Below are 52,515 nucleotides of genomic sequence, written 5' to 3' on the forward strand. Positions count from 1 at the left end.
AGAAAAACCGCGTCGGGCGGACCGGCCCGAGTTCTCATTTGCTGGTGGCCCAGAGCGGACCCTCGCTCCTCCTCTACCCATAGCGTTCACCTCTGTCTGATGTAGTTTTGAAAGCTCCAGACTGGTTTTTCACCTCACCGGCGGTCCATCCTTACCTATTTTTGGGGCCTCCCCCCTGGGGGGGTGGTGGTCGGAGTCTGGAGTAAAAAATGCGAGACTGTAAAAATTGTTTTCGTGTTCTAACAACGAATGAATAAACAAAATGAAACACTTTTGTTTCTTTGTCATGTTCGTTGTCGTTCGTTGGCTTGTCTTGCTCCGTTTGTTCCGCCTGCGGAACGATTGCAATGAGCATGTTCAAGTCCGTTGTAAAAGCGGCGATCGTCTTTGTGTCCAAGATCGAAAGCTTCGCTTGCTTTGATTGGTTTGTTGCATCTTGGACAGATTGCTTTGCCTTGTTCGACTTGGGCTTTGAGTTTGTTGCGTAGTCTTTGGTGTTTACTGCCATAGCCTCTGTCTGTGGTGGTGCCCCGGCGGGCCTCGTACTGGTGGGCGTGGGTGGTGCAGTAGCGGGCGGTGTTGGGGATTAGGTTGGGGCAGCGTCTTGCTGGGCAGCGTTTCATCGGGGAGTCTTTTCTACTGTTCTTGGTTGGGGTTGCTTGTTCGGGTTTGGTTGGGCTGTGAGTGTGCTTGCCCGGGCAGGTAGTGGTTGCGTCTGCCCGGGCTGGGCGGGTTTAGCGTGGGGAGAGTAGGACGCGTTGGAATTTGGCGCGCCCGCCTATGGTGGGTTTGATGATGTCGAGGATGCGCCAGTCGGTTAGGTCGCATTGGGCGAGGGTGGTTATGGGGGCTCCTATTGTTTGCCCGTTGGGGGTTGGGATTGCCTGGTAGGTGGGGCATTCGATACCGGGGTGGTTGTCGTATGGCTTGTACAGGTCTTTGTATCTTTTGCCTTTGAGGGTGTGGGTGTTTTCTTCGCGGGTGTGCTCGCCGATGGGTTTGCGGGGGAGCTGGTTGGGGATGTTGGTGAGCCAGCAGGTGAGGGCGTTTGCTTGGCCGGTGGGGGTGGTGAAGGTTCTGGATTTTGATCCCCAGGCTTGGATGGTGCCGGCTATTATTTGGGGTTTTATGTTGGCGTATGCGATGGCTGTTGTTGGTGCCATGATGCCGTATCGGAGGCGGGGCTGTTTGGTTAGCCAGTGGTGGAATTCGCGCAGGATGGAGAAGGGCGGGTTGGTGAAGACGAAGTTGGCTGTTGCGAGTGCGTTGGTGGTTTCTTGGGATTGGAATCTGCCGCACCCCTGGGCGGGGCGGTGTATCTTCCTTTCTTTGGTTTGGTGGTAGTAGGTTCCGTCTTTGCCGTCCATTCCGACTGCTGTGAGGGTGTTTAGGCCGAGTTGGTGGAAGTGGGTGGTGAAGTATTTAGTGAAGGCGCTGGCGGGGGTGTCGCAGGGTAGGAGGACATTTGCGCCGTTCAGTAGGTTTGGGGTTTTGGTGAGCACGCCTGTCATGAAGGTTTCTACGTCTTGGGGGTGGGTGTAGAACTCGTCGTTTTTGGTTTTTTGTGCTCGGGTTAGGTGTGTTGTGCCCAGGTGGGTCTCCTTAGGGTTGGTGGTTTAAATGTTTTTGGGCCGCGTTTGTTGCGGCCCGTGGGGGGGGGTGCGTGTGTGGGGTGCGCCCGTGAACTCCCCAAAAATACGGGGCGCACCCCTCTTCCCTCTTCCCCAGTGTCCTCGTGTGGCGGCGGTGCTGTCTGCCCGCGTAACAACAGTGGTGATCGGGGTCGCCCGTATGCCACGATGGAGGATTTAGCATCAGGGGGTGAGGGAGCTTTGTTGCGTAACCGAGTAGGTAGTACTTTGCCTTTTTGTCGGGTGGTTGCGCGTGTCTTTTAAAAACTTGAAGGTGCCTGACCTCTGTACGGTCTGGTGGCACCCTATAAACCTAGGGTTCGACAGTTTTGCTGTTTTGTCAAGTCGTAGCAGGGTGCGTGTGGGTGCGCCGCCCCTGTCGCGAGGGCAGGAGACGACGCGGCCCACTCGCCTGAGTGGTCATTGTTTTGCAGGTGATTCTTCTGCCAGGGCTAACACGTCACCTACCCTGTAGAGCTTGCCTTGGGAGGTTTCACGCACTGGGCTTAACTTGCCGCGTTCTGCCCACTTGTACACGGTTTTGGGTTTTAGGTGTATGCCCGCCGCGCTTTGGTTAAGCAGGCGAACCATGTGCGGGATTGTCACAGCGTATTCACTAAGACGCTGTTTGGACGCGTCGATTAGCCTTTTAGCGTCGTGCCTGGTCCTGCATCTGCTGCAGGTGACTATGGCGCGGCCTTTTGGCGCGTAGATTGCCCTACCGCAGATGGTTTCATGTGGCCCGACTGGCGCGTCGCAGGTGCCGTAGAACCATTTTTCCGGGGGCAGGTCGGCCACTCTTTCTAGGCTGTTGTAGGAATCCCTCACTTGCAGGGCGACCGTAGCAGCGTTTGGGTTTTTCACCTTGCCTGGTAGCGCGGCGGCTATCTGCTGGCAGTAGGTGTGAAAGTGCCCATCTACTGGTTTGCCCCAGGCTTTAGCGATCACGTGCAGCGGGCGGGCAGCTGCTTCGATTCTTCGCATTAGGGCCGGGTTGTAGGGGATCCTTTCTGCCGGGCCGGTGCGCACGCCACCTCCTGTTTGGGGGTGGGATGTCATCCGGTATGCGGATTGTAGGGCGTTTTCGTGTAGACCGGGCAACTGGCGGAGAGCTTCGAGGACTTGTCGTTCTGCCTCAGGGCTGATTTGTCGCCCGTCTTTGAGTGGTTGGCCGGTTAGCGGGCAAATATTGTTTTTTCCCATGCGGGGAGCTGTCTTTCAGTTTCGGGGACGGATGTCTTGGGGTTGGAACCCGAAGGGGATTTTTTCGGCGGCGTTTTCTGTGGTGGTGTAACAGTCGCCAGCTGGGTGGGGGCCTTCGGGCTTGGGGCGCGGGGTGCGGGTTATTTTTAGGGTGAGTGATAGCCGTATCCTCACATCTTCTCCTTGTTGGTTAGCTCTTGGCAGGCTTCCTTGTAGGCGGGTAAGGGCCCGAAAGAGGCGATGATTTCTTGGGTTGCCACCTGGTGGGCTTCACGTTCGCCGCCTTGCAGGAGTTTTGCGCCTTGCATGAACCGGGCGGCGTTGTGGATTAGGCAGGCCAGGGCAGCCCGCTGGCGGATAGTAGGCGCAGGGGTGGGTGTGGGGGCAAGTAGGTTTGCCAGCTCATCTCGGGTGATGTCGATCTTCATTTTTCGGGGTTTTCTTTCTCGGTCTTTTCAATAAGGTCCATGAGACTGTCCAGAAGGAGCGTCTGAGTGTGGTAGGCGGCGCGCTCGCGGGTTTCGTAGTCTTGGATTTGGTGGTCTTGGTTGTTTATTTCGATGAGGAGTGTGCCGGCTAGGGTCCATGCCCACCAGGAGAGGAATGCCCAGGCGAGGGCGAGGCCTGCTAGGGCTGGGTGGGGGCCGGTTGTGGCTGTGATCCAGGCGGTTAGGCCGAACCCGGCGAAGTGGGCAATAAAGAGGGTGGCGCGGGCGGCTTGCAGGTGTTTTGTGCTCATTTTGGTCTTTTCTCGGTTAGGAGGGCGGCGAAGTCTTTTAGGGTCATGGTTACGTATTGGTCTGCCGGGTTAGCGTTGCCGTGGCGTTTGTGTGCTATGACGGCCGCGAGCGCGCCGTCGTTTTGGCGTTCGGTTTCTGCTTGGGTGGTCCAGGGGCCGAGGTGTGGGCGGGTGGTGTTTTTGCATTCGACGACAACGCGGTGTCCGTTTTGGGTTCTTAGGGCGGCGATGTCGCCTTGGTCTTTTGGGCCGGTTTGGCGGCGTCTTTCTATGCGGTCGTCTACGTGGGCGTTGAGGTATTGGGATACTTGTTTTTCGAAGTTTCTGCCTGCGGCTTTTGCGGAGGTTCGGTTGCGTTTTCGTGGGTTCATTTGTGGTTTTCCTGGTTGTTTTTGTTTTGGTAGCAGTCTGCGTGGTAGACGGGCCAGGGGGTGCCGTCCGTCTGGTAGAGGCTGCTGGTTTCTGTTAGTTGGATGGGCTGCCCGCACCCGGCGCAGGTGCGGGTGACCGTACGATCAGCGGTCGAGGGGGTCATCCCAGCAGGACTCCATCGACTTTCCAGAGCAAATACAGGCCGGCACCATTCCCGCGCCGTCCGAGAATTCCCCGTTAGCATGTTTTATGCGCTCGGCTTCATCAAGGAAGGAGTCGATTTTCTGCGCCGTGCTGGCAAAGAATGTGATGGCGGTTTCCGCGTCCGTACACGCCGAAGCGAGATGGTCGCGTTGTTCTGTCGTGGATTTAATGCCGGCATAATGCTCATTTTCTAGGTAATCATTAAGCATGGAATGAGCGTTATATACTGCTTCGACGGCCTCAGCCCACGCTTTTTTGATAGCTTCTTCTGCGCTCATTCCTCTTCTCCTTCGTGCTGGTAGTGGCCGATTTCTTGCACGAGAATATGCTTATAAGCAACTTCAAGATCAGTGAGAATGCGGGTCAGGGTGTTCGCGTAAAAGGCGTGGCAGCCGGCGGCCTGCTTCATTCCCTCTGGTAGTAGGTATTCCTGGATCATGTGCCAGAATCGCGCTTCTACCGCGTCCAGGTAAACCCTTTCTAAACTGTCGAGGGCGAAGCTAGCACCTTCTGAGTTTTTGAGAAGTTCTTTTGTTGGTAGTGCGCTTAAGTTTGAATCAATCATGTTTGTGTGGTTTCTTTCTTGTTTTTGGGTTTAAGCATTTTTTGCAGTACCGGGTGGTTACTGGGAATTCTTCGGGCCACTCACATTCGCCCGGATAGGGGCGGATATGGCCGGGTGCGTGTGTTTCTGCGGCCTCGTAGGGGTGGTAGTACCAGTAATCCTTTGAGGGCCAATCACGGTGACGCGTAACCATTCCAGGCCTTTTAGAATGGTGGGTTTTCGGGTACGGACCAAGGGTCACCCTGTTGCCCGCCGGCGGGGGCCTGATAGTTGGCTTGCGCCTGTGGGGGTTGGGCTACTTGCGGCCACCCGCCGCCCGCGTTTTGTGCCTGCCCTTGGGTGGCGGTGGGCGGGGCTGTTTGTGCTGGCCTGGACGCGAACTTCAGGGACGGGCCGATGTCTTCTAGTTGTAGTTCAATGCTGGTGCGCTGGGCCCCGGTTTTATCGGTGTAGGTGTCTTGTTTTAGGTGTCCGGTGGCGATTACGCGTTGGCCTTTCACGAGTTGGTCGGTGATGTTTTCTGCGAGTTGCCTCCAGGCGGTGGCGCGCATGAATAGGGCGGGCCCGTTTTCGAATTGGCCGGTTTGTTTGTTGTATTGGCGGGGCGTGGCAGCGATGGTGATGGTGGTGACTGCTGCCCCTGATTGTGTGTAGCGTGTTTCGGGGTCGCGGGTGAGGTTCCCGCAGATGGTGATCGTGTTGTCGGTTTGCATTAGTTTCGTTTTCCTTGAATGGTGATTTTGTAATTGTTGATTTTGGTGAGCAGGTCGTAGGTGTTTACGAGCGTGACGACGGCGCTGCTTTTTGTGAGTCTGATAGTTTCGTCTATTTTTGCTCTTCCGTTTGTTTGGTGTTTTGTTAGGTAGTCATATTCATCGCGTTGGGATAATTGTTTTTCTGTCTCCTTGAGGTTGGTTAGCGCGTTGGTTAGGTAGGTTTGCATGGTTGCGAGTTCGTCTTGGTAGCGCTCGCGGAATGTTTCAATCATTTGTTGTTGCCTCGGTTGTTGTTTTGGTTGGTTTTTCGGAATTTTCTTGTGTTTGTTCGGCTCGTAAGGTGTCGACTATGCGGGCAAAAAATTCGTGGTTATCTTGCGCAACTGCGAGGTCGGTGAATAGTTCTAGTGTGTTGTTGATGATGTTGCGGCGGTCGTTTTCTATATGCTTGTAGTGGTTGTGTTTTTGGGTTGGGGTGTAGTCGGTGGTGTCGGCGGGGTGTTTTGCTTTGTCTTCGAGGTCGCGGGCGGCGTTGAGTATTTTGGCTAGTTGGTTGATTTGTTTGTTGTTTGGTGCGCTCATTTGTTACTTCCGTTTCGTGTAAGCGTTTTTGAGAGACTTTTATCGGTTCGGGTGGGTGACCCTACGCGGGGTACCCTGTTAGGCCCGTGGGAGGCTGTTTATGTGGGGTTGTAGGGTGGTGTTTCTGGTTGTGGGGTGCTTTTGCTCCTTCCGTTGGGGTGTTATTTGATCCCAAATTTTTTGAGTAGCCGATGCAGTTCTTGTGGGCTTGCGTTTAGGATTGCGGCGCGCTCAGCGTTGTCGCACCTGTTTGCCGGGTTAGCTGGCCGGTAGGGCTCGTCAGCTTTGACTTTGCATACTTGAGGCTGGTAGTCGCCCGTTAGGCATAGGGCCCGGTAGAAGCTGTACCAGGCTTTATGTTGGCTCTCTGGTACCCATTGGGCAGGAGGCAGGTCCGGGACTGCGCGCCGCCCGGCGGCTATTTGCCGGTCTTTGATTGCCACGCCGATAGCATCCAAGAGCTCTGGGAGTTTTACCGGGAATGCGGTCCCGTACTGGTTGCGCTTGTTCCACCCATCAATGAGCGCGTTTGTGGCTTGCCTAAGATCCGCATCGGTTGCGGTGGGGTGTTTCCTTTCGATTTCGCCGCGGGCTACTACCACGGTTACGTCGGTGAAGGATGATCCGCATTCGCCTAGGCGGGCGATGGTTTCAGCCAAGCATGCGCCGGTTATCAATTTCGCCTCCTTCGATTATTCGGGGCGTCCTAAGGTCTTGTGCTGCGTCGATGGCTGCGCCGGCTGCGAAGATTGCGGCCATTCGGGAGTGCTGATTAGCGGTTATGCCGCCCGTCTGGCGAGCCGGAAGCGGGGTTTCATCTTCCCAGCGGCCTTGGTTGAGCCAGGTTGCCGGGTGGGGCGTGTACTGGTCGACGCGGTTAGGGTCCGCTGCCAGGCGTGCCGCGCCTTGGACGAGCTCTTGCGGTGTTGCGCCTTCTTTGATTGCTTTCGCGTAGGCTTTAGCGGCAGCTTTCTTCCCGGTCTTGCGCGGGTATGCCTGCCAGAAGGCTGTGAAGTCTTCGGTGTAAGCGAATTTGGATGCCTGCCCCGAACCCCCTTTAGGGGGTATGGGGGTTAACTCCTTAACTGTAGTTACTTCTCTTGTAGTTACTTTGCGCGCATCTGGTGCACCACCCCGGTGCAGCTCCTGCACCACCCCCGTGTAATCAGTGCACCGGGTTCGTGCAGCTCCTGCACCACCCCCAAGGCTTTCACTATGATCCGCGAAAAGGTTTGCAACCGAGTAATAATTCGTCTGGTAATTACCATCCATAGCCGGGCGCTGTTTCCACCTGACAAAGCCGCTTTCCCGGAGCTCTTCAAGCGCTTTATCGACTGATCGTTTAGAGCATCGCGCTTCTGCTGCGATCGTGTTTTTGGATGGCCAGCACACGCCACTCGCGTTAGTGCGATCAAGCAAGGCTAGGAGCACTAATAGCCCAATACCAGAGAGCTTTGAATCTCTAATTACCCAGCGTGGGATTACTGCAAAGCCTTCGGTTAACGGTTGTGGGGTGTCCATGCTGTTTCTTCTCCTTTCTCGTTTTCTTCTTGGGGTGTGCAGTTGACGCAAACGGGGCCGCCGAGGGTGGGCACACTGTCCGGAAACTGGGCCCCTTCTTCTCCGTATGGGCGCATTTTCAGCCCGCACGCCTGGCAGGTGGGGAGCGCGTCCTCGCAAAGCTGCAACACGGGCGGGGTGCGGTCTTTCCGGCGCGCGTACCTTTGGGTGGGTGTTTCCCCACCCCAGATCCCGTGAAGAGCTTTCCTGTGGCGGCTCCCTTCTAGCTGGTCGGCTGCCTGCTGGCAGGCGTACATGAGTGGGCAGTGGTGGCAGGCGTGTAAGGCTGCCACGTTCTCGGAGGTGAGCCTGCACGTGTCGGGAAACCACGCGTCAGGATTGGTTCGGCAAGGCGGGTCCGCGTATTGCAGTAGGGTCGTGAGCGCGCCTATTTTTGGGGTGGTTATCATTGGGCTGCCCCGCCTGTGGCGACCTCTTGTAGGGTCGGCTGCACCTGGGGCTGCTGCTGTTGTTTGGCGGCTGCGAGCCTGCGGACTTGCTGCTCGCACAGGCTGATAGCGGCTGCAGCCTGGTTCGCGTCTAGTTTGGCGAGCGCGTTTACGCGGCCCCCCGAAACGTAGCGGGCGATTTCTTGGCCTTTTTCGGCGTTCGCGCCTATCTGCTTTAGCAGGCGGGAGAGTTGCTGGTGTTGGGCCCCGGTCATCATTCCCGCCCCGCCTCCGGTTTGGGTGGGTTGAGGGTCCTGGCGGGACACCGGGGCGGCAGGGACAGCCGGGGAGGCCTCCGTTTCCTTCTCGTGCGTGGGCACCGTGAAAGTCTGCAAAAGGGCCGTACGCAAAGCCACTGACATGAACTTGGTGGTTCCTTTGTCCCCAACGTCTTGGGCCTCGGCAGCCACCGAAGTTTCCAAGGTTTGGCCGTCACCAAAATGGAAACGGAAAGTCACAATCCCGCGAATAAGTGTGGAAATCTTCCCCTTATTGGTGGGTTGGGTTTCGTAATTGATCTGGTCAATCTTTGAGGTTATGAGGACCCCATTATCACGGAATGCCGGACCAACCACGTCTAGCACTCCGTCGATGCCCCTAAAGTTGTATTGGGAGAATTGGTTGACGCCGTCTTTTTTGATTACGTTAATGGCCTTCAACGCTTTGGCCATTGGGGTTAGTGTGGTTCCCATTTTTATATTTCCTCTAAAACGTTTTCGGGTATTTCGTAGGGTTTTATGCCCAGGATTTGGAGGCCGCATTCTAGGGCCTCCCAGTCGTCGAAGATGCGGGCGCGCATCCATCTGTTGATGCCGATTTCGTTTAGCGCGTGGCCAACTTCGAGGGCCTCATCGGATGGCGTGTACACGCCCACCAGGTAGGGGGGTGTTTTCTCCACCGCGATAAACACCATGCGGGCGTTAGTCGAAACGTTTATGGCGGCCAGGCCGGCCGCGTACCAGGCCGCGCTCTGGTGGTAGCCGAGTTGGAAGCAGGAGCGGCGGAACCCTGCGGGGGTGGCGTCCCTAGTGGTTTTCAAATCCACGATCGGCAAAAACCCAAGCTCGGAGTCCACCTCGTCTGGGAGCCAGTCCGGGCGGCACCGTAGGGTCGCCCCTGAGGGGTGGTTCCAGTACACGGACTGTTCCGCCTTACCAGGGGCGGTAAGGAGCCGGCGTGCGAGCGGGTTCTCGTGTACGGCTTCGGCCATGCCTTGTAGGGTTTCCCACCCTTCCTGGGTGACCACGGGGGTGCCGGCAGGTAGGTTCGCGATGAACTTCTTCCCCTTCACTGAGGTCAGGGTTTTCGCCTCTGTGAAAACCTCCGGGGCTACGCCCTCGAGAATGAAAGCGTGCGCCGCGGTGCCGAATAGGAGGGCTTCTGTGTCTACCTTTGGGTGGGTTTGCTCGTAGTGGAAGCGGGCCGCCCCGCCGGGTTTAGCCAGGGTTTTCGCCCCCGATGACGACAGGCTGTTTTGGTCGGCGTGGTAGTCCGAGTTAGGGATGCCCGCGTATATGCCCGGCGACGCAGGTAGGGTGAGCTCGTCTTTATTGTTTTCGCTCATGCTAGGTCGCCGTCCTCGCCCAGTTGGGAGAGCTCCGCCAGGGTGTCCTCGATTGCGTCCAGGGACTCGGAAATGTACTGCTCGCGCGCCCAATCCTGTACAGCTTGGGCGTGGGCCTCTATCTCACGGCTGCCGGGCCTAAGGTTGCCCAGGCGCGTGGCCGTGCCCTCATAGGACTGGGCCTCCCCCAGCCTCAAGTACAGGCCTTGCAAAGCGGCTGCCACTGCCCGCCGCTGCGAGAAACTAGCGGCCGCCACAGAGGGCCCTTTAGGGCTTCTTCTGGTTTCACCAGCTTCGTCTCGTGTACGATCAAAACCAGCAAAACGCTGAGAGGAAACACCCCCATGGCCTATTTCGTGAAATCCTGTGACGACTTGCCCGCTTTCACTTTCAATTCGGACACAGACGCGCTGGCCGCCGAGAAGGCACTTCATGCGTTCCATCGAGAGGGAACACAGCCCCTCATTCGCTTCAAAGGCAAGAACGGCCTCGTTGAGACGTTCGCGCTCGTCTGGGCTAATGGCCCCTCTGTCCATTATTGTGTTAGCGAGGCAGACGATGAGATCGCGACAAATCTTGCTCAGGATTGGGTCAAGCAAGACATTATTGAGGTATCCGGTTGCTTCTAGCTGGGCTGCCTCGCTCTGCTTTTTAGAAGCCTGTTCTGGCAGGCGGTCAAGGATGATGCGAGTAACCTCAGGTTCCTCCACCATCTCAAGCACTTCACTGGTGAGGGCCGGGCGCAGGGTGCCAGTACCCCGCCCGCTTACAGCCCACTCGGTTTCACTTACCCTAAGGGCAGCCCGATAGTACAAGTACAGTTCCGGGATCTCGTACTCGAGGCGGATCTGCGCGCCGACGGGCAGTTCTGCCACGTCAACCTTGCCGAAGAGGGTCTCGCCCTCTTTAAAAACTGGGGTGTTCATTTAAAATCTTGGGTCCTTCCAAAAAGGGGTGCGGTAGATAAAGTTTGGGTGTGAACATTACGGAACTAGCCATCAACGGCCTCTCGCTCCTGGTCGCTACTGGGGGCCTGATTGTTGCTGTCCTGGCACGCCGTTACACGAAAATCAGCCAACGCGCGGCTAAGGAGGCCAACCGCCTCGCTAAGGACGCCAACATTGCTGCTACCCGCGCGAACCGCCTGGCAGGTGAGGCAAACCAGATAAGTAGCAAGGCGAACAAGATCGCGACCAGAGCACTTGCTACCACGCAAGATGTCAGTCACTACTCCTGGGCAATCCAGATTGACCATGACGCCGGTGTTCTCGTCCTTGCCAATGAGAGCCCATTTAGCGCAACGAATATTTCCATCACGATCAGGCATGAAAAAGACACGATTTACCAGGGTAGGGCCGGGGCTATCGGACCCTTCGGAAAGGTAGGCTTCGGCACTAGCTTGCTCGTGAATGATGTGCGCGACCGCCTGGCTAGCAAGGACACTGCACTTGGTGGCGGCATTTTCGGGGTCGCTCAGATCAGCTGCGACGTGTTCTTGTCTTGGGATAGTCAGGTCGGGGTGCCCCGCTCTGACCATTTCGAGCACTGCTTCACCAAGGCGGATTGTCATTGATCCGGGGATGTTCATTCGCGTACCCCCCTTGAAAACACTTGATCATGGCAAGCCCAAACACGATGCCAGATAAGAATGTTCGCCCCAAGCAAGACGCACCCGAGAATGGCTAGATCGAAAACTGCGATACAAATAAGTGGATGCAATAACTGGTTCATTTACTGTTTTCCTTCAAATCTTTAGGGACGATCAGGGCTAATACGGGGCTGCAATACGCGACCAGAAGAAGCGCTGCGGAAAGGGGCGGGCACGCGTACCAAAAGCATTGCCCAACCCACCAGCAGCCGAGAGCGATTAGCAGAATCAGCGCCTGCAAGGCGCGGCGCGCCCACCTCTCAGCCCGGCTCATGCTTCTAGTACTCCTTTTCGTGTGGCTGCGGCTTTCCTCGCGGCGTTCGCCCGCCCTGATCTAGGTGATAGGTGTATGACTTGGCCACCAGGCAAGACCGTGGTGATCTGTGGGGGTTGTTGGGTTGCTTTTTGCGCGAAGTCTTCTATTGCTTGCGGGGTTACCCGCCATATCCTTCCGACTCGCACGCCCAGGAGGCGACCTTGTTTTAAGAGGCGCAGCACCGTGGTTTTTGAGATGCTCATGTAGGCTGCGGTTTCCGATACCGAAAACCAGCTTTCAGGGCGAGCGTGTTCTGTCCTATTCAAGGCCCAGCGCCTCCTCCAGCCAGTCTTCGTCCCAGTCCACTACTTGGTTTAGGAAGTTTTCTTCTGCCCACTGACGCGCCCGCTTCTCGAACGCGGTGACGTCACCGAACAGGCCAAGCACTAGGCCGCGTATTTGTACTTCAACGCCGCCGATGCGGACCCGCCACCACACGGAAGAAGGCCTGCGTATCTCACTCAGGAACGCCCCTTTCCCCTTCTTTAGCGAGTAGACGCGCCCATCCTTAAACACCACATAGGCGGGGTTGCCGAAAATAGGCATGCCTGCACTAAGATCAACAGTCTGGCTCATTTGGTTAGGCTCTCCTCGGTGTAGTACTTGGCCCAAACGTCTTCGAAGAGGGGCCGATCTTTTTCTGTGTAAGCATTGACCTGGCGCACCTGGCCGTTACTTAGGTTTAGGGGGTATTTTTCGGGCTCGGTGCCGTGTTCTAGCGTGTATTTGGCTTTGATGCGCTTACCAAAGGTCGGGGCGATATGCTTTAGCTGGTCTTTGTTTACGCCCTTTTCTTGCAGGAAGTCCTGCGCGTACAAGGGCCGGGTTGCGGGTTCAAGCTGTGGGCGTTCGCCGAGTCCGCGCGCTAGGATCACACGCGCTTTAGCCTCGAGATGATCCGCTTGGATCAGCCCCCGCGCGGCCTGACAGAGCGCTAACTCGTCGAGGGCCCGGAGCGTTGCCGGGTTTGAGGTTGCTACCTGCGGGACCCGGTATGCCCCGGTCTTGCGGATGGTTGGCAGTACCTCGTGCGTCACCCAACGGCGGAATGGCGCAACTCGCTCAGCCTTGGAGCGCACCAGTGCCGCGTAAAGGCCCGCTTCTGAAATAGTAAGGAGTTCTTGCCTTCCTCCAGGGGTAGGCACAAACTGCCTACCCTTTTCATCTTCGTCAAGGCCGCGAGTGAAATCCTTGGCGCTTTGGTATTCAAGTATTTTTGCGACATCAGCAGCAACGAACCAAATTTCTCCCGCTTTGTCATGGAAAGTACGGACTCGTTGTTGGCCGAATTTGAAATTTTGTAGTTCAGTAGTCATTAGGCTGCCTTCCTTTGAGCACGGGCAGCCTGGTAAAATCGGGCTGCCTTGTATTGGGCAACCGTGCGATGCAACTTTGGCGAGATGGTCGCACGGTTTTTATTTGATGATTGATGCACACTTTTGTGTGCATGGGCTAATTTAACATACGCACACAACGGTGTGCAAACTACTAGTCTTCGGAAATGATCCGGTAGATTGAATTGCGATGCATCTGCAATGCGTCCGCTATTTCTTGACGAGGCACTTCTGCCTCCAAGGCAGCCATTACCGCTTCTTTGCGCGCAGACTTCGCCAGCGAAAGGCCCTTCGCAGTCTTGCGAACCTCCGCTAGCAGTTCTCTCTTTGCCTTTTCGTCCATTGCTCTCAATCCTATCTGACGCCGCGGCCATCAGCTCCCGCCCGGTCAACTGCCTGGGCGTACCGTACGAGCCGGTCTTACGGATCGTGGGCAGTATCTCGTCGAATACTTTTGCTTCGAAGGCTTGCGCGCTTGGTAGCTTCGATGACGCGATTAGTCGGTACAAATCGCCCTCGGTAATGAACCGGACTTGCTGCACGCCGCCCGCCGTCTGAAGGGGGTACCGTTTCGTTACCCCCTTGCAATGTTTCGCTAGCGCGTCCTTGGTATTGACGTACCCGAGGGCGGTTGCTACGTCCTTACCGCAGAAAAAGACCTTGCCGTCTTCCTCAAACATACGGACGCTGGTATTCTCAAAAGTGAATGGAATTAAATTACTCATTTGATTACCTTCTTTCTGCCTAGGCGCTGCAACGCCTAGGCGGTTTTTTGTTGGGCTAAGTCAGATTTCAAGAAGTCCTCATTCACAAGGACGATTGGGCGGATCCCCAGAACTTTGCTAGCTTTCCGCGCCAGAGAGGGGCTGAGGCTTCGCCTTCCCGCCTCGATATTCGCTAGGTAAGGCCGGGCAATTCCGAGGCATTCGGCTAACTCATCCTGTTTGAGTTCCCGCTGCTTGCGAACGAACGCGAGGGTTGCCCCTATGCGTTTCCGCTCCGCCCTTTGTTCCGTCATGTTCCTTTCCATGCCTCAATATTGGAACATGACCGACCTATTGTCAAGCATAAATAGGTGCAATTACGCGCTTTTCGGAACGTTACGGAACTCTAGAGAGGGCCTATTCGTTGGAACTACGCCGGTGTAGTTTCTGAAAAAGTTCCTAGAAGTTCCGTTTCATTCGTGCCATGATAAGTACATGGACGCTAAAGAAAAGCTTGGCAAAAAGGTAAAATCAGCCCGCTTCAACCTCGGCTATAAGACCCGCACAGAGTTTGCCTCTAAAGTCGGCGTCTCATCGCGAATACTCTCTGAGCTGGAGAATGGTCGCCGGAACTCTTACTCTGACGAGACCCTATGGAATGTCGATCGAGCACTTGAGTGGCCTCAAGGCACGTCCAAGGCAATCCTAGAAGGCAAAGAACTCCCTACTACCGAGCTCATAGATAGCAGCAGCTGCGCCGTGACAGCTGGCATAAGTGAAACAACACATGCCGCTGCAAGCGCAGCAGCAGCTTACGACGCTATCGCACGCGAAGGCGATGCCGAGAGCCTTGCGAAACTTTCCCCCAAGGACCGAGCAATCACGCTATGCCTTTTACATGGGAGATCGGCCAAGGATATCGACCTACTAACCAACAGAGATGCAGAAGAGCTCCTAGCTGCCACGAAGCTGAGCTTCATGCGAGAAAGCAGGAAGCTGCAGGCTGCCAGCCCGCGTTACTCGACAGAACCCACATCGAGCGGTTTTACCCGCAAGCAGATAGACGACAGCGAAGGGGGAATTCTTCGCTTTCCTCCTACCCAGTCTGATGATGAGGCGTGGGAAGAACAAGAGAAACTCCCCGCAGCAGCGCTAGAAGGCACCCCAGAAAACGCCCGTGACATACCCCACGCAGAATGAACATTAAAAATCGCCCCATCTGTCAGACCCCCACGGCATTAATTAACCCGTGGGACTGACAGAACAAGCACTCCTAGCATTTTGCGCCAGCGAAGGCGTAACAGTACGCGAAAGCAGTCAAGTCCCCGGCATGGGTAAATACGTGCACGCCACCCGCACGATCTGGCTTAACACGCGCCTTAGTACCCGCGAGCGCACCCCGGTTCTCTTGCATGAGGTCCTTCATATGCAGGCCGGGCATGTGGGCCCACAACCCCCGGCCATAGAACGCAAAATACGGCGGGATGTGGCGCGCATACTTATAAAACAAACCGACTACGCGCGCGCTGAGCGTATTGGTGGGGGCAACCTGTACACGATCGCGGAAGAACTCGACCAACCCGCATGGCTGGTACGGGACTACCGCACGGTTTTGGAGGGTAGGCTATTAGGCAGGCCTGGCTGTAGGATTGCTTAAACCGTAGAAACAGCTCAAGGGGTGCGATGTGGGGCCTGTAACGGCGAGAGAAGCTAAAAGTATTACCATCCGAAAATGGGGCCTCCTGGCAACGCTGGTCGGGTTTGTGTTACTTTTCTTAATCCCGGTAATTGGCATTCTCGCCGTAGTGATTGGGACCATAGCCGTTATAGTAGGCTCTCTGCTGGGGTATCCAGATTGGAAGAATCGCCCCCACGCAAAACCTCTCCCCAAGGGTACGTACCACGTGCCCCCACCAACCCTTCCTACCGAAAAGGCCGCGCCTGCCAGTGAGCCCACCTTTAACGAAGATCTAAACTTTACTTTCGATGTTGACCTAGCGGCCACCCTTTCAGGGGGCCGTCGCATTGAACCCGTATATGTACAGGTTGATTTTGACCCATCGTGCGAATGGTCCGGCCTGTACACCTACAGGTGGTTTCTGCCTGAAGAACCCCAGGTAGGGGATCGGGTAATTGTAGACGCGCGTGGAGAGCTCACAACCGCGACGGTAGCGCGGGTAGGAGTTAGAGGCGATTACAAGGGGTATATAAAAGTGATTCGCGGGAAACGCTAACGGCTATTTTGTTAGGGGCACGGTTGAGCACGCAGCTAGTTTTGCCCGTAATGGTGCGGATTATTTTGATCGGCGAGAGTTTTGGGGCAAGAAGTTCTAAAAGTAGGTGGCGCAATCAGTCGTATTGCTTAAGTCTCACGCCGAGGGCGCAATGTGCGCATAGCATCTTGAGCGTAAGCTCTATCGGAAGGTCCCCCCATGTACCCACCCTCACCCGGGCCATATACTCCCCCACGCAGGAGGATGCAGTACCCAGAACAGCCCAAGAATAAAGTGCTAATCGTAGTGCTGTGCTTACTGTTAGTGCTGGGGGCTGCGGTACTTGCCGGCGCTGGTTACGTCGCCTATAAAGCCGCAGGCGCTTCGCAGAGAGCTTCCTCTCCTACTACCGGTAAAGCAGATACTAAAGAACCTGCCAGTGGATCAACGGATCCCGCTCCAGGCAATTACCAGCTCAAACGCAACGACAAAGTTGCCTTTCTTCTACAAGGCATGTACAAATCGTGCGCCCAAGGCGAATCTTGGCTTCAACTAGTCGACGGGCCGGCAGGACCTCGCACATTGCACTTCCTTCCCACAGAACCGCCCAAAGGCACAGAAAAAGAAGTATCCCTCTTATGCATGTGGAAAGATCTCGGACTACCTAAGGAATCCTTCGCTAAGGTGACAAATAGCGAAGACAAAGAGAAGCACATGATAGTTCAAGGCGGAGTCATGCTTACATGGCAATGGACTGAGAGCAAGGACTTCATTGCTACCCTTTACGATTCGCGAGATTACGGTACATCAGACTAGCCTGCCGTAGTCGCCCTAGTAGGAGTAATGGCAGTAGTTCTTCGCTGATTATTTGCTTGTACCCCTACTAGCTATTTCTCGTTGGTGGATGTTCTATTAGGCTCCTTATATTTGCCGTGTAACGTGACACGATTAAGTGGTTTCAAGGGGTGTTTTGAGGGCCTTTGAGGCGTTTATAAATCAGGCTCAGAATCAGCTTTGACGTGGGCTTTTGCCTGATGAGAGGCAGTTTTGCTAGGATCCTGCTACTTGGGTTCGATTCCCGTCACCCGCTCCACTATGACGTCGAAAATGATAAGTACCCTTTTGCGTTAGCGAGTACGCCCCAAGGGGGTCAAGAAAATCGCTTGCGTTAGCGAGTGTATAGCGCGTTTGCCCTGACCTGCGGAAATGCTTTCCTCTCTTTCGACCGAGCGAGCGTTTGCGTTAGCAGGCGTTGATTTGGTCGAGGTGGATAGCGTGGTCGGCGACCTCGGTAACGAGTTCAGCATCGTGGGTGATGACGATGACGACGGCACCAGTGTCAGCGAGTTTACGCATTACTCGGGAAATCGCGACAAGGTGCTTGTAGCCAACACCTGATGTCGGCTCGTCGAAGATGTAGACCTTCTTGTTCGCGGCAAGCGCTGTAGCAATAACCAGACGTTGACGTTGCCCACCAGAGAGTGCTTGGGGATGATCAGCCTCATGGTCGGTGAGGTCGAGTTCTTTAAGGATCGCCTGGGCGTCGATGTGTTGTTTTTCGGCTCTCGTTATCCCGAGCGTGACTTCGTCAATAGCGGTGTCTGAGAATAGCTGCCGGGTGGGGTCTTGCATTACGAGGTATGCGTCCCGGTTGGTGAATTTTTGCCTATTGAGTGTGATGGATGCACCTTTGGCTTTTTCGAGTCCGCAGATGATGCGTGCCAGTGTTGATTTGCCTGACCCGCACGGGCCGAGGAGCGCTGTGATTTTCCCTGCCGGAAAGAGCAGATGGCCGATGTTGAGAACCGTGTTTCCGTGGCGGTAGGCGAAGGTGAGGTTGTCAATCTCAAGCCCATCTCCTGCCGGTTGCGGAAGTTGTGGCATAGGCACAGTCACTAGGGATCGCAGCCCAAGCTGTTTGCGCTCCTCATCCGAGGTAGCGTAGAACTCTTCGCCGGTTGCGGTGAGGGCGATGTTACCTTTATCGAAGCAGTAGACACGGTCAGCGATCCCGGAAAGGAAACTTAGCCGGTGTTCAGCAATGATGATGGTGTGTCCATCAGCTTTGAGCCTGGCGATGAGTGTGGCGAGTTGGTCGATAACGTCAGCGGACAAGTTCGCGGTTGGCTCGTCAAAGACGATCATCGACGTGTTGTTGCACATGGTGACGGCGCAGGCCACGCGTTGCATCTGCCCACCCGACAGTTGTGTGACGCGGGATTCCAACAGGTCGGCGATACCTAACTCGGCTGCAACCTCGTCAATGCGGGCACAGATCTCCTGCGGGTCGCGGCCGAGATTTTCTGGGCCGAAGGCGAGTTCTTGGCGCACGTGGGTGGTGTAGAACTGGGTGCGCGGGTTTTGAAACACTGTCGAACAGTGGTGGGCAAGCTCTGATAGATCTACTCGTGCCACGTCAATGTCGTCGACTGTGACGCTTCCGGTAAGGTCGCCGTCGTGGAAGTGCGGGATGAGCCCGTTAAATAGCCGTAGTGCGGTGGTTTTTCCTGACCCTGACGCGCCACACAGCAAGGTGACAGTTCCCTGCGAAATAGTGAGGTTGGCGCCATTGATTGAGGGGTGGTCTGCTCCTCGATAGGTGAAGGTGACCCCAGTTGCTTGGGCTATTGTCATAGGACGATTCTCCATATCGCGAAGCTGATAACGATGAGCAGAATGACCGCGTCGATCACACGGAATTTCACGACCGTGACTGAGGTGGGCTTTGCGGTTCCGCCCAGTCCGCGTACAAGGGCAGCAGATGCCAGTTCGTCTCCGCTGCGTACCACGGTCGATAGCAGCGGGATTGTGAAGTATTGCGCCGCACGCAGGGAAAGCGCGGACATGCCGCGTAGTTTCATGGCATCTGAGATCGCTTTAACCTCGTGGCCGATCACGGGCAGCACACGTAACGCGACTGAGATCGGGATCGTGAAACAGGTCGGGATTCGTGAGCTGGCGAGTGCTTTTTGCAAGGTGGCAGGTCGGATCACACCGATCGCGTAGGCTCCCATTCCTGCGCTGACACTGAATCGCCACATCCACTGCAAAAACAGCACGAGGAACGCGCTGGCCGTTGACTTCCACACCAGTGGTATCACGAAGACGAGTGTGCCGAGAGCCGCAAACGTGGCCAGGTAGACGGCAACCCAGCTCGGGCGCACGAGCGTGTTGGGGTTGATCGTAGCGCTCGCCAGCATCACGGCGGCGAATCCGCCCAGAGCACACACGAACCACGGCGAGTAGGCACTGTAGATCGTGGTGGAGACGATGACGAGCGCTACGATAATCGTGCGCGGGTCGGGAAGTTTAGACAAGACCGGCCCGTTCAAAGTGTTTGCGCGCCACCCGGGTTCCCAACAGACCAGCAAGCCAGCCAACGATGAGCATCACGACGAAGAAGCCCAACAGAATCGGAATCGTGACAACCTGCGCCATCTTCGCGGCATACTCGGCACCCATTTGTTCGGCGATCTGCGACATATATGCGTCTTGGTTCATAAATAGCGGAATCCACGGGGAAACATAGATCGGCAGGATAAACAGTGCATATGCCAGCGGGACACGAACTTTCACGCTCTTCGGCCCCTTGGTGATCACCAAGTCAGCGAGCAGGCCGAACACAGCGGCGATCGCAATTCCTCCCACCCAGTGACCCGTTACGAAGAAGAGGACTTCGATGAGGATCAGCATGATTGTCAATGCCCCCATCTTCGGAGTGCGGGCAGTAAACAGCGCAAAGACGATGCCGTTAACGAGGATAGAAAGCAGGAAACCGGCATACATGGCAGCCGGAATGAACCCGAGCATTCCGAATGCAAACACGATGACAAACATCAAAGCGGTGAAGACGCCGATATTGATGAAGTCGCGCGTGTTTAGGCGCGAGGACGTGGGTGTGGACATAGTTATTCCTTTCATGATTGTGAACAGTGCTGTGTTTTAGACGAGTTGCCATCCGGCGGCGTTGATGCGCTCTTGCCAGAAATCGCGGTATTGACCTGGCTGGTTGACCAGCTCGTCGTGGCACCCGCGCTGGGCGATACGCCCACCGTGGGAGAGCACAATGATTTGGTCAGCTTGGCGAATGGTTTCAAGTTTGTGGGCGATCACGATCAGTGTGGAGTGCTTGCGTAGCTCGTTCATCGCCGCAACAATGTTGGCTTCATTTTCCGCATCCAACGCGCTGGTGGCCTCATCGAACAGCGCGATCGGGGCCTTCTTCACCAAGGCGCGGGCGATAGAGACGCGTTGGCGTTCCCCACCTGACAGTGCGCGCCCGCCAGCACCCGCCAATGAATTCCAGCCGTCTGGGAGCCGGTTGACGATTTCGGTCACGCCCGACAGGTCAGCGGCCCACCTGATTTCTTCATCGGTAGCTTCTGGGTTGCCAAGGCGAATGTTGGCTTCGAGCGTGTCATTGAATAAATAGACGTCTTGGAAAACGAGAGACACCTGGCGCATCAAATCTTCGGTGGTCTGCTCGCGCACATCAACCCCGCCAACGTATACGCTGCCGGACTGCACATCCCAGAAACGTGCAACCAACCTCGCGATTGTGGTTTTTCCGCAGCCGGAAGGGCCAACCAGGGCACACATGCCGCCTTGCGGGACATGGAAGGAAATATCACGGAGAACCGGGGTGTCCGGATCGTAGCCGAAGGCGACGTCCTCGAAACGAACATCACCAGGAGCGCTCACCGGTGTGGAGACATCGGGTTCGGACAGTTCGGGAGCGTCCATGATCTTGTCGACGTGATTCATTTGCTGGCGGCGTTCTTCCAGCCCGGTCATGCAGCCACCGATGTCTTGGAGCATGGTGGTGAACCGCAGGCACATGCCGATGGTGACCACAGCGTTCAACGCATTCATCTGCCCGCCGAGGGCGAGTTGGGCGGTCAGCCAAATCATTACCACGACAAGGGCTTGGACGAACATTCCGTTTATCAGGTTCGCTAATGTTTCGATCCACAATGCTTTGCGGCTTTTGCGGTCAGCCTGTTTGAATGCCCGATCAAGGGCCGGGTAGTCGTCGGCGACATGGCAGGAGCGCAGCGCGCCTTGGCAGGTGGAGAATTCGACCATGCGAGCCGCCAGCTCCGATTCTGCTGGTTCGGAAACCTGTTTGCCCTTATCGAGAAGCACACGGGAGATATGAAGGAAGGCGAGCATGATCGGGAAGGCGATCGTCAAGGTCAGTCCCAGTCGCCAATCCCAGAACCACGTGCCCACAGTGATCACCAGCACGGCTGAGAGTTTTTGGACGAGGGAGAAAATGAAATGTGCCGCCGACTCGCCCAAGTTCATCATTTCCTGGGTGACCATGCGCGACAGCCGTCCAGAACTACCCGAATCAAACACTCCCAACGGTAGGCGGGCTACCTTGTTGCCGACCGCTTGGTGTACGTCGTGAATGAACCCGAGCGCGCCGATATAGCCGGTGCGCATGCCATAAAACTCCGTGCCCACGCCCAGCATCGCGATTACCGCCAAGGCGATGAGCCAGCCCCAAAACGACAGCCCCCACACCGGCATTCCGGTCGCTAGGGCACTTGCTGCGGGAAGCAAAGTCAGCAGGGCAAAGCCGTGACACAGTCCTGAGACCGCACCCCACGCTTGACCGACCGAGAGGTCTCGCCACGAGGCGGGTTCCATCAAACGCTTAAAGCGTGGCAGCAATAGTTGATTCATCGTGTCATCTCCTCGCATGCACCTTGGGCAAGAAGTGCCTGATAGTGCGCATTACCCAACAGCTCGTCGTGTTTACCGACCACAGCAATGCGCCCGCGTTCCATGACGACGATTTGGTCTGCCCCTCTGATCGAGGCCAGTCGGTGGGCGATCACAATCACGGTTCTGCCTTTGGCAAGAGTCGAGAGAGCTTGTTGGATTTTCGATTCCGATTCCGGGTCCGCCATCGCCGTCGCCTCGTCCAACACCAACACTGGGGCATCAACCATGAGCGCCCGGGCGATCGCGATACGGGCTGCCTGCCCGCCCGAAACGTGGGTATCCTCACCCAACACAGTGTCGTAACCATCTGGCAGGCTCATGATGAACTCATCGATCTGCGCCGCCCGCGCCGCCTGCCGCACCTGATCCAAGGTTGCGTCTGGCGCGCCAAGAGCGATGTTGTTTCGAATGGTGTCGCGAATAAGCTGTGCATCTTGCAGGACAAATGCGACCGTCGAATACAACACATCCTGGGAAATGCTCTTTAGATCAACCCCGCCAATAGTGATCGTGCCAGCATCTGGATCATCGAAGCGGGCAATCAAACTCGCCAACGTCGACTTTCCCGCGCCCGAAGGCCCAACCAGCGCGGTCACCGTGCCTGCCGGAATGCTCAGGCTCACTTCGTCTAACGCTTGGGTCTCGTCATAGGCATACGACACACCCCGAATCTCGATATCATGACCCTTTGGCGTCTGCGGCATATCTGGCTGAGGCAATGCCGGTAGCTCCATGACGTTCACCAGCCGTACTGCCGCAGACCCTGCGAGCTGGTACGACCAGGCGATGGTTGCGACTGCCATCAACGCTCCCGGCAACACCAAGGCGATCAACGTGGTCGTTATCACCTCGTAGATGCTCACCCAACCGGCGTTCATCATCAACGCGCCACCGCCAAGGTTCACGATCAACAACACCGGGATCGACACCCACGAAAATGAGGCGACCGACATCGACACCAGCGGCATGCACCATGCCCGGTAGAACTTAGAAAACTCGTTAGCTGCATCTAAATAGGCTTTATGTGCTTGGCCGACCTTGCCGAACGCTTTCACCACTGAGATACCGGCAACGAACTCGGCCATCGTTGCCGAAACCTGAGCGAGCTTGGTATCCATTTGTGCGGTCTTCTCATTCATCCCACGCATCGACATGCCATACATGCCCACATAGATCGGAATCGTCGCGATCGACAGCAGAGCGAGCCGCCAATCCACCACGAACGCATAGGCTAACAAGGCGAGCGGGGATACGATCGCGTTCAGTTTCTCAATCGGCCCGTGCGCGATCACTGTGTGCACCGTGGCCGTATCATCCTGAATGGTCTTGCGGATCTTCCCCTCACCCTCGCGGGTAAACCACGACAGCGGAGCAGTCGACATGCGGGCGGCAATCTGGCGGCGCATTTGATTACGCAACGACAGGTCAATAAAATGCGTCACGCCCAATGCAACAAAATATAAGGTCAACCGGGCCATGTATGCGCTGACGAGGAGCATCACGATCCAGTTCACCCGCGCCGGGTCCACCCGGTCTTGCATCAGCGCAGCTCCCAGCTCCACCAAAGCCACATAGGGTGCGATAGCCAACACACCAGAGAGAAAAGCTAAAACCTGCGCGATAAACAGTTTGCCTTTCACCGGCTGCGATAGCTGACGGATCGCGTTCTGGCCAGCGACAGATTTTTCCTTCGCCGACTCATACTCGCCTTCAACAACCTGATCCATTACACTATCGTTCACGCAAACACCATCCTTATTAGATAAGGGTAACCTTACTTTATTTCTGGGAGGTGTACCTAACCGTGCACGTCAACTGATATGAGCATCACCCTTTCAGGGCAATCCTCACCTGTTCACCGGTGCGGAACACGAACCGGATCCCGTCCTCGTCTACGATGGCGTGGTCGATCAGTGCGCTCCACTGCGCGGGGCGAAAATCGTTCACAGGTTCGCCCGCCAGATCGCCTAGGGCTGTGGTGACGGCGGCATGCTTGGCAGTGTTCGCTGCAATATCTGCCTCTAGGCTCGCTTTGCATGCGAGTGTCTTACGGCAGGCAGTATCGAGCTCTGTGTACTTGTTTTGGTAGGCGTCTTGGTCGAGCGCGCGTTGCTGGTTTTTCGCTATCAGTGCTTCGATCTGCTCAGTGAGTTCCACGATTTTTGTTTGGCAGGCGGCGGCTTGTTCTTCCAAACGGCTCGTATCAAACATGGAGTCAAAGATTTGCAGTAGCTGGCTTTGCCGTGGCTGGCGGGCGATCAGTTGATTGAGCGCTTGGACGAAAGCGTTCTTGATATCTTCGTCCTTCACAGTCGCGCTGCTGCAGGGCTTGTCGCCTGCGTATTTATGGTTGCATTGCCAGACTGTGTACTTATATTTCGTGTTCGACGCCCACGTCTTACGCCCATACCACGACCCACACTGCGCACACTTGAGCCTGGTGGAGAACAAGCCGACCTTCGCTGAGGATATGTTGCCATGCCTGGTGGCGAGCTCGTATTGCACCTGATCCCAGATGCGTGGAGCAATAATCGGCTCGTGATTGCCTGTTACGTAGTATTGGGGTACTTCGCCCTCGTTGACCTTCATCTTTTTAGTAAGGAAATCGGTGGTGAACGTCTTTTGCAGCAGGGCGTCGCCTTTATATTTTTCATTGGACAGGATGGAGCGCACTGTCGAGGTTGACCACACTTCTTTCCCGCGCGGGGTGAGAATCTTGCGAGCAGCGAGCTCGGTTTTAATCTCACTGATCGCCATCCCGTCAAGGAAAAGCTGGTAGATCAACCGCACGGTCGGAGCCTGCGTCTCGTCGATGACGAGACTGCCGTCCGCTCCTTTCTTATATCCGAGTAGTGATGCATAGGGAACCATAATCTTCCCATCTTGAAAACGCTTCCTGTGTCCCCAGGTGACGTTCTCAGAGATGGAACGTGATTCTTCTTGCGCCAAGCTCGACATGATCGTGATGAGTAGTTCGCCTTTGGCGTCGAAGGTGTAAATATTTTCCTTCTCAAAATAGACCTCGACGCCTGCATCCTTGAGCTTGCGCACGGTAGTGAGCGAGTCGACGGTGTTGCGTGCGAACCGGGACACACTCTTGGTGAGGATCAGGTCGATTTTGCCTGCCAGGGCGTCATTGATCATGGTTTGGAAACCTTCGCGACGTTTCATAGAGGTGCCAGAGATGCCCTCATCGGAGTACATGCCCGCGAACCGCCAATCACTACGTGAGCGAATGTAGGTGGTGTAGTAGTCGATCTGAGCCTCATACGAGGAGGTTTGTTCTTCCATCTCAGTAGAAACGCGAGCATACGCCGCCACCCGTCTGCGCGCTGGTACCCCGGACGGGGTTGTGACATTCCCAAGTTTCTTTGTTGCGGGTATCGCTGTGACCGTGCGACTCATGCCAACCACCCCTCACTGGTTAAGCCCACCGGCATCATGGTTCCATCTGCGAGGTGGAAGGTGAGCTGATGCTCGAAGGCCTCGATCATCACGACCTGCTCGCCAACCTGGACAGGGTCGAAACCCTGGGTGCCGAGCATCTCTGCGCAGGCGTGTTCGAGGAGCGTTTCGCGCAGGTTGTGCCCCCTACAGGGGTTTCCGTTTCCGGTGCAGGCACTCCAGCAGCGCCAGAACTTGTATGAGGTTCCAGACTTGTAGGTGCGGGTTTTGCGTTGATAGTTCTTCCCGCACGCGCCGCAGCAGATCCGCCCGGTGAATACGCCCGTGTTTTTTGACGGGGTGGCAGCCGGGCCCACCTCACGCCTGTGCGCGATTTCTTTCTGAACGGCGTCAAAGGTTGTTTCGTCAATGATGGCTGGTAGTGCATTGTCGACCCAGTATCGCGGCAGCTCCCCGTCGTTGAGGGAGCGTGTGGGTGCTTGGATTGTGGGGCGGTACATTTTCTGTAGCATTTGGCAGCCCTTGTAGCGCTCATTTTCGAGCATGCGACGAAACACTGACCCGTAGAACCGTCCCCCTCCCCGAGAGCGTTTACCTTCAGCATTGAGCATCGTCGCGGTTTTCTCCGGGCTAATCCCGTCCAAGAAATTCGCAAACAGTAAGCGCACGATCTTGGCTTCCTCTTCGATGATGGTGAACTGGCCGTCTGCCCATTTGTATCCATAGACAACGAAGGAGTTTGTGCCCCCGCTCTTGTATCGGTTCCGGATCGCCCATTTCACGTTCTGGGATAGCGAGCGTGATTCTTCTTGGGCGAATGAGGCCAGCAAGGTTAACAGCAGTTCCCCGTCAGCGCTAAGGGTGTCGATGCGTTCGCGTTCGAACCGTACGGCCACGCCAAGGTCTTTCAGCTCACGGACCGTAGCGAGCAGGTCGATTGTGTTGCGGGCTAGGCGTGAGATTGATTTACACAACACAATATCGACACCCCCACTCCTGGCTGCGTCCATCAGATCGGCCAGGCCTTGTCGGGATTTTGTTGACGTGCCGGTGATACCCTCGTCGGTGAACACGCCGACGTAGGCCCATCCGGGTGTGGATTGGATCAGGCGCGAGTAATACGAAACCTGCGCCGATAGGGATGCTAACTGCTCTGTGCCGTTGGTTGAGACCCTCGCGTATGCCGCCACGTTGACCAGTTTCGGGGCAGGCGACCGAACTGGTGTCACCACACTGATGTGTGCCACGTTTTCTCCTTTCGCGTTAGGTCTATACACGCTCTAAACCAAGTGTTTATCCAGTCGTTTCGCCCACAATCTGTGGTTGATAGATCGGCGTCCACGCCTTCCATAACAACCGGTGAGCACGCTGATACTCTGCGGGCGTGAGCACGCCCCGCCCCGCCAGCACGCTCAACGTGTGAGAGTCCGTGATGAAGGCGAGTTCTCGGGCGAACACGTCAGGTTGGGCCAGTTGATCAACAGGAGCGGCGAGCGTGTTCATGGTTGTCCGCCACGGGTGCCGAAGCGAGCACGTACATAGCAGGCGTGACAGCAAAACTTTTGACCTGGTTTGTCCACGATCGCGAAGCGGCGTCCGCAGTGCGTACAGGTCTGCTCGCGCGCAGGCTCGGTTTTCTGTCGATGCCGCCACGCTTTATGCCTGCAGGCGGGCGAGCAAAACCGAGCCCGAGCTGCTCCCTGTATAGGGCTGGCACACCAGTGGCATACCTGCCAGGCCATCACCGGAGCGGCGTCAAGGTTTCGGGTTGTGCAGTACGAGCGGACCTGGTCACGAGTTAGGGCGCAAAACTCGGCAATCGCTTTATACCCCCAGCCCGCCGTGCGCAGGTTGCGGATACGTTGTTCATCAAGATCATTCACAGTGGGGTCACTCCCTTCACCCCACTGCCGACAAACCCCCGATTGTTAAATCCGTCCATGAAACGACGAAAAGCCCCGCCACCACCGGCTCCCCGAGGATTGGGAAGTCACAGTGGTGACGGGGCTCAGTCGCTCCGACGTGGCGCGGATGTTTAGTAGCCGAGCTTGGCATTCACGCGAGCTTGTACGGCGCTGTAGAGATTTCCGAGTCGGCGCTTACGTTCCTCACCGTTGCCGTACTCGCCGCGAATAACGGCATCGGCAAGAGCATCAATGTTCGGCCCTGCTGGCTTCGCGGCAGGTGCGTTGCCAGAGAGCTTCTCGTTCACGCGCTGCTGGACAGCCGCATAGTTGGCTCCGAGGCAACGCTTACGCTCCTCACCGTTCCCGTAATCGCCGCGAATCACTGCATCAGCGAGAGCGTCGATATTCGGCGCTGCAGGAGCGGGTGCTGGTGCACTACCGCTCATCTGGTCATACCAAGACTGTGCGCGGGACATGTAGGCAGCATGCTGAGAACCAGCAAGAGAAGCCGGACAAGCAGTCGCAGAAAAGTCCTTGTGCCCGAAGACGTTCTTGCCCCAAGCCGGGCGGCCAAGACCGTAGAACTTGCAAACGGCCGCCACGAGGTGTGCTCCGTTATCGAGGCACGCCTCCGACACAGCCCACGGGTTCGAGGACACATCCGCATGCTCGATGCCGATACTGGTGGTGTTGGCGGCAAAGTTGCCTGCATGCCAGGCGGTATCGCGATCCCACACCAACTGGCCGATGCGTCCGTCGGTTTGGACTTGGTAGTGGGCGGAAGCTGGACGCGTTTGCCACACGTCGTAGCAGCCCCTAATGGTGAGGTTTCCGGCGTTGTGGTGAATGATGACCTTATCGATCCGCCTACCATTCCTGCCGGGCGTGTAGTGTGTGTTCATGATGAGGTCGATGTCAGCCTCAAGCGTGTTCCAATTCTTCATCAGTGAATCTCCTTTTCAGTGGTTGGTGGTTCGGTCAGTGAGGGTCTTGTTTCGGCGCGGTTGGCGATCGCATCGAGCGCCCCACGCATTTGGGATGGGACGGGTAGGCCGAGGCGGGTGGCGTTCTCCACGAGGGAGATGCCTTCGTTGGATAGGTAGAAGAAGATGACCGCCGCTCGCAGCACGCCGGGTGCTCCGAGAATATGGACGTCGATCAAATGGGCGAGGCCGACGAGGGTGAAGATGAGGATTTTGCGGCTGATACCCCTAAAACCGACGGATGAGCTGAGGCGGCGTTCGTTGATGGCGGCCAGCACCCCGGTGATGTAGTCGGCGATAGTGAAAACAATCAGCGCATAGACGAGGCCGTCGAGCCCTCCAAGATAAGCGGCGAGCCACGCACCAATACCAGCGATGCCGGCTTGAATGGCGTGCCAGATGGCGTGTAGGGACATGGGTATTCCTTTCTGTGGGCATAAAAATTGCCCACACCCATCTGGGGTGAAGGCATCAAAAATTGGTGTAGCGCAGCGTGTTACATGGTCGGGTCAGTGAGGACCTCGAGAATTGGCAGGCTCAAGTCGAAGGACGCCACCTTGGGCGCTGGGAGTTCTTGGGCTTCGATGGCCTCTGCTGGTGGTGCGGGCGTGGCATCGGACTCAACTGGGACGATGGGTAGCTGTACTTCTTCGCTAGACGTTGACTCATCATCTGAAACGTCGGTCATTTCTGTGTCCTTTTCTTCCTTGTCCTTCATTGGCCACCCTTGGTGATGGCGTCGTAGAGGACGTCGTAGGCTTCCGCCGCCACGCCAGACAGTTCACCCTCATAGCCGTCAAGAAGTGCTTTCACGTCCTTGTCGTGGCCGTCGTAGGTGGGCCCCGACACTTCCGCAACAGATGCCAGCAGATTCTGACGGGCATCGAGGAATTCACTGGCTTTGTCGGGGTCGGCGAGCATGAAGGTGCCGTCATCTGCGAACACTGGGCGACCATGATCGTCGAGTGTTGCATAGTGGGTGACGAGGTCGTATTCGTCTTCCCCGAACCGTGCAATCGCTTCCTTCACTAGCGTGAGGAGTTTGGAGCGCGCCCTGGATTGAGCGGCTTTGAGCGGCATGTTCTCGAGTAGGTCGGCGATGGGTTGCAAATGGTGGTTGGCGAGCATGATCTTCATCAGGGTTTCCTTTTACTTATGCGAGGTTGGTGGACATGGCCGACAGGCCTGTGTTGGAGAAGTACCGCCACGTGATGTTCGAGCCGGTTCCGGATATGGATGTGATCCACCCTTGATTGAGTAAGCTGAGGATCGCGTTCATCCGCGACATCAAATCTTTGGTGCGATCAAAGAGACGGGTCATGTTGTAATACGAGCCGTTGGTGACGACCATGACGTCGTAGGTGTGGAAGACGATCTTCGCCAGCCCATTGCTCGACACCCACCCGGCGTAGGTGCCTTTCCCGGTGAGCGTGCAGTCTTGCAAGGTCACGTAGCGTGAGCCGGTGGTGTAGAACTTGTAGCCGTTGGTGCGCAAGTCAGCACCAAGATGAATGCCGGCCTTGCCGTAGAAGCGTCCCTTCGGATCCAGGGTGAGGCAGGTGAAGTAGCCACCGCCGGAAACCGTCTGGTATGTCCAGGCCACATAGTCGCCTTGATAGGCGACCTGGTTGACGACGCCTTGCACGTCGGGCTTGTCCTTGTGGGCACGGCGTGCCATCTCCCCGATGTAGCGGGTGCCGTACCAGAACTGCATGCCCGCGCTCGTAATCTTTCCCTCCAACGTCGAGCCGTTATACCAAGCGATCTGATACGGGGTGATGCGGATAGATTGCGTCCAGCCTGCCAGGCCTACTTGGATGGCGTTGGTCGCGAGCTTGTCGGCCGTAATCGAGCGCGCCCCAATCCGAGCCGCCGACAACGTGCCGGTGGTGATCTTCCCAGCATCCAGCGAGGCGATCTTCGCGGATGTGACCGCCGCGTCCTTGATCATCGCATTGGTGATGTATCCGTTGGCGATCGTCAACTTGTCGGATGTAATCGATCCGGCGGCAATCCGCCCAGCAGCTAAATACCCGGAGGTGATCTTCGAGGCCGAGAGCGACCCGATTTTCGCGTCGGTGATCGCGGCGTCTGCGATGTGTGCGGTGCCGATGGCGGCGTCTGCGATGTGTGCTTGGCTGATCGCTTTCGACCCGATCATCGCAGCCCCAACCGGTGTTTGTTCCCATTGGTTGTTGGTGAGGATGTATTGGCGGGCGATCACGCCGTCTACGCGCACTTGCCATAGCGAGCCCTCCGGTCGGCCAGCCGCGTCCGCTACGCTCGGGTCAACAACGGCAACCGTGAGCCGCCCATCCGAAGTCATCGCAACGTCGTGGGCATCTTGCGCCAACTGGGTAGCACCAGCGGCTGCGGTCTTGGCTTGGTCGACCTCTGCGCGTGCTGCGTCGAGTTCCGCGCTGATCTGTGCATGGTTCAGATCAGTAGCGAGTGCCACCCAGTCGGGCTGCCCGGTGTCGGTGAGCCGGTAGATCCAGATTTCGGTGGTTTCGCCGTTCTGCTTGAACCATGTGTCGCCGAGCTGTGCCTTCTCGGGTTGGGCACTGCCGTAGTGGTTGGTGTTCTTCCCATCCGCTGAGGCAAGTGCGAATCCTGCCGTATCCGACGCAGCCACCGCCGTATTGATGGCGGTCTTGACTTGCCGGGTGACAGACGTGAACTTCCGAGCTACGGTTCCAAGTTCGACCGAGATGTATTGACCTGTGAGCGGGTTGTATTCGTATGCCACCACCCGTGCCGTGAGCGCGACACCAAGATCAGCGTGGCGGACGGTCACGGTGTCGCCAATTTCGACGGTTTCCAGGCGTGCAAGGTCAGCGTATTCGCGGGTTTGTGAAAGGTCAGTGAAGTGGATCTTGTACGAAGCGGACGGCTCATCCACATGCTTGGCGTTGAATTCTGCTGCCGCCAGTCGGCGTAGTTCGCCGTGTGCTTGGTCGAGTGGAAGCTCGCCTTCACGTGGGTTGTCTTTATCCGTGATGGCTTTGACTTGTCCGTAGCGGATGACGCGGATACGCGGCACCACATAGTCCCCCAATTTCGGGCTATCCACATAGAGTTCAGGCAAGAGCAGGCCGTCGTAGCCAATCGGCAAAATCCGCATCACCACCGTCGAAAAATCAATGGATGATTCGAAGCCGGTGAGGTTCTTCCGATCACTGATGACCATCCCGTGGTTGGCTCCGCGCATGGGCGCGTGATGGATATGGAAATTATCGCGGGTCAGTTCGCCGCCCCAACGCGCAGCGAACGTATTGTCCTCGCCCGCATCCATGAGAGCGGCGGCGATGGGCATGCGCACCAACCGCGCCGAAGACCTAGTCACCGTATCCGATGAGGTAGCAGTAAACCCGTGCTTAGTGTTCGCCGCCCCAAGGATCTGCGTCAGTGCGCCTTTCGCGGTTTTGTTGACCACGTAGGTGTCGGCGATGAGATTCGCCGCCAAATCATAGAAGACATGAAACGCCGTTACTTCGAGCATTCCTTCGAGGGTGGTGACGACCTCGCTAATCCGGAAACCCTGACGTTGCTCCAGCCTTGGCACGGGCGCTGCCACAATGTTCTCAAGTACGATGTGCGTGGCAGCAGGTCCATCTGCCGGGTAGGTGAAGGTCAGGGAGAATTCGCCACCCAGTTCTTCCGTCACGATCGGGTTGATGATCTCCCGATCCAAGACTCCTAGCCCGGTGGCGGTGAATGTCGTGGCGGTGCGGTCGTGAACCGTAATCATCAAAATGCCTCCAAACAGCATGAAGGCCGCCCACCACAGGACGGCTAGGAACAATTGAGCGAACGGGGTGGTTAGGGGTTGCGCCAATTCGGCACGACGACGACCTTGCTGATGCCGGTGCCGAGGGTGATCCTGTTCAACCCAGGCTTCAAGGTTGGGAAAGTTTCGGTGAGCGCATCGGTCTGCACGCGACCTGATACGTGTGCGACGAGACGCGCGCTGTCGAGCGTGATAGAGCCTGCTGGCGAATTCACGTGGTAGACGCGCGCATTGATCGTCAAAGACAACGCTCCGGTGCCAGTAACGGTGATGATCGGATCGGCATCGAGTAGGCCGGGGTTGGTGATCGTCCCCGACTCCGAGATAGTTACGGGCTTCAAGCCCTCGGTCAGGTAAGTGAAGGGCTGGCAGGTCAGGCGTGCGGTGAAGAACCCCCACCCCGACAACTCCCGGCGCAGCTCGCTCACTTCGCAGTGCTTAACCTTCCGATACACACCCGACTCACCAGTGAACGCGATCGTCTGGGCATTGGTGAGCTCGTGAGTGGCCCGCCGGTACTGGTCGAGCCCATCACGGATAGGAACGGCGAGCTCAAGCTCAAGTTCGGTGTCCTCCCAGCCCGTGAACCTGGTCAGGGTCCCGGCGCGGCCTTCGACCTCAATATCTTCCACCGCACGGACGGCTGCGGGTATCGCCACCGGGGCGGTCAAGCGCAGACCAAGCGACGTAGAGGTCACCGCGCTGTTGAGGGTGAAGCCAAACATGATCAGTAGCCTCCTGCCATCACGGTCTGCCGCCGATCAAGACGAGCAAGTTGTTTGTCGAGGGCGGGTGCGAGTTTGCCGACCAGCGTCCCATCCGACAAAGTCACCGAAATATCCAAAGACCCGAGGATGCGCTTTGCAGTCGCATCCACGATCCCAGCGACATCCACACGCTCGTCAGAGACGTCGCTGATCCGCTGAGATACAGTCACGGGCTGTGGGGTGAGGTCAACGGCAGGTACCTGCAGGTCAGCGACCGCCTCGATCGGCACGGCCAGCCCGTCCTCAAGGTCGGCGAAGGCGTCCATCGTGTCCCTAGCCAAACCAGTGGCAGCGGTGACGGCTTTGTTGCCATCGGTTTTGATCGAGCCTGCCAGGCCTTCAACGAGCATCCGTCCAGCCCAGGCCATCTTGCGAGACGGGCTGTGGATGCCGAAGAAGCCAGTGATCGAGTCCCAAATCCCGCTTGCCCAGTTCGAGACCCGATTCCACAGCCAGCCCGCCAAGCCTTGGATTCCGTTCCACAGGCCGTAGACGAGGTTTTTACCCGCCTCCACCATCTGCCACACGCCCTGCCCAACAGCAGACACAATCCCAGAAATAATCGATGGGATTGCTGCGACGATCGTGGAAATAATCTGCGGTAGGTTTCGCACCAACGCGGTCAAGAGTTGAATTCCGGCTTGGATGAGTTGCGGGATTGCCCCACCAATCGCCGACACAATCGCGCCGATGATCTGGGGCAACGCGGCCACGATCGTCGTAATGATTTGGGGCAAGGCACCAATCAACGCCGTCAGTAGCTGAATGCCAGCGTCGATGAGCTGTGGGATCGCGCCGACCACGCCGCTGACGATCGCGGTAATAATCTGCGGGAGCGCAGCAACGATCGCTGTGATGATCTGCGGTAGCGCACCAATCAAGGCGGTCAGCAGTTGGATTCCTGCTTCGATGATTTGCGGGATAGCATCCACAAGGAACGTGACAATCCCCGTGATGATTTGTGGCAGGGCTTCGATGATGACGGGGATTGATGCGATGAGGCCTTCGGCGAGTCCGGTGATGAGTTGCAACGCCGCATCAAGAAGCAACGGGAGGTTGTCCACCAGGCCCTGCACCAAAGCCATGAGCATCTCCACCGCCGCAGGGATCAGTTCTGGCAAGGCTTCACCGATACCTGAGACGAGGGTGGCAATAATCTGCACCGCTGCCTCAAGCAGACTCGGTAGGGCTTCGATGATTGCCTCGACCAGCGCGATAATCAGCGTTACCGCTGTTTCCGCTACTTGTGGCAACACCTTGATAATGCCTTCGAGCAGGGCGGTCAAAATGCTCATGCCGGTTTCAACCACCATCGGTAGCTGCTCAGCAATAAATGCGAGGGCTTCCTGTAAGACTTGGCCGAGGGCGTCGATGAGTGCGGGTGTTCCGCCTTCTTCAAACGCTGCGGTGAGTTCGTCGATCCACCCGTTGACCATCGGCAACACCGAACCAGCCAACGCCTCCGACAGACCACCAGCCAACAACCCCTTGAGATTTTCCACCCCGTCCTGCATCGTGGCAAGCTGCCCGGAGAAGGTCTTGGATTGGGCGTCCATGGCCCCGTAGAAACGCCCGCCTTCAGCAGTAGCACTGGCGAATGCGTCAGCGACCATGTCAGCCGAAATAGCACCCTTGGCCATATCCTCTTTCAGTTCACCGATGGACTTGCCGGTCTTGCGGGAGATCTCTTCGAGCGGGTTGAATCCGGCGTTGATCATCTGCAGTAAGTCCTGACCCGTGAGCTTGCCGGTCGAGGACATTTGGGCGAAGGCGAGCGTTAGCGATTCCATCTTCACCGCATCGCCTTGGGAGATATCGCCGATTTCGTTCAGGTGCTTTTTCGCATCCTCCAACGACATGCCAAAGCTCAGGAGGGTTTGCATGTTGCCCGCGAGGTCCTCCATACCAAACGGAGTCTTCGCCGCCTGAACTTTCAGGTCGTTAACGAGTTGTTGGGCTTTGGCTTGGTCACCCAGCATCGTCGTAAAGGACGTGGAGTATTGCTCCATACGGGCGTTGTACTCCACGCCCGCTTTGAGGGCTCCGGCCATGCCGCGACCGATCGAGGCGATCGCATGCCCGATACCCTTCACCCCGGCAATGATGGCTTCGGAGGCGAGGTTGGCTTTCAACACGTCGCCGAAAATGCGGGTCTTGGAGCTGGTGGTGTCCATCTCGTCCCCGAGATCATCCACCGCGCCCTCAAGACGTCCTGCGTCCTTTGCCGCGCCCTTGGCATCGTCACCGGCACCGTCAGCCTCGTTCCCGAAATCCGACAGGGCGTCGTTGTTGGCTTTCAGCTCGCCTTCAAGCCGGTTGAGTTCAGCGCCTGCGTTATTGAGTTGGATCTGCCAATTCTTCGTCCGGTTATCATTCTCACCAAAGCTCGTGGCGGAGTTTTCGAGTGCGGCGCGCAGGGTCTCAATCTTCGACTTTTGAGCCTCGATTTCTTTGCCCAGCACTTGGTTACGGGCCGTGAGTGCTTCGGCGGACTTGTCGTTCTTATCAAACGAGGACGCCACGAGCTTCATCTCACTGCCAAGCACCCGCATCTCACGGTTAATATCCATGATCGCGCGCTTGAACTCACGCTCACCCTCAAGCCCAATCTTCAAACCAAAACTGGAGTCGGCCATGAGTGTTTACCTTTCTTTCCGGTAACGACAGTTATGGGATAATCAGTGAACGAACACGTAAAAGCGAAAGGGCATATATGGCAAAGAACAATGCGCGAGTGCGTAACTGGTTAATGCTGGTAGCCGTTGGGCTATTATTTGCAGCTATCTGTTTTGCTATTTTCGGGTTCACGCACGTGATTTCACCGGTCACCGCTATCGGAAATGCTGCTGGTTTTCTGATAACTAGCCTGGTTGCAGGTTTTTTCGCGCTGCGTAAATGAGCGATGCGCAAAAGGTAGTGTTCTTGCACGGGTTGGGTGAAACCCGTGATGTTTGGAACCCAGTAATAAAACAGCTGCCACAAACCGAGTGCATATCTCTAGACGTTTTGACAACGAAACCGCCGCTGGCTTCTTGGTTGCTTGAAGACGTATGCGCCCAGATTGCTAACTCGCTGACCGAACCAGTGCACCTGGTCGGGGTATCGTTGGGCGCAGTGATTGCTTTAAATATCGCGCTCACCCATCCGGGCAAGGTGTCCTCACTGTTTGTTTCAGCTCCGCAAGCTAAACCCCCAAAACTGTTGATGAATCTGCAAAAGACACTAATGCGAGTTCTACCAACAAAATGGGTCTGTCCGCCGCAGCTTAGCAAACCTGAGCTGGTGGGTGTGCTCGATAGTTTGAAAGATTTAGACCTTACTTCGCAGCTTCCAGCTTTATCTATGCCCGTAACTGTGGTTTGCGGCAGCAAAGATAAAGCAAACCTGCCTGCAGCCCGCAAAATCGCCGGCCTTATCCCCACAGCTCACCTAGAAGTGATCCAAGGTGCAGGGCACCAGTGGCACGCCGCCCATCCTCAGCTATTCGCCTGTTATCTCACGAAACATTTAGATCGCTAAACCCCAGCAGGAATAATATCGTCGATAAACCAGATGCGTTTCGGCTGGGCTCTGCCGGTTTCGATACGCCAGCAATCCACCAGGTCCAATAGTTCACCGAATATGGTCAGCTCGATTTGCATGCGGGTCAGTCCCAGGTGGGCGAGCCCGATATAGGTCAGGCGGGTAAAGATTGCCTCGTCACTATCTATTAAGTGTCCTTTTTCTTGGTTTGCCCTTTTGGGTCTGGGGTCTCGGTCATGATTGCTCGCCGGGTGCCGCGTTGGAGTGCCTGGGCGATAGCCTCTCGGTAGTCAGCTAAATCTGCAGGCACAGTTAGTAACTCCACTGCTTCTGCGGTCAGCTCTGGGCGCTTATCGTCCGGATGGGTGAGGTTGTGTATTTGTACGGACTGGTTAGCGAGCAGGGCGATGAGCCAGATTACCTCACCGAGTGACTTATCCATATCTTCGCTAGTTTCCAGGGCTTGACCTAAATGTTCTAGCCCTCCGTAACGTTGAGCTATAAGGCGGGTCGCACGGGTAGTGAGGACAAGCTCGTATTCTTGACCTGCGATAGTGATTGTCGCGCTTTTTAAAGAGGTGCTGGCCGGGCTGGTTTGGGTTTTCGCTGTCATGGCTTACCTGCATTTCTAGTTGTTTGTCGGTTTAATGCTGGTTGTAGCGGCAGGCTCATACACCTGCCTGTACCAGCTGGAGATCGTCTCAGCTTTCACGCCGGTGGCTCCTTCGGTGACTTCGGCTTTCCACGGGTGCTTACCGGTAGCGTCTGGTTTGTTACGCCGCAGAATCGTTCCCTCAATACTCGGGGTAGAGAACGTGATCGAATCAGCTTTGGTCGCCAGCGTGGCTCCCGGCAGAGCAAATTTGACGCGGTAAAGCCAAAAATACTGGTACTTCCCGTTAGAGCGTGCAGCTCTAAAACCAATAGCCACGGGTGCGCCACCATCCTCAGAAGTACTGATAAGTACCCCGTTCGCGTCCAGTCTCGCACCAGTTAAGGCAGCTGCAGCCTCAGCCCCGAGATCATCAACCCCAAGAGTGAGCGTTCCAGATTTGAATTCCTTGACAATCTCGGATGCCCCGTCATCGGCATACAAAATTGCCTCAGCCACCTCCACAGACAATTCTGCAGATATTGCTTTAGCCAGCGGTTTAGGAACGGCATAAGTTTCCTCACCGCTAGTGGGATCTTCGCTAATGCTCGCGTAGTAGAGCTTGTCTAAACCAATAGTTGCCATGATGTTTCTCCTTTTGGGTAGTAATTTTCGTTAGATGTCATCGAGAGATAGAATTGGGGCATGAGAGAGAAAACGCGACGCTTGACCTATGCGGTGTTCGGGATTTATCTGCTCTTGTTGTTGTGGATGGTGCTGTTCAAATTCGCCACCAGCGTTGACGACATACTGAGCATGCGGCATGCGCGCTACTTAAATCTGATCCCATTTACAGATTCTGCGAATCTTTACGGGTCGAACTTCTTTGATGAGATCGTGGTCAACTTCCTTATTTTCATCCCGTTTGGCTTGTACATGAGGATGTTGTTGAAACGGCGCTCATGGTTAATTCAATTGCTCCCACCGTTTTTAGCAAGCGTGGCATTCGAGGTCGTTCAGTACGTTTTCGCTATTGGGGTCAGCGATATCACCGATGTCATAATGAACACTGCTGGAGCCGCTACTGGCTTAGTAGTTTTTGCTCTGCTAGCCAGATTCTGGCCTGAAAAGAGCGAAAAAGTCATTAACGTCATCGGGTTAGTCCTGGAGATCTTGTTCATCGGATTTTTGACTTTCCTGATCATTGCAAACTCTTAAGGACAGGCTCTAAAACTCGAAACATCGATGGAATAGTGGTGAAAACCGGTATCCGCCTCGTATCCGATATAGCGGATTCCTGGGAGAAGCCTGTGTACTGTGAAGGGCGATAGCTAGTTCATTGGTAGTGCAGTATTTGATGTAGTCGTACCAGTTGTTTGGGAAGCTCTGGATATAGTGGATCTTCTTGTATTTATTGGAAAATCGCAGGAAATAGAGGGAGAGGCTGAAAAGCTTTGCTCTTAGCTGGATGCCTTGCGATTTTGGGAAATATTTTATGAGTATTGATGATTTCTCTTGTTCACGGGTTCGTTAGGCGTTTTCGCGAGGCAAGATTGCTATCTCTAAACCGGCGAGTACGACTTCTATGATGATTTCAAAGTATTCCTGACTCATGCGGTCTTCGTTTTTCGGGTTGGCTAGCGGAATTAAGTAGCCCTGGATGATGTCAGCCAGCGTTGTGGAGCAGACAGCTAGGGGCTGAAGTTGGGTAATCATTTGGCCTAGGTCGTGGCGCTGTTCCTGCTTGGTTGGGCTGCGCAAGTTGCGAGCAGTAATGCTCCATAGCATCGTGTTGATGATAATTGAGTATGCGATGTGAATGTACTTGCTAAAACCAGCATCCCGTAGTTTTTCGTAAGCCACCTCCAAGATTGGTATCAACGCGGCGTTCATATGTCCATACATCAGTTTGTCGGTGACTCCGGGGAATTCAAGAAAGACAGGCCTGACATTTTTTGCTAGGGAGATGAACCAATCTTTCCATTCCAGCTGCTCGTCCGGTAGTTCGATGGTGCTAGTGATCTCGCCTATTACAGAAGCGGTAATGGCGTCACGGTTTTGGTAATGGTGGTAGATGACAGAGGGAACTACTCCCAGACGCTGCGCAAGGTCACGAATCGACCATTTTTCTAGACCGCACTCTCGGGTCAGTTCCATTGCGGTGTACATGATCTTTTCCTGCGTCAGCCAGGCGCGTCTACCCGTGTTTACCCGCTTGTCTTTATTCCCCACGAAAACAGCATACCCTCAACCTCGACAATACTAGAACATTGTTCTAGTATTGTCTCAGCTTGATTGGTAGCTCACTTTGGAAAGGATGTTTTAATGTGCGCCACTAATGAACGAAACGAGAAAGTCGAATCAAAAATAGCGGGACTGTTTCCCTTGTTTTTGACGGTGTTACTGGCATATATGGGGCAGATGATTCTTAATCCAATTCTGGCTCCGCTATCGCGCGAAATCGGGCTGAAGGAATGGCACATTGGCGCCACCATTTCGTTAGCTGCCATAATGTTTTCTCTTACCTCCACCAGGTGGGGACGGGTCTCATTGCGATGGGGATCTCGGCGTATCTTGCTTATTGGCATGCTTGCCGGAATCCTGGCTCTAAGCGGATTCGCTATGGTGGTGTGGCTAGGATTTAAGGGTCTGCTCACCGGCATAGCGTTGATCATAGGAGTAGTCATAACTAGGGGAGTGCTGTACGGCGGTGCCATCGCATCAGTTTCCCCAGCCGCGCAAACCTACGTTGTGACTCATACCTACAATGAGACGCAACGGGTAAAGGGTCTGGGAGTCTTGGGTGCTGCACAAGGATTCTCGTCTATTCTTGGAGCCTTATTGGGCGGCAGCCTTGCAGCTATAGGAGGTTTCATGATGCCCTTGCTGGTGATGCCTCTGGTCATGCTTTTAGGCGTTGCCGTTTTGCTGCTAACATTCAAACCCACAGGTAGCGAAGAAAAAGTCGCTCAACCGGCAAAAGTTTCCTATTTTGATTCAAGAGTATTCGTGTTCCTGGCTTGCGGTTTCCTAATGTTTACCGCTTTTTCTACCGTGGCTACACTTTTCGGCTTTTTACTGCAGGATGTTTTGAAGCTAGCGGCCGGCGCAACAGCAGGGCTCACCGCTTTGTGCATGTCAATAATGGGTGTGGTGATGATACTGGCGCAGGCCTTGGTGGCTCCAAGGTTAAACTGGGGTGCTAAAAAACTCTTTAGAAGAGGATTAATAATCGTTCTTCTCGGGTTACTACTCTTGGTTTATCCACTAAATCTTGGACTGTTCATCGTGGCCAGCATCTTGACAGGCTTTGGTCTAGGCCTGGCGATGCCTGGCTACAACACGGCGCCTACTTTGCAAATGAAGCCCGAAGAACAAGGTGGGCTGGCCGGGTTGATTAATGCTAACAATGGTGCTGCCTATGTAGTGGCACCGATAGCCTCTACCGCACTTTACGGACTCTCTCCGTGGCTACCAATGACATGTTGCGCAGTCCTGATAGCTGCGGCAATTTTGCTGAGTTTTTACCATCCCGAGTTCCGCAAATAATCTCTTTATGATTAGAAGCAAAAACCATAAAAATTCCTGCTAAAGCGGTGTTGACTTCAGCAGAACTATGATGTCTAGTCGCTACGAGGTTCAAACAAACTCAAACGTCTCAAAAACCCCATGCAAACACGGGGTCATTCAGCTCAATCGCTTGTAATGGTGTGTATATTCTTCTTGGTAATGACCCTGAAGCTATTGAGAACACTTGGTGCTATATAGGCAAGACAGAAGACTTTGTAGAGCGCCTGCGTGATCATGACAAAAAGAAGCCGCAGTGGGAAAAGGTTGTTATTATTGCTAGCTTGCAGCGGTCTTTTAACGAGGGGCATTGGGGTTATTTAGAAGCCCGTCTGGTTGAAATCGCTAAGAATGCTGAGCGTTGTTCTATGCCTGATAACAGACAAACTCCTCGGGTTAGGAAGCTTTCTGAAGCGCAACGAGCATCAGCCGAGTCGTTCTTAGATAATGTGAAGCTGATTTTGCCGATCCTGGGAGTCAATGTTTTGCGTTCCCTAGAAAATACTGTGCAAGCAGCTACCGCTCAGATAGTTTCTTCGCCTGTTTTCCATCTGCGCAGACAAAAAGATCAGATAGACGCCTCGATGCAGCTGATTGATGGCGAGTTTTTCCTCCTCAAGGGATTAATAGTGGTTGCGAATTGGGAAACCAGTAAAGCCAGAAGTCAGGCAACGGTTAACTCGTATGCGACTATAGCTAGTCGTCACCAAAAGCTAGTTAGTGACGGTTCAATCCGTCTAGAAAATAAGCGGGGCGTGGTTACCCGGGATATTGCTTTTGCTTCTCCTTCTGCAGCAGCGGCCATAGTGTTAGGTACCTCCGCCAATGGTAGAGCGCGCTGGGTCAATGATGAGGGACAAAATTATGGAGTCTGGGAGGAAAGCAACAACTCCTAGAAAGTAGTCGGTGAATAATTCGCGATGTCGATTGAATAGTGGTGGTAGCCGGTATCGTCCTCGTATCCGATATAGCGCCTGCCTGTAATAACCAGGCGAGCGCTAATTAGAGCTTTCGTGATCTGGTCTCTTAGAGCTAAGTAGTTGGTTTTCGTGAACAGGCTGATTCGAGCTTCTTCTATTTCGACGCCTGGGGTGTTGTCGGCGAAGATCTCGAAAGAATCTGTTAACGGGGTGAATACTAGATACGTGTCTGGGGCTGGGGAATCGGTGTAGCAGCTGACTGCATAGGCGAGCCCAAGTTGTTTAGCGATGTGGCTTATGTTTTCTAAAAGCCCGCTCATGGTTTCACCTGCTGGATTCGCGCGGCTAGGGTTTGTTTCATTGCGGTGATTGCGGCTCGCCTGGTTTGTGAACGCGTAGGGGCTAGGAAGGGTCTAGCGGGCTGGTTGGAGCGCCCGTGTTCAAGAACGTTAGCGATTAGTGCGTTAGCTCTACCATCGTCTCGGTTCTCGGCGAAACCAACTTTGACGTTGTAGTCTCCGCGGCTATTGACTTTTACTGGCGCGGTTCCTAACGCTTTGGCGAGCTGACCGGTAGAGCGGGAGGGCTGTTTCGTTGAGCTGCCGATTGCTGCAGAAAGGTTAGAGCGCATACGCGGCTCCACAATATTAGCCCCGGCTTTAAGTACTTGCTCAGCGGAGTTATCAATGAGGCTGCTGGCTGAGTCGAGTGCGTCAATGAAATCGTTGGGAAGCTTGATTTGTACGCGAGCCATCAGGGTGCTCCTTCTGCTTCGGTGCGGTGAGCCAAAATCTCGACATAGCGGCCGAGGTATTCGACCGCATCAATAACGTACCTGCCACGTGCGGAGCTGATTTCCATCGCCTCGGTTATATTTATGCCGGGTATTGCTCGGATCCTAAATAACAGGTCTGCTTTGGTGTAGGCGGCGCGGTTGACCCACGCACCACTTGCGTGCCGCACTTCCATATATGCGCGCACCGAAGCAATAACCTCGTCACCAGTAGTGGCGAACCCGGCAGCGTCCTTAACCACTACAGGTTGTATTAGGTCGATGTGCTCGCTCATTTTTCCTAGCGTTGCCACAAGGCGCGTCCTTTCTTTAGATTTTCCAGTCCCGATCCAGACGAAGCAGGGTGTTGACTGCGTTCCACACGGCGCGGGCAGCATCGGTTTTGTCTGCCCAAAACCCGGCGGTTGCTCCATCTCTGGATTCGTAGAAATGGGTGGCGAGCATGATAATGCCTTGCCGGGTTGCCTGCGACATGGGCTCCGTTTGGTAGTAGCCCTCGGGCAGATGTTGGTAAGCGGTAGCGTAGGAGATGGCAGCCAAAACAAACGAGGCAATCAAAGAATCATCCTCGCTATGTTCAACCAGCAGATTTTGCTTGACTAAGGCCATGAGTTCGTCTGTTTTCATGGCTGCCACCTCCTAACTATTTTTCTGGTTTACCCGGCGGTCTTTTGGGTAAGAACCTTGATCGCTTCGGGCAAGACTAGCTTGCCGTCTAGGCGTTGGGAGGCGAGGAACCCGATCTGCCCGGTGGTTGCAAATAGCTCGTTTAGGCGTTTGAAGGAGCGGCCTTGCCGGTCAGCAATCCAATAAAAACCGAGGTCACCGAACGCTACTGTGCGCGCCCCCGCTTTAAGCTCAGGCACAAAAACACTGGTGTAGACGGGTCGGCCAAGGATCATGTCTGGATTCCCAGCAGTCAGGGCTGGCTGCCACAGGTACTGCCCGTTACCGTCCTTGAGCTTGCGTATGGTCTTTACTGTTGCATCGTTCATCAGCCACACCGCGCGCGCCCGGTAGGGGGAGCGCAAACTATAGTGCAGATCGATGAGTTCATCAGCGCTAATGCCGGTAGGCTTACTGGTGGTCACGCCTAAGTCTGCTCCGCCGGTTGGGTTGAAGATGCCGGTGGGTTTACCTTTACCATCTCCAATCAGGAAGGCTTCTTCTTCAGCAGCTCCAATACGGCGAGCAAACTCGCTGGCTAGGTATTGTTCAACGTTAAACGCTGCATCGTTGAGCAGTTCTTCGCTGATTTTGAGGAAGGTACCCAGCTTGAACGCCGACAGGGAGATTTGGGTGAAGGCTTCATCGGATTCGCTATATGGTTTGCCTTCATCCAGCCAGGTAGCGGTGCCATGGGTAGACACGACAGGGATCTTGCGATCCCCGCTAGTGGTCTGAATAACCTTGGCGAGGCTTCGCATGATGTTTTGGTCAGCTAAAGACTGCACTAGGGTGCGTTCGAACTCGTCAGGCACTAGGTATCCGCCCTCAGAATCCACCCCCTCACTTAGCGCATTCCTTACTTCCATGGGGGAGGTGTTAAGCCGCATCGCATCCCAAAACGCGCGCTTGTAGGAAACGGTGGCGCGAGCCGGTCTCGCCTTGCCGTCCTCATCAGGGCTGGCGCCGGGTGTAGCAGTGATGGGTGCCCGAGTCGCCTGCGCGAGGTTGGCTTCTGTGCGTTCGGCCCGCTCGGATCGAGCGATCTCGTTAGAAAGCGCCTCGATCTCAGCCTCCATCTTCGCGTAAGCCGCATCGTCCTCAGCGCTCAGGCAGCCGGTCTCAAAGTTACGGCGCTCATCCAGAAAAGCCTTCGCCTTATTCCAGGTTTCGGCACGGCGAGCATAAAGATCAGTAACAGTAGTCATGATAAAAAGTTCCTCTCTTAAGGGTTTAGTGGGGTTGATCAGTTAGTTGGGCGTATAAATCAACAACCCGCCGACCACAAGAGACAGCGGGCTGCAAAGAACAACGGGTATCAGGAGATGGCAGTGAGCCAGGCGGAGCACTATCTTTTCGCTGGCCAGCTAACTGCGCGACGAGGCGCTGTTCCGCGGCCTTTCTGGAAAACACCACACCACCCTTGTTTTTGGGCGGCAACGGCGGCTTCTTACGGGCAGGGCCTTGCTCGTCATCCCCGCCGGAATCGTCCTCATCCGGCTCTTCAGATTCTTCGTCCTCTTTGTCTGGGGTTGGTGCTCGTTTACCAGTCAGCAGCTCGTCGGCGAACCCAAGTTCGATGGCTGCAGTTGCGTCCATCCAGGTCTCGGCATCCATCAACTTCGACAACTTCGCCCTGCTCAACCCAGTCTTGAGCTGGTAAGCATTGATAATCGAGTCCTTGACACTCTCAAGCATGTCGAGGGCACGCGAGAGTTCGGTTTTATCGCCCATCGCCAACGTTGCTGGGTTGTGGATCATCAACATCGACACCGGCGACATCGCCACATGACTTGCTGCCATGGCGATCACGCTCGCTGCGGATGCTGCGATGCCATCAATATTGACTGTCACGGTTCCTGGGTAGTCCAGAAGCATGTTGTAAATCCTGGCTGCCGCCACGACATCGCCACCGGGACTGTTGAGCCAAACAGTGACCGGTCCTGATCCGGCATTTAGTTCAGATGCGAAGATGGCGGGTGTTACGTCATCGTCGAGCCAGGATTCTTCGGCGATAGCCCCGTTGATACGCAAAACCCGAACATCCTCTTGGATGTCCGGGTTGGTTGTTTCTGGTGGTATCCAGTTCCAAAAACGCTTCACATTCTCCTCCTCAAAATTTGGTTCTTTTCAGGTTGTTCTTCCAGCTGCTCATCGTTAGCTGCGACAGCGTCGGCTTGTTTGGTGGCGGCATAAGCGCCTGCCATATCGAGTGGCAGCATGTTGCCGTTGACCAGGTAGAGATCCCCGCCATCGGCCTCATCGATGCGGTCGAGATTCTCTAGCTCGCGGATGTCGTTGGCGCTCATCCACCCGTTCTGCCTGGCTACCGCGTAGCCCTCCATACGCGACTGGTAATCCCCGCGCAGCAGCCCCTCAACATTGAACTTCACAAACAACTGCTGCTTTTCACGCGGGTTCAAGAGAGTTTTCGTGATTGCTTGTTCCCAGCGGATCACCCACGGATCAAGCGTGTACTTCACAAACTCCAGAGACTGCTGCTCAATATTAGAAAAGGAACTCTTTTCCAGATCGCCGATCATGTGCGGCGGAATACGGAAAATCCGGGCAATCTCGTTGAGCTGAAACTTCCGTGTTTCAAGAAACTGTGCCTGCTCCGGAGACACGCTAATAGGCGTGTACTTCATGCCCTCTTCTAAAACAGCGACCTTATTGCCGTTCTTCGCACCACCAAAGGTAGCCTGCCAAGACTCACGCACCCGAGAAGGATCCTTAATCGTGCCAGGATGCTCCAACACCCCACCAGGAGCAGCACCATTAGCAAAAAACGACGCCCCGTAATCTTCGGTGGCTTGTGCCAGGCCGATAGCATTGCGGGCCATCGCAATCGGTGAATAACCCACTAAACCGTCGAAGCCGAGACCTGGGATGTGCAGGACGTCTGCTGGGGTCAGCCGGATGGTTTTGTATTCGCCTGCCGGCTCATCCCAGGAGGTCTGGTACTCGTAATACAAAGCCTTAGTGTCCAAGTCTCTGCCTACGCTCATGCGGTTTGGCTGCAACGGATAGAGCCCTATGATTTCACCTAGGCCGTTGCGTACGACCTGGGCGAACGCGTTACCCCACAAAAGCAGATGCGTCATCAAAGTTTCGCGGAAAACAAACGACGTCATCTCGGGGTTCGGCTCATCATGAAGAAGCCGATACAAACCATGATCGGTAGCTTTTTCTTTACCGCCACCTTCCGTATGTCGGTAAACATGCAGTGGCAAACCCGCGATAGCCTCAGCCAGGATACGCACGCATGAATGCACAGCGGTCATTTGCATCGCGCTGCGTTCTGTTACCGGACGACCAGAAGACGTAGGTCCGAACAAGAACGAGTAAGACGAGCCAATCGTATGGTTTTCGGTCTCGCGGGGTCTACCGCGTAGCCAGTTGCGTATCCCCATGGAGCACTCCTTGCATGGATAATTTGTTATGTGAATAAACGTAGATCACCGGAAGAACGCATAAACGAACCAGGCTCAATGCAGTCGGAACGAATCGATGGCTTTGAGAACATAGAAACGGGTACCCCAGTCCTGTACCGGTGGATTTATGACCGAATATTTTGGGATCTCGACCATGCAGAAGTCGAGCTGACAGGAAGTCGCGTCGATTTCGCTAATCTAATTCACGCAGCTGCTCACCTACGTCTCGTTTTGGAGCGCGTAGTTACAGCTTCCTTTGCCGCTAGCAAAAGGCTTTTCGACAAGGCACAGAAAAAGATGGAAAGCGCAAAAGACTTCGGAGAGATGCGAAAACGTTTGAAGGAGCTTAATCCAAACTATTGGCCATGTTCGTTCGGATATGTTACCCATGATGGAACTGTGGGGCAAGGCGTACGACCGGAAGTTGGACTCCAGGAATCCGAAGTCGGACGCAGTTTTGGTCTTGTCAGCGCGATCCTCCATGCACCTAATCCATTCAAAAAGAATGAGACTTCTCCTGAAGAGAACTTCGAAGCACTTAGAGCTTTGTGCCTATTTTTGCGAGAGCTGCTTGAATCCCACATTGTTCAACTTGCAGATTCCTCCGAGTTTCTTCTACTTCGACGTGACGGTAACGGAGAAATTCGAGTTCAAAGTATCAAGACTGACCGACCACTTTTGTAAGTATTAGAGCACAAGTAGTCCCCGCGAGTCGTAAACCGAACCACCACTAAGTGCGTTGCCACACCTGATAGCCCGATCCAAGGCCATGATGGTGGCGACCACCCCGTCGATTTTCTCCGTGGATTTTTGCTTATCTGGCTTGATGTTGCCAGCTGGGTCGGTGCGTACGTGAATGTTATCGACCATCCAGGCCAGCACCGGGTGCCCGCCGTGCGCGAGCTTGCCTTCCAACGCCAGCTTCATCAGTTCCTTGGATGGCGGGGACATGTCTTTGAAGCCTTGCCCAAACGGCACTACCGTGAAACCAGCATCCTCAAGGTTTTGGCTCATTTGGACCGCACCCCACCGGTCGAAAGCGATTTCTCGGATATTAAACCGGGTGCCCAGATCCTCAATGAACTTCTCGATATACCCGTAGTGCACCACGTTGCCCTCAGTCGTGAGTAGGTGGCCTTGCTGATGCCATAGGTCGTAGGGGACGTGATCGCGGGCGACCCTCAGTTTCAGGTTGTCTTCGGGAATCCAAAACCACGGCGCAACCGTGTATTTGTCATCGTCATCCGTGGGTGGGAAGACGAGCACGAACGCGGTGATGTCGGTTGTGGAGGCGAGGTCGAGGCCGCCGTAACAAACACGGCCTTCTAACTCATCCAAGTGGACTGGGCCATCGTTCTTGTTCCAGGTATTCATAGGCATCCACCGCACAGACTGTTTGACCCACTGGTTCAAACGCAACTGTCTGAAGGTGTTTTCTTCAGCCGGATTCTGCCTGGCACTATTACAAGCGTCCCTAACTTTCTGGATTGGCACCGTCACGTCCAAGGATGGGTTGGCTTTATGCCACACGTCCTCATCGGTCCAATCATCATCTTGCGCCGCCCCATAGATCACCGGGTAGAACGTGGGGTCGTGCTTTTTGCCATCTAGGATGTCTTGGGCTTTTTGGTGTTGCTCATAACAAATGCTATGCGTATCGGTACCCGCTGTCGTGATCAAGAAGTACAGCGGCTGGGTGCGCGCATCCCCACTGCCTTTGGTCATCACGTCGAAGAGCGCCCGGTTGGGTTGGGTGTGTAGCTCATCGAATACCACGCCGGAAATATTGAATCCGTGTTTGGAATAAGCCTCGGCCGATAGTACCTGGTAGAAGGAATTGGTGGGGGAGTAGATGATACGTTTTTGGCTTCTAAGGATCTTTACCCGCTTGGCTAGTGGGGGACACATTCTCACCATGTCGGCTGCCACTTCGAACACGATGGATGCTTGTTGCCGATCGGCAGCACACCCATAAACTTCAGCGCGTTCCTCGCCATCGCCGCAACACAGTAAGAGTGCGACGGCGGCGGCAAGTTCACTCTTGCCCTGTTTCTTCGGGATCTCCACGTAAGCCGTAGTGAATTGGCGAAACCCGTCAGGTTTGACCACCCCGAAAAGGTCGCGAATGATTTGTTCTTGCCAATCAATCAACTTAAAAGGTTTTCCTGCCCACCGGCCTTTCGTATGCTTTAAAGCTTCGATAAACGCGACCGCAAAATCAGCTCGGCGCTTGTCATAGCGCGAGCTTTCAGCCATGAACCGGGTCGGGTGATAATCAGCTAGCTCACGCATACGAATCAGTTACCTTCTATTGGTTAAAAAATCAGTTACTACCAGCGATAACAGGCGCCCTCAAGCCTTGTGGGGCTAGGCTTCGGGCAGATTAGCTAACGCCCAGGCGAGCGCGTGACCGTCGTCAGGGAAAATCTGGTCGGCTTGCTTGATCAGTTCGAGGCCGCATTCGATGAAGGACTTACCCTGCCAGGGGTTCTCGGAGGGGGTTTCGGTCAGGTGGTAGATGCAGGCGTCGTTGCCATAAACCCCGCCCTTGTGCCAACTGTAGCTGGTGGCGATCACTAGGTTGCCGTAGCGCACCACCGCACCGTAGCTATCGGTGGCCATTTGCAGGCGTTCCATCGTTGTCGTTTCCATCGCTGTATTTCCTTTCTTCGCGTACCGTTTTGGTATGTATATACAGCCATAGACTTCGCTACTTATCCAGTCATTTTGCCACCTATTTTGCCTAATAAATAGTGGTTTACATCTCTTGGTTAGTGTTTATTAGTGGCGGGGTTTTCCACGCAGAATCACCGCTTAATGGTGCAAGTAAAATCTTGCGTACTTCCTTATGTTCTTTACCAGAAAGTCCGATGCGGTAAAGCAGGGAGCGCAGTTCATACTTCTCATTACTTACCTGTCTTGTACTGCGGGTTACGGTGCGGTGGATCTGTTTGGCGTAGGCGATCAGCTTCGTTAAGAACTCGGTGTAGGCTGTGATCTTCTCGAACTCGGGTAGCTCATCCCACCACGGGAAACTCAGCCCCTCACTACTGGTGGTGATGTCGAGCCGGCTCGCGCCGAGCGCTTTAGCGATCAAGTCTTTCTTGGCTGCAATAAGTCCATGCAGCCTTGCCAGCTCAGTCTCATCAAGCGTGGCGGGCAGGGTGACTACGAGCCCGTAGTTTTCAGCCTTTTTGGTGTTCACCATTGCTCATCCTCCTCACCATCAAACTCGATGCTTTGAACGTCCATCCATGTGCGGATGAGGCGCATGAAGTCGTGTGGGAAGTTGGACACGATGGCTTCTACCTGCCCATAACCGCGCTGTTTAGCAGCGTGTTTAACCGCATTAATACAGGTCAGGTCGACTCCGAGGCTTTCGATTTCTTCTAGATCGGCGTATAGCTGTCCCATCATCACCAAACCCTCTCTTTCTTGTGTTTTGTTTGGTCATGTACATACAGCCATAGGTTCGCGGGCTTATCCAGTCATTTTCGCCTTAAAATCCAGGAGTTTTAGTGTTCTCGGCGACTATCTGGGAAAGTACGAGTTTGGCGCACGGCAAAGCTATCCCGTTTCCCCACAGCTTGTATAACGCCCGGTCGGTTCCAGGATTGGTGAGCCAGGAGCGTACTTGGTTGCGGGTTTTAGGATTTTTCAATCCTTGCACCTTGGCCCAGCTGGCCCAGACCTGCCACCAGTAATCCAACTGTGAATCTGTAGGATCGCTGATTGCTAAATCTCGTGTCCAATCATCAGGGAATCCTTGTAGGCGGGCGCATTCGGTGGGGGTTAATCGTCTCACGCGGTATTCGGGCATTCTAGGGTCGGTGACCAGGGGTGGCTCAGTTGGGTCCGAAGCCAACAATGCTCCTGCAATATTGACGTTGCCTCGGCAGAAGAAGTCTGCCTTCGAGGCACTCACAACGTCGGGTTCGACGATGGCGATGCCGCCTTGGTTACAGGTCGGAGCTATCCCTGACGTATCGAGCGTCTTTGATACCTCGGTTGAATAACCGTACCTGCCCACTGCCGCGCCGCGTCCCTCATGTAACGCATTGAAACCGTAGGCGGTAGCGATGATGGGAGTATTGCCTCCGCCAGTGCCGTAACGAGCGGTCACGGTTGGTGCTATCTGGCATGGTCCGCCCACTCTGGCATCATGAGGATGATGGTCAAATAGTAGCGGCTCAATAATACTCTGATCGTTACTGCATCCGAGCGTGCCTGACAGATTTGTTTGCACGAGCGGGCCTTTACCACCACCTGGTTTACCTGCCCGCATTCGCAAGGCGAACACATCTAAAGATTTGCTTGCCTCGTGAGTGCCTGCTCGAGGATTGGTGGGAGGGTTTTGCTTTTCACTGCAGCCCTGCGCAAGATCCCTTGAGCTGCACGAGGGCTCAAAGAGTATGTGTCCGGCACGCTCGCTTGCAAAATCTGCGATAAGGTAGATTCTTCTACGTCGTTGGGGTACTCCGAAAAATTGCGCGTCCAATACTCGCCACGCAATACTCCATTGGTCTGCCACGATCGCTCCGGCTTTTTGCCACTTTTGTACTCGAGGTAGGTCAGCCGCTGCTTGCCCGTCGACAACCGAGATGAGGTTTTGCAGGACGCTGTGGAAGTCTGCTCCTTTATTGCTTGAGAAGGCTCCGGGCACGTTTTCCCAAACAGCGAATCTTGGATATAGACCATGACTTGCCTTTCTCATTTCTCTGATGACTCTGACAGCTTGGTGGAATAGACCGGAGCGTTCGCCAGCTAAGCCTGCCCTTTTACCTGCTACCGACAGGTCTTGGCAAGGAGAGCCAAACGTGACCACATCCACCGGCTCTAGCTGACTGCCGTCAATTTCGCAGATGTCGCCTAGGTGTTGCATTTGCGGAAGGCGCGTGGTGGTGACGAGGATCGGGAAGGGCTCAATCTCGCTTGCCCACACAGGTTCGATACCAACCTTGGTGGCGGCGAGTGGGAAACCACCTGAGCCATCAAAAAGCGAGCCAAGCCTTAAAGTTTGTCTCACGAGTTAGCCTTTCTGCTTGGGACGGTCGACTTCTTTGACCAGATCCAGGTAGCCGTATTGCCCACCGCCTCGCTCACACGTGATCCCTGCTGCGTCTCCGGTTGCTTCGGCATAGCGGCGCACAATCACGGAAGCGTATTTCTCATCCAGCTCCATGCAATAGCAAGTGCGGTCTGTGGCTTGTGCAGCCATTAGCGTGGAACCAGAGCCAGCAAACGTATCTAGTATTATCGCGTTGGTTTGGGTGGAGTTACGAATCGGGTAAGCCAACAGGTCTAGTGGCTTGGAAGTCGGATGGTCGCTGTTTTTGCGGGGCTTGGCGAAATTCCACACCGTGGTTTGTTTGCGATTCGCATACCAAGCGTGAGAGCCGTCTTTCTTCCACCCATAAAGCACCGGTTCGTGCTGCCACTGATATGGGGAACGACCAAGTACGAGGGAGTCTTTGACCCAAATACAACAGCCCGACAGGTAGAAGCCAGCATCAAGAAACGCTTTACGGAAGTTGAGGCCTTCGGTGTCGGCGTGGAAAACATAGGCTGACCCGCCCTTAGCTAGGGATGCCGCCATGTTGGTGAATGCAGCTAGTAGGAACTGGTAGAAGGTGCCTGCGTCTTGTTTGTCGCCTGCGATTTTCAGGCCGCTGTTCGATTTGAAGTCCACGTTGTAAGGCGGGTCTGTGACCACCAGGTTAGCCTGTTTGCCATCCATCAAGGTTTCGACGTCGCTTGGGTTTGTGGCGTCCGCGCACATTAGGCGATGCCTACCAACAGTCCAGATATCGCCGCGCTGGACGAAAGCTGCTGCTTCTAGGGCGGCGTTCAGGTCGAAGTTGTCATCCTCGATACTGTCTCCGTCAAGAGAACCTATTAACTGTTGTATTTCGGATTCGTCGAAACCGGTGAGTTCAACGTCGAAATCGGAAGCATCCAGGTCGGCTATGAGTAGGGCGAGTTTGGATTCATCCCAATCGCCACTGATCTTGTTTAGAGCAACGTTGAGCGCTTTTTCGCGGGTTTCGTCTAGCTCAACGACCACGCAGTCCACGGTTTTATAGCCCAGATCAGCGAGTACTTTCAGACGCTGATGCCCACCCACAATATTTCCGGTGGTTTTGTTCCAGATGACTGGCTCCACATACCCAAACTCACTTAGCGAGCGTTTGAGTTTGTCGTAGTCGAGGTCACCGGGTTGTAGGTCTTTGCGGGGGTTGTAGTCAGCAGGGGTGAGATCAGTTAGCGCTATTTGCTTGATGCGCATGGTTTTTCACCGCCTTTATAAGCTCACGGCTAGTAGTCCAGGTGTCTTCCCACTTGCGTGTGTAATCCCCGAAATGCCCATACGTCGAATAGCGCACATAGCCGGGTGCTCGCAGCCCAAACTGGTCGATGATCGCAGCCGGACGAAGATTAAAGACATCTTGAGCTGCAGCCGTGAGAATCTGGTCGCTGTATTGGCCGGTGCCGAGCGTGTCCACACTGAAAGCAACCGGGTCGGCTTTGCCAATCGCGTAACTAATCGCCACCTGGCACCGGGATGCAAGATCCGCATCCACCACGGTTTTCGCGATCAGCCGCGCCATATAAGCACCCGACCGGTCAACCTTAGAA

General features: G+C 55.1%; 67 protein-coding genes and 1 pseudogene (1 of these 68 cut by a window edge). 13 read left to right on the forward strand and 55 right to left on the reverse strand.

What is annotated here, in order from left to right; genetic code table 11:
* The first annotated feature begins 347 nt into the window (after nt 1-347).
* On the forward strand, nt 348-488 hold the full coding sequence (locus AC1EKG_RS08975; RefSeq protein WP_155855910.1) for a hypothetical protein: 141 nt from the start codon (nt 348-350) through the stop codon (nt 486-488).
* Between the two features lie 246 nt (nt 489-734).
* Here AC1EKG_RS08975 and AC1EKG_RS08980 read toward each other — a convergent pair whose 3' ends face one another.
* The 16 genes from AC1EKG_RS08980 to AC1EKG_RS09055 all read right to left on the reverse strand — a co-directional run bounded on the left by AC1EKG_RS08980 (nt 735) and on the right by AC1EKG_RS09055 (nt 10,511).
* Nucleotides 735-1,592, reverse strand: coding sequence for an adenine-specific methyltransferase EcoRI family protein (locus tag AC1EKG_RS08980; protein ID WP_231288210.1), 858 nt, complete (start codon nt 1,590-1,592; stop codon nt 735-737).
* Between the two features lie 459 nt (nt 1,593-2,051).
* Nucleotides 2,052-2,834, reverse strand: a complete 783-nt coding sequence (locus AC1EKG_RS08985) for a hypothetical protein (RefSeq protein ID WP_141739525.1) — start codon at nt 2,832-2,834, stop codon at nt 2,052-2,054.
* A 170-nt stretch (nt 2,835-3,004) separates the two neighbouring features.
* Nucleotides 3,005-3,262 carry a hypothetical protein gene (locus AC1EKG_RS08990; protein WP_004808264.1) on the reverse strand — a complete coding sequence of 86 codons (258 nt, stop codon included), beginning with the start codon at nt 3,260-3,262 and terminating at the stop codon, nt 3,005-3,007.
* Nucleotides 3,259-3,573 (reverse strand): hypothetical protein, encoded by a 315-nt coding sequence (locus AC1EKG_RS08995; RefSeq protein ID WP_004808262.1) that lies wholly within the window; start codon nt 3,571-3,573, stop codon nt 3,259-3,261. Before AC1EKG_RS08995 ends, AC1EKG_RS08990 begins: the two co-directional genes overlap by 4 nt.
* Nucleotides 3,570-3,944 carry a hypothetical protein gene (locus tag AC1EKG_RS09000; protein ID WP_004808261.1) on the reverse strand — a complete coding sequence of 125 codons (375 nt, stop codon included), beginning with the start codon at nt 3,942-3,944 and terminating at the stop codon, nt 3,570-3,572. The genes AC1EKG_RS08995 and AC1EKG_RS09000 overlap by 4 nt, the downstream gene beginning before the upstream one ends.
* 144 nt (nt 3,945-4,088) lie before the next feature.
* Nucleotides 4,089-4,427 carry a hypothetical protein gene (locus AC1EKG_RS09005; protein WP_004808255.1) on the reverse strand — a complete coding sequence of 113 codons (339 nt, stop codon included), beginning with the start codon at nt 4,425-4,427 and terminating at the stop codon, nt 4,089-4,091.
* Nucleotides 4,424-4,714, reverse strand: a complete 291-nt coding sequence (locus tag AC1EKG_RS09010; RefSeq protein WP_004808254.1) for a hypothetical protein — start codon at nt 4,712-4,714, stop codon at nt 4,424-4,426. Before AC1EKG_RS09010 ends, AC1EKG_RS09005 begins: the two co-directional genes overlap by 4 nt.
* Nucleotides 4,715-4,917: 203 nt before the next feature.
* Nucleotides 4,918-5,427: a single-stranded DNA-binding protein gene (gene ssb / locus AC1EKG_RS09015; protein WP_004808253.1), complete on the reverse strand. Its 510-nt coding sequence runs from the start codon at nt 5,425-5,427 to the stop codon at nt 4,918-4,920.
* Nucleotides 5,427-5,702, reverse strand: coding sequence for a hypothetical protein (locus tag AC1EKG_RS09020; RefSeq protein ID WP_004808251.1), 276 nt, complete (start codon nt 5,700-5,702; stop codon nt 5,427-5,429). Before AC1EKG_RS09020 ends, ssb begins: the two co-directional genes overlap by 1 nt.
* Nucleotides 5,695-6,012, reverse strand: a complete 318-nt coding sequence (locus AC1EKG_RS09025) for a hypothetical protein (protein ID WP_004808249.1) — start codon at nt 6,010-6,012, stop codon at nt 5,695-5,697. The genes AC1EKG_RS09020 and AC1EKG_RS09025 overlap by 8 nt, the downstream gene beginning before the upstream one ends.
* Before the next feature lie 161 nt (nt 6,013-6,173).
* Complete coding sequence (locus AC1EKG_RS09030; protein ID WP_004808247.1) at nt 6,174-6,689, reverse strand: hypothetical protein; 516 nt, start codon at nt 6,687-6,689, stop codon at nt 6,174-6,176.
* Nucleotides 6,664-7,533: a helix-turn-helix domain-containing protein gene (locus tag AC1EKG_RS09035; RefSeq protein ID WP_004808244.1), complete on the reverse strand. Its 870-nt coding sequence runs from the start codon at nt 7,531-7,533 to the stop codon at nt 6,664-6,666. The genes AC1EKG_RS09030 and AC1EKG_RS09035 overlap by 26 nt, the downstream gene beginning before the upstream one ends.
* Nucleotides 7,512-7,982, reverse strand: a complete 471-nt coding sequence (locus AC1EKG_RS09040; RefSeq protein ID WP_004808243.1) for a WhiB family transcriptional regulator — start codon at nt 7,980-7,982, stop codon at nt 7,512-7,514. Before AC1EKG_RS09040 ends, AC1EKG_RS09035 begins: the two co-directional genes overlap by 22 nt.
* Nucleotides 7,979-8,713 (reverse strand): ERF family protein, encoded by a 735-nt coding sequence (locus AC1EKG_RS09045; RefSeq protein ID WP_004808241.1) that lies wholly within the window; start codon nt 8,711-8,713, stop codon nt 7,979-7,981. Before AC1EKG_RS09045 ends, AC1EKG_RS09040 begins: the two co-directional genes overlap by 4 nt.
* A 2-nt stretch (nt 8,714-8,715) precedes the next feature.
* Nucleotides 8,716-9,585, reverse strand: coding sequence for a PD-(D/E)XK nuclease-like domain-containing protein (locus AC1EKG_RS09050; protein ID WP_004808239.1), 870 nt, complete (start codon nt 9,583-9,585; stop codon nt 8,716-8,718).
* On the reverse strand, nt 9,582-10,511 hold the full coding sequence (locus AC1EKG_RS09055) for a hypothetical protein (protein ID WP_004808237.1): 930 nt from the start codon (nt 10,509-10,511) through the stop codon (nt 9,582-9,584). The genes AC1EKG_RS09050 and AC1EKG_RS09055 overlap by 4 nt, the downstream gene beginning before the upstream one ends.
* A 50-nt stretch (nt 10,512-10,561) precedes the next feature.
* Between AC1EKG_RS09055 and AC1EKG_RS09060 the strand changes: the two genes are divergently transcribed.
* On the forward strand, nt 10,562-11,158 hold the full coding sequence (locus tag AC1EKG_RS09060) for a hypothetical protein (protein ID WP_070424974.1): 597 nt from the start codon (nt 10,562-10,564) through the stop codon (nt 11,156-11,158).
* Between the two features lie 345 nt (nt 11,159-11,503).
* On the opposite strand, the gene AC1EKG_RS09065 is transcribed toward AC1EKG_RS09060, so the two are convergent.
* The 6 genes and pseudogenes from AC1EKG_RS09065 to AC1EKG_RS09090 form a co-directional block, all read right to left on the reverse strand.
* The gene (locus AC1EKG_RS09065) at nt 11,504-11,815 is read right to left on the reverse strand and encodes a helix-turn-helix domain-containing protein (protein WP_081499210.1); all 312 of its coding nucleotides are present in this window, start codon (nt 11,813-11,815) and stop codon (nt 11,504-11,506) included.
* A complete protein-coding gene (locus tag AC1EKG_RS09070) occupies nt 11,808-12,125 on the reverse strand; it encodes a hypothetical protein (protein ID WP_004808230.1) in 318 nt (105 codons plus the stop codon). The genes AC1EKG_RS09065 and AC1EKG_RS09070 overlap by 8 nt, the downstream gene beginning before the upstream one ends.
* Nucleotides 12,122-12,865, reverse strand: a complete 744-nt coding sequence (locus tag AC1EKG_RS09075; protein ID WP_004808229.1) for a BRO-N domain-containing protein — start codon at nt 12,863-12,865, stop codon at nt 12,122-12,124. The genes AC1EKG_RS09070 and AC1EKG_RS09075 overlap by 4 nt, the downstream gene beginning before the upstream one ends.
* 172 nt (nt 12,866-13,037) lie before the next feature.
* Nucleotides 13,038-13,226 (reverse strand): hypothetical protein, encoded by a 189-nt coding sequence (locus tag AC1EKG_RS09080; RefSeq protein WP_004808227.1) that lies wholly within the window; start codon nt 13,224-13,226, stop codon nt 13,038-13,040.
* A 148-nt stretch (nt 13,227-13,374) separates the two neighbouring features.
* Nucleotides 13,375-13,608 (reverse strand): annotated as a pseudogene (locus AC1EKG_RS09085) (BRO-N domain-containing protein); the annotation flags it as partial.
* 35 nt (nt 13,609-13,643) lie between these two features.
* Nucleotides 13,644-13,901, reverse strand: coding sequence for a helix-turn-helix transcriptional regulator (locus tag AC1EKG_RS09090; RefSeq protein WP_004808225.1), 258 nt, complete (start codon nt 13,899-13,901; stop codon nt 13,644-13,646).
* Nucleotides 13,902-14,082: 181 nt separating this feature from the next.
* On the opposite strand from AC1EKG_RS09090, the gene AC1EKG_RS09095 reads away from it, so the two are divergent.
* From AC1EKG_RS09095 to AC1EKG_RS09110, 4 genes are all read left to right on the forward strand, one after another.
* On the forward strand, nt 14,083-14,787 hold the full coding sequence (locus AC1EKG_RS09095) for a helix-turn-helix transcriptional regulator (protein WP_070424975.1): 705 nt from the start codon (nt 14,083-14,085) through the stop codon (nt 14,785-14,787).
* Between the two features lie 49 nt (nt 14,788-14,836).
* Entirely contained in the window at nt 14,837-15,244 is a 408-nt protein-coding gene (locus tag AC1EKG_RS09100; protein ID WP_141740500.1) for an ImmA/IrrE family metallo-endopeptidase, read from the forward strand.
* Nucleotides 15,245-15,392: 148 nt separating this feature from the next.
* A complete protein-coding gene (locus tag AC1EKG_RS09105; RefSeq protein ID WP_141740501.1) occupies nt 15,393-15,821 on the forward strand; it encodes a hypothetical protein in 429 nt (142 codons plus the stop codon).
* 243 nt (nt 15,822-16,064) lie between these two features.
* Nucleotides 16,065-16,616 carry a hypothetical protein gene (locus tag AC1EKG_RS09110; protein WP_040315418.1) on the forward strand — a complete coding sequence of 184 codons (552 nt, stop codon included), beginning with the start codon at nt 16,065-16,067 and terminating at the stop codon, nt 16,614-16,616.
* Between the two features lie 426 nt (nt 16,617-17,042).
* On the opposite strand, the gene AC1EKG_RS09115 is transcribed toward AC1EKG_RS09110, so the two are convergent.
* From AC1EKG_RS09115 to AC1EKG_RS09185, 15 genes are all read right to left on the reverse strand, one after another.
* Nucleotides 17,043-18,434, reverse strand: coding sequence for an ABC transporter ATP-binding protein (locus AC1EKG_RS09115; protein ID WP_072510106.1), 1,392 nt, complete (start codon nt 18,432-18,434; stop codon nt 17,043-17,045).
* Nucleotides 18,431-19,171 (reverse strand): energy-coupling factor transporter transmembrane component T family protein, encoded by a 741-nt coding sequence (locus AC1EKG_RS09120; protein ID WP_274984103.1) that lies wholly within the window; start codon nt 19,169-19,171, stop codon nt 18,431-18,433. Before AC1EKG_RS09120 ends, AC1EKG_RS09115 begins: the two co-directional genes overlap by 4 nt.
* Nucleotides 19,110-19,706 (reverse strand): MptD family putative ECF transporter S component, encoded by a 597-nt coding sequence (locus AC1EKG_RS09125; protein ID WP_072510107.1) that lies wholly within the window; start codon nt 19,704-19,706, stop codon nt 19,110-19,112. The genes AC1EKG_RS09120 and AC1EKG_RS09125 overlap by 62 nt, the downstream gene beginning before the upstream one ends.
* 36 nt (nt 19,707-19,742) lie before the next feature.
* Nucleotides 19,743-21,491, reverse strand: a complete 1,749-nt coding sequence (locus AC1EKG_RS09130; RefSeq protein ID WP_062613093.1) for an ABC transporter ATP-binding protein — start codon at nt 21,489-21,491, stop codon at nt 19,743-19,745.
* Nucleotides 21,488-23,275: an ABC transporter ATP-binding protein gene (locus AC1EKG_RS09135; RefSeq protein ID WP_101486034.1), complete on the reverse strand. Its 1,788-nt coding sequence runs from the start codon at nt 23,273-23,275 to the stop codon at nt 21,488-21,490. The genes AC1EKG_RS09130 and AC1EKG_RS09135 overlap by 4 nt, the downstream gene beginning before the upstream one ends.
* An 85-nt stretch (nt 23,276-23,360) precedes the next feature.
* Nucleotides 23,361-24,938 (reverse strand): recombinase family protein, encoded by a 1,578-nt coding sequence (locus AC1EKG_RS09140; RefSeq protein ID WP_101486043.1) that lies wholly within the window; start codon nt 24,936-24,938, stop codon nt 23,361-23,363.
* The gene (locus AC1EKG_RS09145; RefSeq protein WP_101486035.1) at nt 24,935-26,185 is read right to left on the reverse strand and encodes a recombinase family protein; all 1,251 of its coding nucleotides are present in this window, start codon (nt 26,183-26,185) and stop codon (nt 24,935-24,937) included. Before AC1EKG_RS09145 ends, AC1EKG_RS09140 begins: the two co-directional genes overlap by 4 nt.
* 46 nt (nt 26,186-26,231) lie before the next feature.
* Nucleotides 26,232-26,591 carry a hypothetical protein gene (locus AC1EKG_RS09150; RefSeq protein ID WP_257876679.1) on the reverse strand — a complete coding sequence of 120 codons (360 nt, stop codon included), beginning with the start codon at nt 26,589-26,591 and terminating at the stop codon, nt 26,232-26,234.
* A gap of 382 nt (nt 26,592-26,973) precedes the next feature.
* Nucleotides 26,974-27,789, reverse strand: a complete 816-nt coding sequence (locus AC1EKG_RS09155; protein WP_072510112.1) for an N-acetylmuramoyl-L-alanine amidase — start codon at nt 27,787-27,789, stop codon at nt 26,974-26,976.
* Entirely contained in the window at nt 27,789-28,244 is a 456-nt protein-coding gene (locus AC1EKG_RS09160) for a phage holin family protein (protein ID WP_101486036.1), read from the reverse strand. The genes AC1EKG_RS09155 and AC1EKG_RS09160 overlap by 1 nt, the downstream gene beginning before the upstream one ends.
* Before the next feature lie 80 nt (nt 28,245-28,324).
* Complete coding sequence (locus AC1EKG_RS09165) at nt 28,325-28,546, reverse strand: acetyl-CoA carboxylase (protein WP_072510114.1); 222 nt, start codon at nt 28,544-28,546, stop codon at nt 28,325-28,327.
* Nucleotides 28,543-28,965 carry a DUF1617 family protein gene (locus AC1EKG_RS09170; protein WP_101486037.1) on the reverse strand — a complete coding sequence of 141 codons (423 nt, stop codon included), beginning with the start codon at nt 28,963-28,965 and terminating at the stop codon, nt 28,543-28,545. Before AC1EKG_RS09170 ends, AC1EKG_RS09165 begins: the two co-directional genes overlap by 4 nt.
* A 16-nt stretch (nt 28,966-28,981) precedes the next feature.
* Complete coding sequence (locus AC1EKG_RS09175) at nt 28,982-31,579, reverse strand: phage tail spike protein (protein WP_278614510.1); 2,598 nt, start codon at nt 31,577-31,579, stop codon at nt 28,982-28,984.
* A gap of 71 nt (nt 31,580-31,650) precedes the next feature.
* Nucleotides 31,651-32,343 carry a hypothetical protein gene (locus AC1EKG_RS09180; RefSeq protein WP_072510116.1) on the reverse strand — a complete coding sequence of 231 codons (693 nt, stop codon included), beginning with the start codon at nt 32,341-32,343 and terminating at the stop codon, nt 31,651-31,653.
* A 2-nt stretch (nt 32,344-32,345) separates the two neighbouring features.
* Nucleotides 32,346-34,520 carry a phage tail protein gene (locus AC1EKG_RS09185; RefSeq protein WP_285445080.1) on the reverse strand — a complete coding sequence of 725 codons (2,175 nt, stop codon included), beginning with the start codon at nt 34,518-34,520 and terminating at the stop codon, nt 32,346-32,348.
* Here AC1EKG_RS09185 and AC1EKG_RS09190 point away from each other — a divergent pair.
* From AC1EKG_RS09190 to AC1EKG_RS09200, 3 genes are read left to right on the forward strand one after another with little or no spacing between them, the layout of a single operon-like run.
* Nucleotides 34,461-35,063, forward strand: a complete 603-nt coding sequence (locus AC1EKG_RS09190) for a hypothetical protein (protein WP_285445079.1) — start codon at nt 34,461-34,463, stop codon at nt 35,061-35,063. The genes AC1EKG_RS09185 and AC1EKG_RS09190 overlap by 60 nt on opposite strands.
* Nucleotides 35,064-35,098: 35 nt before the next feature.
* Nucleotides 35,099-35,284, forward strand: a complete 186-nt coding sequence (locus AC1EKG_RS09195; RefSeq protein ID WP_048707943.1) for a hypothetical protein — start codon at nt 35,099-35,101, stop codon at nt 35,282-35,284.
* Nucleotides 35,281-35,904 (forward strand): alpha/beta fold hydrolase, encoded by a 624-nt coding sequence (locus AC1EKG_RS09200; protein WP_048707946.1) that lies wholly within the window; start codon nt 35,281-35,283, stop codon nt 35,902-35,904. The genes AC1EKG_RS09195 and AC1EKG_RS09200 overlap by 4 nt, the downstream gene beginning before the upstream one ends.
* Here AC1EKG_RS09200 and AC1EKG_RS09205 read toward each other — a convergent pair.
* From AC1EKG_RS09205 to AC1EKG_RS09215, 3 genes are all read right to left on the reverse strand, one after another.
* Nucleotides 35,901-36,026, reverse strand: coding sequence for a hypothetical protein (locus tag AC1EKG_RS09205; RefSeq protein WP_024058998.1), 126 nt, complete (start codon nt 36,024-36,026; stop codon nt 35,901-35,903). The genes AC1EKG_RS09200 and AC1EKG_RS09205 overlap by 4 nt on opposite strands.
* Before the next feature lie 68 nt (nt 36,027-36,094).
* Nucleotides 36,095-36,349 carry a polysaccharide deacetylase family protein gene (locus AC1EKG_RS09210; protein ID WP_434739016.1) on the reverse strand — a complete coding sequence of 85 codons (255 nt, stop codon included), beginning with the start codon at nt 36,347-36,349 and terminating at the stop codon, nt 36,095-36,097.
* A gap of 186 nt (nt 36,350-36,535) precedes the next feature.
* Nucleotides 36,536-37,144 (reverse strand): major tail protein, encoded by a 609-nt coding sequence (locus tag AC1EKG_RS09215; protein ID WP_101486039.1) that lies wholly within the window; start codon nt 37,142-37,144, stop codon nt 36,536-36,538.
* A 60-nt stretch (nt 37,145-37,204) separates the two neighbouring features.
* Here AC1EKG_RS09215 and AC1EKG_RS09220 point away from each other — a divergent pair, with 60 nt between their 5' ends.
* Entirely contained in the window at nt 37,205-37,717 is a 513-nt protein-coding gene (locus tag AC1EKG_RS09220) for a VanZ family protein (protein ID WP_038109038.1), read from the forward strand.
* Between the two features lie 312 nt (nt 37,718-38,029).
* Here AC1EKG_RS09220 and AC1EKG_RS09225 read toward each other — a convergent pair whose 3' ends face one another.
* Nucleotides 38,030-38,731, reverse strand: coding sequence for a TetR/AcrR family transcriptional regulator (locus AC1EKG_RS09225; RefSeq protein WP_048707960.1), 702 nt, complete (start codon nt 38,729-38,731; stop codon nt 38,030-38,032).
* A gap of 93 nt (nt 38,732-38,824) precedes the next feature.
* Between AC1EKG_RS09225 and AC1EKG_RS09230 the strand changes: the two genes are divergently transcribed.
* Nucleotides 38,825-40,048, forward strand: coding sequence for an MFS transporter (locus AC1EKG_RS09230; protein WP_048707963.1), 1,224 nt, complete (start codon nt 38,825-38,827; stop codon nt 40,046-40,048).
* A 161-nt stretch (nt 40,049-40,209) separates the two neighbouring features.
* Nucleotides 40,210-40,962: a GIY-YIG nuclease family protein gene (locus AC1EKG_RS09235; protein WP_101486040.1), complete on the forward strand. Its 753-nt coding sequence runs from the start codon at nt 40,210-40,212 to the stop codon at nt 40,960-40,962.
* Here the strand turns inward: AC1EKG_RS09235 and AC1EKG_RS09240 are convergent.
* The 7 genes from AC1EKG_RS09240 to AC1EKG_RS09270 are packed head-to-tail and all read right to left on the reverse strand — an operon-like array spanning nt 40,959 to nt 45,858.
* Nucleotides 40,959-41,306, reverse strand: coding sequence for a hypothetical protein (locus AC1EKG_RS09240; protein ID WP_048707966.1), 348 nt, complete (start codon nt 41,304-41,306; stop codon nt 40,959-40,961). The two genes, AC1EKG_RS09235 and AC1EKG_RS09240, sit on opposite strands and share 4 nt — an antisense overlap.
* Nucleotides 41,303-41,740, reverse strand: coding sequence for an HK97-gp10 family putative phage morphogenesis protein (locus AC1EKG_RS09245; protein WP_284906357.1), 438 nt, complete (start codon nt 41,738-41,740; stop codon nt 41,303-41,305). The genes AC1EKG_RS09240 and AC1EKG_RS09245 overlap by 4 nt, the downstream gene beginning before the upstream one ends.
* Nucleotides 41,740-42,072 carry a phage head completion protein gene (locus AC1EKG_RS09250; protein WP_465245940.1) on the reverse strand — a complete coding sequence of 111 codons (333 nt, stop codon included), beginning with the start codon at nt 42,070-42,072 and terminating at the stop codon, nt 41,740-41,742. Before AC1EKG_RS09250 ends, AC1EKG_RS09245 begins: the two co-directional genes overlap by 1 nt.
* Nucleotides 42,073-42,088: 16 nt before the next feature.
* A complete protein-coding gene (locus AC1EKG_RS09255) occupies nt 42,089-42,406 on the reverse strand; it encodes a head-tail connector protein (protein WP_101486012.1) in 318 nt (105 codons plus the stop codon).
* A gap of 29 nt (nt 42,407-42,435) precedes the next feature.
* Nucleotides 42,436-43,653: a phage major capsid protein gene (locus AC1EKG_RS09260; RefSeq protein WP_101486013.1), complete on the reverse strand. Its 1,218-nt coding sequence runs from the start codon at nt 43,651-43,653 to the stop codon at nt 42,436-42,438.
* Between the two features lie 25 nt (nt 43,654-43,678).
* Nucleotides 43,679-44,548: a head maturation protease, ClpP-related gene (locus tag AC1EKG_RS09265; protein WP_101486014.1), complete on the reverse strand. Its 870-nt coding sequence runs from the start codon at nt 44,546-44,548 to the stop codon at nt 43,679-43,681.
* The gene (locus AC1EKG_RS09270) at nt 44,545-45,858 is read right to left on the reverse strand and encodes a phage portal protein (protein ID WP_048707984.1); all 1,314 of its coding nucleotides are present in this window, start codon (nt 45,856-45,858) and stop codon (nt 44,545-44,547) included. The genes AC1EKG_RS09265 and AC1EKG_RS09270 overlap by 4 nt, the downstream gene beginning before the upstream one ends.
* 30 nt (nt 45,859-45,888) lie before the next feature.
* Here AC1EKG_RS09270 and AC1EKG_RS09275 point away from each other — a divergent pair, with 30 nt between their 5' ends.
* Complete coding sequence (locus tag AC1EKG_RS09275) at nt 45,889-46,563, forward strand: hypothetical protein (protein ID WP_143484522.1); 675 nt, start codon at nt 45,889-45,891, stop codon at nt 46,561-46,563.
* 3 nt (nt 46,564-46,566) lie between these two features.
* On the opposite strand, the gene AC1EKG_RS09280 is transcribed toward AC1EKG_RS09275, so the two are convergent.
* The 7 genes from AC1EKG_RS09280 to metK form a co-directional block, all read right to left on the reverse strand.
* Nucleotides 46,567-48,171, reverse strand: a complete 1,605-nt coding sequence (locus AC1EKG_RS09280) for a terminase large subunit (RefSeq protein ID WP_278614602.1) — start codon at nt 48,169-48,171, stop codon at nt 46,567-46,569.
* 75 nt (nt 48,172-48,246) lie between these two features.
* Nucleotides 48,247-48,531: an Nmad4 family putative nucleotide modification protein gene (locus AC1EKG_RS09285; protein WP_048707996.1), complete on the reverse strand. Its 285-nt coding sequence runs from the start codon at nt 48,529-48,531 to the stop codon at nt 48,247-48,249.
* Nucleotides 48,532-48,637: 106 nt separating this feature from the next.
* Nucleotides 48,638-49,087, reverse strand: a complete 450-nt coding sequence (locus AC1EKG_RS09290; protein ID WP_278614601.1) for a virulence protein — start codon at nt 49,085-49,087, stop codon at nt 48,638-48,640.
* Entirely contained in the window at nt 49,081-49,296 is a 216-nt protein-coding gene (locus AC1EKG_RS09295) for a hypothetical protein (protein WP_072509750.1), read from the reverse strand. Before AC1EKG_RS09295 ends, AC1EKG_RS09290 begins: the two co-directional genes overlap by 7 nt.
* Before the next feature lie 82 nt (nt 49,297-49,378).
* Complete coding sequence (locus tag AC1EKG_RS09300) at nt 49,379-50,905, reverse strand: DNA cytosine methyltransferase (protein WP_285445076.1); 1,527 nt, start codon at nt 50,903-50,905, stop codon at nt 49,379-49,381.
* A 3-nt stretch (nt 50,906-50,908) separates the two neighbouring features.
* Nucleotides 50,909-52,165 carry a site-specific DNA-methyltransferase gene (locus AC1EKG_RS09305; RefSeq protein WP_481067833.1) on the reverse strand — a complete coding sequence of 419 codons (1,257 nt, stop codon included), beginning with the start codon at nt 52,163-52,165 and terminating at the stop codon, nt 50,909-50,911.
* Nucleotides 52,137-52,515, reverse strand: the end of a protein-coding gene (gene metK, locus AC1EKG_RS09310; protein WP_285445075.1) for a methionine adenosyltransferase. 812 nt of this gene lie beyond the right edge of the window; the window shows 379 of its 1,191 coding nt (coding positions 813-1,191); its start codon lies off the right edge, out of view — the gene reads right to left on this strand; the stop codon is at nt 52,137-52,139. Before metK ends, AC1EKG_RS09305 begins: the two co-directional genes overlap by 29 nt.

The organism is Winkia sp. C0117E2 (assembly GCF_056590455.1).

Excerpts from the sequence above, each read along its gene's own strand:
- AC1EKG_RS09080 (WP_004808227.1), bottom strand. The coding sequence starts at position 13,226 with ATGGACGAAAAGGCAAAGAGAGAACTGCTAGCGGAGGTTCGCAAGACT.
- AC1EKG_RS09045 (WP_004808241.1), bottom strand. The coding sequence starts at position 8,713 with ATGGGAACCACACTAACCCCAATGGCCAAAGCGTTGAAGGCCATTAAC.
- AC1EKG_RS09170 (WP_101486037.1), bottom strand. The coding sequence starts at position 28,965 with ATGAAGATCATGCTCGCCAACCACCATTTGCAACCCATCGCCGACCTA.
- AC1EKG_RS09140 (WP_101486043.1), bottom strand. The coding sequence starts at position 24,938 with ATGAGTCGCACGGTCACAGCGATACCCGCAACAAAGAAACTTGGGAAT.
- AC1EKG_RS09000 (WP_004808261.1), bottom strand. The coding sequence starts at position 3,944 with ATGAACCCACGAAAACGCAACCGAACCTCCGCAAAAGCCGCAGGCAGA.
- AC1EKG_RS09295 (WP_072509750.1), bottom strand. The coding sequence starts at position 49,296 with ATGATGGGACAGCTATACGCCGATCTAGAAGAAATCGAAAGCCTCGGA.
- AC1EKG_RS09025 (WP_004808249.1), bottom strand. The coding sequence starts at position 6,012 with ATGAGCGCACCAAACAACAAACAAATCAACCAACTAGCCAAAATACTC.
- AC1EKG_RS09290 (WP_278614601.1), bottom strand. The coding sequence starts at position 49,087 with ATGGTGAACACCAAAAAGGCTGAAAACTACGGGCTCGTAGTCACCCTG.
- ssb (WP_004808253.1), bottom strand. The coding sequence starts at position 5,427 with ATGCAAACCGACAACACGATCACCATCTGCGGGAACCTCACCCGCGAC.
- AC1EKG_RS09110 (WP_040315418.1), top strand. The coding sequence starts at position 16,065 with ATGCAGTACCCAGAACAGCCCAAGAATAAAGTGCTAATCGTAGTGCTG.
- AC1EKG_RS09070 (WP_004808230.1), bottom strand. The coding sequence starts at position 12,125 with ATGAGCCAGACTGTTGATCTTAGTGCAGGCATGCCTATTTTCGGCAAC.
- AC1EKG_RS09195 (WP_048707943.1), top strand. The coding sequence starts at position 35,099 with ATGGCAAAGAACAATGCGCGAGTGCGTAACTGGTTAATGCTGGTAGCC.
- AC1EKG_RS09055 (WP_004808237.1), bottom strand. The coding sequence starts at position 10,511 with ATGAACACCCCAGTTTTTAAAGAGGGCGAGACCCTCTTCGGCAAGGTT.
- AC1EKG_RS09210 (WP_434739016.1), bottom strand. The coding sequence starts at position 36,349 with ATGGATAAGTCACTCGGTGAGGTAATCTGGCTCATCGCCCTGCTCGCT.
- AC1EKG_RS09285 (WP_048707996.1), bottom strand. The coding sequence starts at position 48,531 with ATGGAAACGACAACGATGGAACGCCTGCAAATGGCCACCGATAGCTAC.
- AC1EKG_RS09035 (WP_004808244.1), bottom strand. The coding sequence starts at position 7,533 with ATGGACACCCCACAACCGTTAACCGAAGGCTTTGCAGTAATCCCACGC.
- AC1EKG_RS09230 (WP_048707963.1), top strand. The coding sequence starts at position 38,825 with ATGTGCGCCACTAATGAACGAAACGAGAAAGTCGAATCAAAAATAGCG.
- AC1EKG_RS09005 (WP_004808255.1), bottom strand. The coding sequence starts at position 4,427 with ATGAGCGCAGAAGAAGCTATCAAAAAAGCGTGGGCTGAGGCCGTCGAA.
- AC1EKG_RS09245 (WP_284906357.1), bottom strand. The coding sequence starts at position 41,740 with ATGGCTCGCGTACAAATCAAGCTTCCCAACGATTTCATTGACGCACTC.
- AC1EKG_RS09155 (WP_072510112.1), bottom strand. The coding sequence starts at position 27,789 with ATGAAGAATTGGAACACGCTTGAGGCTGACATCGACCTCATCATGAAC.
- AC1EKG_RS09010 (WP_004808254.1), bottom strand. The coding sequence starts at position 4,714 with ATGATTGATTCAAACTTAAGCGCACTACCAACAAAAGAACTTCTCAAA.
- AC1EKG_RS09215 (WP_101486039.1), bottom strand. The coding sequence starts at position 37,144 with ATGGCAACTATTGGTTTAGACAAGCTCTACTACGCGAGCATTAGCGAA.
- AC1EKG_RS09020 (WP_004808251.1), bottom strand. The coding sequence starts at position 5,702 with ATGATTGAAACATTCCGCGAGCGCTACCAAGACGAACTCGCAACCATG.
- AC1EKG_RS08975 (WP_155855910.1), top strand. The coding sequence starts at position 348 with ATGAGCATGTTCAAGTCCGTTGTAAAAGCGGCGATCGTCTTTGTGTCC.
- AC1EKG_RS09220 (WP_038109038.1), top strand. The coding sequence starts at position 37,205 with ATGAGAGAGAAAACGCGACGCTTGACCTATGCGGTGTTCGGGATTTAT.
- AC1EKG_RS09270 (WP_048707984.1), bottom strand. The coding sequence starts at position 45,858 with ATGGGGATACGCAACTGGCTACGCGGTAGACCCCGCGAGACCGAAAAC.
- AC1EKG_RS09190 (WP_285445079.1), top strand. The coding sequence starts at position 34,461 with ATGCCCGATACCCTTCACCCCGGCAATGATGGCTTCGGAGGCGAGGTT.
- AC1EKG_RS09305 (WP_481067833.1), bottom strand. The coding sequence starts at position 52,165 with ATGCGCATCAAGCAAATAGCGCTAACTGATCTCACCCCTGCTGACTAC.
- AC1EKG_RS09255 (WP_101486012.1), bottom strand. The coding sequence starts at position 42,406 with ATGAAAACAGACGAACTCATGGCCTTAGTCAAGCAAAATCTGCTGGTT.
- AC1EKG_RS09040 (WP_004808243.1), bottom strand. The coding sequence starts at position 7,982 with ATGATAACCACCCCAAAAATAGGCGCGCTCACGACCCTACTGCAATAC.
- AC1EKG_RS09075 (WP_004808229.1), bottom strand. The coding sequence starts at position 12,865 with ATGACTACTGAACTACAAAATTTCAAATTCGGCCAACAACGAGTCCGT.
- AC1EKG_RS09205 (WP_024058998.1), bottom strand. The coding sequence starts at position 36,026 with ATGCAAATCGAGCTGACCATATTCGGTGAACTATTGGACCTGGTGGAT.
- AC1EKG_RS09175 (WP_278614510.1), bottom strand. The coding sequence starts at position 31,579 with ATGATTACGGTTCACGACCGCACCGCCACGACATTCACCGCCACCGGG.
- AC1EKG_RS09125 (WP_072510107.1), bottom strand. The coding sequence starts at position 19,706 with ATGTCCACACCCACGTCCTCGCGCCTAAACACGCGCGACTTCATCAAT.
- AC1EKG_RS09180 (WP_072510116.1), bottom strand. The coding sequence starts at position 32,343 with ATGTTTGGCTTCACCCTCAACAGCGCGGTGACCTCTACGTCGCTTGGT.
- AC1EKG_RS08995 (WP_004808262.1), bottom strand. The coding sequence starts at position 3,573 with ATGAGCACAAAACACCTGCAAGCCGCCCGCGCCACCCTCTTTATTGCC.
- AC1EKG_RS08990 (WP_004808264.1), bottom strand. The coding sequence starts at position 3,262 with ATGAAGATCGACATCACCCGAGATGAGCTGGCAAACCTACTTGCCCCC.
- AC1EKG_RS09200 (WP_048707946.1), top strand. The coding sequence starts at position 35,281 with ATGAGCGATGCGCAAAAGGTAGTGTTCTTGCACGGGTTGGGTGAAACC.
- AC1EKG_RS09240 (WP_048707966.1), bottom strand. The coding sequence starts at position 41,306 with ATGAGCGGGCTTTTAGAAAACATAAGCCACATCGCTAAACAACTTGGG.
- AC1EKG_RS09130 (WP_062613093.1), bottom strand. The coding sequence starts at position 21,491 with ATGAATCAACTATTGCTGCCACGCTTTAAGCGTTTGATGGAACCCGCC.
- AC1EKG_RS09115 (WP_072510106.1), bottom strand. The coding sequence starts at position 18,434 with ATGACAATAGCCCAAGCAACTGGGGTCACCTTCACCTATCGAGGAGCA.
- AC1EKG_RS09095 (WP_070424975.1), top strand. The coding sequence starts at position 14,083 with ATGGACGCTAAAGAAAAGCTTGGCAAAAAGGTAAAATCAGCCCGCTTC.
- AC1EKG_RS09260 (WP_101486013.1), bottom strand. The coding sequence starts at position 43,653 with ATGACTACTGTTACTGATCTTTATGCTCGCCGTGCCGAAACCTGGAAT.
- AC1EKG_RS09165 (WP_072510114.1), bottom strand. The coding sequence starts at position 28,546 with ATGAAGGACAAGGAAGAAAAGGACACAGAAATGACCGACGTTTCAGAT.
- AC1EKG_RS09090 (WP_004808225.1), bottom strand. The coding sequence starts at position 13,901 with ATGACGGAACAAAGGGCGGAGCGGAAACGCATAGGGGCAACCCTCGCG.
- AC1EKG_RS09280 (WP_278614602.1), bottom strand. The coding sequence starts at position 48,171 with ATGCGTGAGCTAGCTGATTATCACCCGACCCGGTTCATGGCTGAAAGC.
- AC1EKG_RS08985 (WP_141739525.1), bottom strand. The coding sequence starts at position 2,834 with ATGGGAAAAAACAATATTTGCCCGCTAACCGGCCAACCACTCAAAGAC.
- AC1EKG_RS09160 (WP_101486036.1), bottom strand. The coding sequence starts at position 28,244 with ATGTCCCTACACGCCATCTGGCACGCCATTCAAGCCGGCATCGCTGGT.
- AC1EKG_RS09050 (WP_004808239.1), bottom strand. The coding sequence starts at position 9,585 with ATGAGCGAAAACAATAAAGACGAGCTCACCCTACCTGCGTCGCCGGGC.